Source organism: Pseudomonas lurida (genome assembly GCF_002563895.1).
Lineage (GTDB): Bacteria > Pseudomonadota > Gammaproteobacteria > Pseudomonadales > Pseudomonadaceae > Aquipseudomonas > Aquipseudomonas lurida.
Window position 1 is genome coordinate 3366251 of sequence record NZ_PDJB01000001.1, and the last position, 57671, is coordinate 3423921.

The 57671-nt window shown below is 61.2% G+C and carries 44 protein-coding genes (2 of these 44 running past the window's edge); 20 read left to right on the forward strand and 24 right to left on the reverse strand.

Annotated elements, in window-relative coordinates; all coding sequences use genetic code 11:
* A protein-coding gene (locus ATH90_RS15115) for an LOG family protein (RefSeq protein WP_034106111.1) crosses the window boundary here: on the reverse strand, positions 1-308 show its 5' portion. It extends 271 nt beyond the left edge of the window; 308 of the gene's 579 nt are visible here — the first part of the coding sequence; the start codon lies at positions 306-308; the stop codon falls past the left edge of the window.
* A gap of 129 nt (positions 309-437) precedes the next feature.
* Positions 438-5306 (reverse strand): NAD-glutamate dehydrogenase, encoded by a 4869-nt coding sequence (locus ATH90_RS15120; RefSeq protein ID WP_034106113.1) that lies wholly within the window; start codon positions 5304-5306, stop codon positions 438-440.
* 492 nt (positions 5307-5798) lie between these two features.
* On the opposite strand from ATH90_RS15120, the gene ATH90_RS15125 reads away from it, so the two are divergent.
* The 9 genes from ATH90_RS15125 to ATH90_RS15165 all read left to right on the forward strand — a co-directional run bounded on the left by ATH90_RS15125 (position 5799) and on the right by ATH90_RS15165 (position 15777).
* Positions 5799-6152 carry a hypothetical protein gene (locus ATH90_RS15125; protein WP_098466646.1) on the forward strand — a complete coding sequence of 118 codons (354 nt, stop codon included), beginning with the start codon at positions 5799-5801 and terminating at the stop codon, positions 6150-6152.
* A gap of 128 nt (positions 6153-6280) precedes the next feature.
* Complete coding sequence (locus ATH90_RS15130) at positions 6281-8119, forward strand: S8 family serine peptidase (protein ID WP_098466647.1); 1839 nt, start codon at positions 6281-6283, stop codon at positions 8117-8119.
* Between the two features lie 213 nt (positions 8120-8332).
* A complete protein-coding gene (locus ATH90_RS15135; RefSeq protein ID WP_034106117.1) occupies positions 8333-9292 on the forward strand; it encodes an AAA family ATPase in 960 nt (319 codons plus the stop codon).
* Between the two features lie 5 nt (positions 9293-9297).
* On the forward strand, positions 9298-10230 hold the full coding sequence (locus ATH90_RS15140; RefSeq protein ID WP_034106119.1) for a DUF58 domain-containing protein: 933 nt from the start codon (positions 9298-9300) through the stop codon (positions 10228-10230).
* Positions 10227-10721, forward strand: coding sequence for a DUF4381 domain-containing protein (locus tag ATH90_RS15145; RefSeq protein WP_034106122.1), 495 nt, complete (start codon positions 10227-10229; stop codon positions 10719-10721). The genes ATH90_RS15140 and ATH90_RS15145 overlap by 4 nt, the downstream gene beginning before the upstream one ends.
* Complete coding sequence (locus ATH90_RS15150) at positions 10714-11802, forward strand: vWA domain-containing protein (protein WP_034106124.1); 1089 nt, start codon at positions 10714-10716, stop codon at positions 11800-11802. Before ATH90_RS15145 ends, ATH90_RS15150 begins: the two co-directional genes overlap by 8 nt.
* Positions 11799-13538, forward strand: coding sequence for a tetratricopeptide repeat protein (locus tag ATH90_RS15155; RefSeq protein WP_069077515.1), 1740 nt, complete (start codon positions 11799-11801; stop codon positions 13536-13538). The genes ATH90_RS15150 and ATH90_RS15155 overlap by 4 nt, the downstream gene beginning before the upstream one ends.
* Positions 13535-15175 carry a BatD family protein gene (locus ATH90_RS15160; RefSeq protein ID WP_098466648.1) on the forward strand — a complete coding sequence of 547 codons (1641 nt, stop codon included), beginning with the start codon at positions 13535-13537 and terminating at the stop codon, positions 15173-15175. Before ATH90_RS15155 ends, ATH90_RS15160 begins: the two co-directional genes overlap by 4 nt.
* Before the next feature lie 74 nt (positions 15176-15249).
* The gene (locus tag ATH90_RS15165; RefSeq protein ID WP_098466649.1) at positions 15250-15777 is read left to right on the forward strand and encodes a hypothetical protein; all 528 of its coding nucleotides are present in this window, start codon (positions 15250-15252) and stop codon (positions 15775-15777) included.
* A gap of 52 nt (positions 15778-15829) precedes the next feature.
* Here ATH90_RS15165 and ATH90_RS29105 read toward each other — a convergent pair whose 3' ends face one another.
* Positions 15830-16210 (reverse strand): hypothetical protein, encoded by a 381-nt coding sequence (locus ATH90_RS29105; protein ID WP_141537489.1) that lies wholly within the window; start codon positions 16208-16210, stop codon positions 15830-15832.
* Positions 16211-16552: 342 nt separating this feature from the next.
* Here ATH90_RS29105 and ATH90_RS15170 point away from each other — a divergent pair, with 342 nt between their 5' ends.
* The gene (locus ATH90_RS15170) at positions 16553-17080 is read left to right on the forward strand and encodes a hypothetical protein (RefSeq protein ID WP_098466650.1); all 528 of its coding nucleotides are present in this window, start codon (positions 16553-16555) and stop codon (positions 17078-17080) included.
* Between the two features lie 55 nt (positions 17081-17135).
* On the opposite strand, the gene ATH90_RS29110 is transcribed toward ATH90_RS15170, so the two are convergent.
* Entirely contained in the window at positions 17136-17516 is a 381-nt protein-coding gene (locus tag ATH90_RS29110) for a hypothetical protein (protein ID WP_141537490.1), read from the reverse strand.
* 673 nt (positions 17517-18189) lie between these two features.
* Between ATH90_RS29110 and ATH90_RS15175 the strand changes: the two genes are divergently transcribed.
* The 4 genes from ATH90_RS15175 (at position 18190) to ATH90_RS15190 (ending at position 24081) form a co-directional block, all read left to right on the forward strand.
* Complete coding sequence (locus ATH90_RS15175; RefSeq protein ID WP_141537491.1) at positions 18190-18474, forward strand: DUF6124 family protein; 285 nt, start codon at positions 18190-18192, stop codon at positions 18472-18474.
* A 137-nt stretch (positions 18475-18611) separates the two neighbouring features.
* Positions 18612-19853: an exonuclease SbcCD subunit D C-terminal domain-containing protein gene (locus ATH90_RS15180; RefSeq protein WP_098466651.1), complete on the forward strand. Its 1242-nt coding sequence runs from the start codon at positions 18612-18614 to the stop codon at positions 19851-19853.
* On the forward strand, positions 19850-23488 hold the full coding sequence (locus tag ATH90_RS15185; protein WP_098466652.1) for an AAA family ATPase: 3639 nt from the start codon (positions 19850-19852) through the stop codon (positions 23486-23488). The genes ATH90_RS15180 and ATH90_RS15185 overlap by 4 nt, the downstream gene beginning before the upstream one ends.
* Complete coding sequence (locus ATH90_RS15190) at positions 23485-24081, forward strand: glutathione S-transferase (RefSeq protein WP_098466653.1); 597 nt, start codon at positions 23485-23487, stop codon at positions 24079-24081. The genes ATH90_RS15185 and ATH90_RS15190 overlap by 4 nt, the downstream gene beginning before the upstream one ends.
* Before the next feature lie 69 nt (positions 24082-24150).
* Here the strand turns inward: ATH90_RS15190 and ATH90_RS29730 are convergent, their stop codons facing one another.
* The 4 genes from ATH90_RS29730 to ATH90_RS15205 form a co-directional block, all read right to left on the reverse strand.
* Positions 24151-24276 (reverse strand): hypothetical protein, encoded by a 126-nt coding sequence (locus ATH90_RS29730; protein ID WP_266020360.1) that lies wholly within the window; start codon positions 24274-24276, stop codon positions 24151-24153.
* 170 nt (positions 24277-24446) lie between these two features.
* Positions 24447-24626 (reverse strand): hypothetical protein, encoded by a 180-nt coding sequence (locus tag ATH90_RS15195; protein WP_016980181.1) that lies wholly within the window; start codon positions 24624-24626, stop codon positions 24447-24449.
* Between the two features lie 156 nt (positions 24627-24782).
* Positions 24783-25958 (reverse strand): lactonase family protein, encoded by a 1176-nt coding sequence (locus ATH90_RS15200; protein ID WP_034106141.1) that lies wholly within the window; start codon positions 25956-25958, stop codon positions 24783-24785.
* Complete coding sequence (locus tag ATH90_RS15205; protein ID WP_034106143.1) at positions 25945-26232, reverse strand: DUF5629 family protein; 288 nt, start codon at positions 26230-26232, stop codon at positions 25945-25947. Before ATH90_RS15205 ends, ATH90_RS15200 begins: the two co-directional genes overlap by 14 nt.
* 141 nt (positions 26233-26373) lie before the next feature.
* Between ATH90_RS15205 and ATH90_RS15210 the strand changes: the two genes are divergently transcribed.
* Positions 26374-31266, forward strand: coding sequence for a dermonecrotic toxin domain-containing protein (locus ATH90_RS15210; protein ID WP_098466654.1), 4893 nt, complete (start codon positions 26374-26376; stop codon positions 31264-31266).
* Positions 31267-31302: 36 nt separating this feature from the next.
* Here ATH90_RS15210 and ATH90_RS15215 read toward each other — a convergent pair whose 3' ends face one another.
* Positions 31303-33678 (reverse strand): efflux RND transporter permease subunit, encoded by a 2376-nt coding sequence (locus tag ATH90_RS15215; protein ID WP_034106147.1) that lies wholly within the window; start codon positions 33676-33678, stop codon positions 31303-31305.
* Between the two features lie 16 nt (positions 33679-33694).
* Positions 33695-34723 (reverse strand): WD40/YVTN/BNR-like repeat-containing protein, encoded by a 1029-nt coding sequence (locus tag ATH90_RS15220; protein ID WP_098466655.1) that lies wholly within the window; start codon positions 34721-34723, stop codon positions 33695-33697.
* 307 nt (positions 34724-35030) lie between these two features.
* Here ATH90_RS15220 and ATH90_RS15225 point away from each other — a divergent pair, with 307 nt between their 5' ends.
* Entirely contained in the window at positions 35031-36146 is a 1116-nt protein-coding gene (locus ATH90_RS15225; RefSeq protein WP_098466656.1) for a Gfo/Idh/MocA family protein, read from the forward strand.
* A 111-nt stretch (positions 36147-36257) separates the two neighbouring features.
* On the opposite strand, the gene ATH90_RS15230 is transcribed toward ATH90_RS15225, so the two are convergent.
* The 10 genes from ATH90_RS15230 to ATH90_RS15280 all read right to left on the reverse strand — a co-directional run bounded on the left by ATH90_RS15230 (position 36258) and on the right by ATH90_RS15280 (position 49887).
* Positions 36258-37961 (reverse strand): AMP-binding protein, encoded by a 1704-nt coding sequence (locus ATH90_RS15230; RefSeq protein ID WP_098466657.1) that lies wholly within the window; start codon positions 37959-37961, stop codon positions 36258-36260.
* 31 nt (positions 37962-37992) lie between these two features.
* Entirely contained in the window at positions 37993-39291 is a 1299-nt protein-coding gene (locus ATH90_RS15235; RefSeq protein WP_098466658.1) for an acetyl-CoA C-acetyltransferase, read from the reverse strand.
* Positions 39288-40178 (reverse strand): MaoC/PaaZ C-terminal domain-containing protein, encoded by an 891-nt coding sequence (locus tag ATH90_RS15240; RefSeq protein WP_034106158.1) that lies wholly within the window; start codon positions 40176-40178, stop codon positions 39288-39290. The genes ATH90_RS15235 and ATH90_RS15240 overlap by 4 nt, the downstream gene beginning before the upstream one ends.
* A 3-nt stretch (positions 40179-40181) precedes the next feature.
* Positions 40182-41525, reverse strand: coding sequence for a 3-oxoacyl-ACP reductase (locus tag ATH90_RS15245; RefSeq protein ID WP_098466659.1), 1344 nt, complete (start codon positions 41523-41525; stop codon positions 40182-40184).
* A 149-nt stretch (positions 41526-41674) separates the two neighbouring features.
* Positions 41675-44200 carry an acyl-CoA dehydrogenase gene (locus ATH90_RS15250; protein ID WP_098466660.1) on the reverse strand — a complete coding sequence of 842 codons (2526 nt, stop codon included), beginning with the start codon at positions 44198-44200 and terminating at the stop codon, positions 41675-41677.
* A 253-nt stretch (positions 44201-44453) separates the two neighbouring features.
* Positions 44454-45863, reverse strand: coding sequence for an outer membrane protein transport protein (locus tag ATH90_RS15255; protein WP_034106164.1), 1410 nt, complete (start codon positions 45861-45863; stop codon positions 44454-44456).
* 125 nt (positions 45864-45988) lie between these two features.
* Positions 45989-46492 carry an alkane oxidation protein activator PraB gene (praB, locus tag ATH90_RS15260; RefSeq protein WP_164403510.1) on the reverse strand — a complete coding sequence of 168 codons (504 nt, stop codon included), beginning with the start codon at positions 46490-46492 and terminating at the stop codon, positions 45989-45991.
* A gap of 130 nt (positions 46493-46622) precedes the next feature.
* Positions 46623-47117, reverse strand: a complete 495-nt coding sequence (gene praA / locus ATH90_RS15270) for an alkane oxidation protein activator PraA (protein ID WP_034106166.1) — start codon at positions 47115-47117, stop codon at positions 46623-46625.
* 133 nt (positions 47118-47250) lie between these two features.
* Complete coding sequence (locus tag ATH90_RS15275) at positions 47251-48531, reverse strand: alkane 1-monooxygenase (protein WP_098466661.1); 1281 nt, start codon at positions 48529-48531, stop codon at positions 47251-47253.
* A 294-nt stretch (positions 48532-48825) separates the two neighbouring features.
* Positions 48826-49887 (reverse strand): alpha/beta fold hydrolase, encoded by a 1062-nt coding sequence (locus ATH90_RS15280; RefSeq protein ID WP_098466662.1) that lies wholly within the window; start codon positions 49885-49887, stop codon positions 48826-48828.
* Between the two features lie 204 nt (positions 49888-50091).
* Between ATH90_RS15280 and ATH90_RS15285 the strand changes: the two genes are divergently transcribed.
* The 3 genes from ATH90_RS15285 to ATH90_RS15295 are packed head-to-tail and all read left to right on the forward strand — an operon-like array spanning position 50092 to position 53366.
* Positions 50092-51630, forward strand: a complete 1539-nt coding sequence (locus tag ATH90_RS15285) for a flavin-containing monooxygenase (RefSeq protein ID WP_034106172.1) — start codon at positions 50092-50094, stop codon at positions 51628-51630.
* Positions 51627-52517 carry an SDR family NAD(P)-dependent oxidoreductase gene (locus ATH90_RS15290; protein ID WP_034106174.1) on the forward strand — a complete coding sequence of 297 codons (891 nt, stop codon included), beginning with the start codon at positions 51627-51629 and terminating at the stop codon, positions 52515-52517. The genes ATH90_RS15285 and ATH90_RS15290 overlap by 4 nt, the downstream gene beginning before the upstream one ends.
* A 15-nt stretch (positions 52518-52532) precedes the next feature.
* Entirely contained in the window at positions 52533-53366 is an 834-nt protein-coding gene (locus ATH90_RS15295; protein WP_069077500.1) for a metal-dependent hydrolase, read from the forward strand.
* On the opposite strand, the gene ATH90_RS15300 is transcribed toward ATH90_RS15295, so the two are convergent.
* Positions 53363-55438, reverse strand: coding sequence for a PTS sugar transporter subunit IIC/EAL domain-containing protein (locus ATH90_RS15300; RefSeq protein WP_098466663.1), 2076 nt, complete (start codon positions 55436-55438; stop codon positions 53363-53365). The genes ATH90_RS15295 and ATH90_RS15300 overlap by 4 nt on opposite strands.
* 252 nt (positions 55439-55690) lie before the next feature.
* Between ATH90_RS15300 and ATH90_RS15305 the strand changes: the two genes are divergently transcribed.
* Positions 55691-56020 carry a DUF6388 family protein gene (locus ATH90_RS15305; protein WP_034106307.1) on the forward strand — a complete coding sequence of 110 codons (330 nt, stop codon included), beginning with the start codon at positions 55691-55693 and terminating at the stop codon, positions 56018-56020.
* Positions 56021-56024: 4 nt separating this feature from the next.
* Here the strand turns inward: ATH90_RS15305 and ATH90_RS15310 are convergent, their stop codons facing one another.
* The 3 genes in view from ATH90_RS15310 to tssM are tightly spaced (each overlapping or abutting the next) and all read right to left on the reverse strand, a layout consistent with a single transcriptional unit that may run on beyond the window.
* Entirely contained in the window at positions 56025-56861 is an 837-nt protein-coding gene (locus tag ATH90_RS15310) for a serine/threonine-protein kinase (RefSeq protein WP_098466664.1), read from the reverse strand.
* Positions 56858-57571, reverse strand: coding sequence for a PP2C family protein-serine/threonine phosphatase (locus tag ATH90_RS15315; RefSeq protein ID WP_098466665.1), 714 nt, complete (start codon positions 57569-57571; stop codon positions 56858-56860). Before ATH90_RS15315 ends, ATH90_RS15310 begins: the two co-directional genes overlap by 4 nt.
* Positions 57568-57671, reverse strand: the 3' portion of a protein-coding gene (tssM, locus tag ATH90_RS15320) for a type VI secretion system membrane subunit TssM (RefSeq protein WP_098466666.1). The gene runs 3247 nt beyond the window's last position; 104 of the gene's 3351 nt are visible here — the last part of the coding sequence; the start codon falls outside the window, past its right edge; its stop codon occupies positions 57568-57570. The genes ATH90_RS15315 and tssM overlap by 4 nt, the downstream gene beginning before the upstream one ends.

Consider the following 57671-nt stretch of genomic DNA (forward strand, 5'->3'; position numbering starts at 1 on the left):
AACGCGATAAAGCCGTCGGACAACTCCGCCATCAGCGCTTTGCGCTCGTGCATGGAGCCGACGATCCGCAGGTCGTCGAGGCCGGTGTGGGCCAGTTCTTTCGCGGCCAGGAATTCAGGCATAACGCCGATCACTTCACCGCCACTGGCCAGCGCAGCGTCAGCGACTGCCCCCATCAAGCCAACCGAGGCCCCCCCGTAGACCAAACCGATGCCAGCCTTGGCGAGCGCCTGGCCCAATTGGGCGGCCATTTCCGAATAGACCGGCAAGCGGCCCGGGCTTGAACCCGAGAAAATACAAAGTCGCATACACCCTCGCTTGATCTGGACAGTACTCACTGGAGCACGGCGCTCCTGCAATGACGGTAACGAGATGTAAAAATTGGCGCAATAAAAAAGCCCCGCATCTCACGATACGGGGCTTTTTTTACTTCGGGATCAAGCCGGTTGCAGCACCGACTGACCGCTCAACGCCAGGTCCAGCAGCTCACGGTTGGCCACTGCGTACATGGCGTAGTCCGTGCCGACTGCAGCACGGATTTCCACCATCATCGCGACCCAACGATCAGCCATGTCCTTGTGCTGCTCAAGCCACAGGGCCACGCGGGCTTCCATGTCTTGTGGCGCGTCGGCCATTTGCAGGACGGAAATGGTGATCGCGCGTTGCTGCCAGTCCACGTCATCGCGGAAGGCTTCGCGGGCCTGGGCCTGCCAGTTGTTGGCCACCGGCAGGTCACTGATCTGCTGCAGGTACCACGGCAAGTCCAGGGCGCTGCCGACGGCGAAGTAGGCCTTGGCCACTTCGGCGGCGTCATGCCCGGTCACGTCGGCGGCTTCGATGATCGGCAGCAGGGTGTACAGGTGGGTAGTGCCTGCAACCATGCGCGCCAACAGCTCCGGCACACCGGCTTCGGTGTAGGCCTTGTAGCGGTTCTGCCAGCCTTCGCGGGTCGGGCCTTCCAGCAACTCGTCGAGCTTGAGGCCCAACGCCGCCAGGTGCGGACCGAAGTGCGCCGTATCACGGCCAGCATCCTGCTCGTTGCGACGGCTACGCAGGAACCAGCGCGTGGCGCGACGGCCCAGGCGCATCAGTTCGTCCATCAGCTCCAGCTGCACGTCGGCGGAGACCTGATGGTCCAGGGCTTCGATCTGACGGAACCAGTGCGGGAGATGGAAGATGTCACGCACGATCACATAGGCGCCAGCCACGTTCGCCGGGCTCATGCCGGTCGACTCTTTGAGTCGTTGAACGAAGGTGATGCCCATGTGGTTGACCAGGTCGTTGGCGATCTGGGTGCTGACGATCTCGCGCTTGAGGCGGTGGCGACGCATCGCCTCGCCGAACTTGGCGACCAGGCTCGGCGGGAACGCGGTCTCCATGTCACGGGTCAGGTACTCGTCATCCGGCACCAGCGACTTGAGCAGGGCTTCCTTGAGGTCGATCTTGCTGTACGAGATCAACACCGACAGCTCTGGACGGGTCAGGCCCTTGCCGTTGGAAGCGCGCTCGGTGAGCTGCTCCTCGGTCGGCAGGTACTCGATGGCACGGTCTAGCTTGCCACGGCCTTCGAGGTCGCTCATCAGGCGCTTGTACTCAGCGGCACGCTCGTAGGCACGGCGCGCAGCCAGGGACAGGGCCTGGGTCTGCTTGTAGTTGTTGCCCAACACCAGGTGGCCGACTTCGTCGGTCATGCTCGCCAGCAACTGGTTGCGTTGCTTGTCGGTCATGTCACCGGCCTGCACCACTTCGTTGAGCAGGATCTTGATGTTGACTTCGTGGTCGGAGCAGTCCACGCCACCGGCGTTGTCGATGAAGTCGGTATTGGAGCCGCCGCCATTGAGGCCGAACTCCACGCGACCCAGCTGGGTCATGCCGAGGTTACCGCCCTCGCCCACCACCTTGCAGCGCAGCTCGTTACCGTTCACACGCAGCGCATCGTTGGCCTTGTCGCCCACGTCTGCATGGCTTTCGGTGCTGGCCTTGACGTAGGTACCGATGCCGCCGTTCCACAACAGGTCCACCGGCGCTTTGAGCAAGGCGTTCAGCAGTTCGGTCGGGGTCAGCTTGTCGGCAGAGATGTCGAAGCGTTCTTTCATCTGTGGCGAGATGGCAATGCTCTTCGCGCTGCGCGAGAAGATACCGCCGCCTTCGGACATGATGCTGGTGTCGTAGTCGGTCCAGGCCGAACGCGGCAATTCGAACATGCGCTGGCGCTCGACGAAACTGGTGGCCGGGTCCGGGTTTGGATCGATGAAGATATGCAGGTGGTTGAAGGCCGCGACCAGTTGCAGCTTGTCGGACATCAACAGGCCGTTGCCGAACACGTCACCGGCCATGTCGCCGACGCCCACCACCGTGATGCTGTCTTCCTGCACATTGATGCCGCGCTCACGGAAGTGACGCTGCACGCCGACCCACGCGCCCTTGGCGGTGATGCCCATTTTCTTGTGGTCGTAACCGGCAGAACCACCGGAAGCGAACGCATCGCCCAGCCAGAAGCCGTAGTCGATGGCAATGCCGTTGGCGATGTCGGAGAAGGTCGCAGTGCCCTTGTCCGCTGCCACTACCAGGTACGGGTCATCGTCGTCATGACGCACCACGTTGGCCGGTGGTACCAGGGCGCCGTCCTTCAGGTTGTCGGTGATGTCCAAGAGGCCGGAAATGAAGATGCGGTAGCAGGCGATGCCCTCGGCCGCGATCTCGTCGCGGCTGCCGCCCAGTGGCAGGCGACGCGGCAGGAAGCCGCCCTTGGCGCCCACTGGCACGATGACCGAGTTCTTCACTTGCTGGGCTTTCACCAGGCCAAGCACTTCGGTACGGAAGTCTTCTTCACGGTCGGACCAGCGCAGGCCGCCGCGCGCAACGTTGCCAAAGCGCAGGTGCACGCCTTCAACGCGCGGCGAGTAGACGAAGATTTCAAACTTCGGCACCGGCTTGGGCAGTTCGGGAATGGCGCGCGGGTCGAACTTGAAGCTGAAGTACGACTTGTTCTGGCCGTTGGCGTCGGTCTGGTAGAAGTTGGTACGCAGGGTGGCCTTGATCAGGTCCAGGTAGCGACGCAGGATGCGGTCTTCGTTGAGCACCTGGACGTCGTCCAAGGCCGTCACGATCGCTTGTTCCAGGCGTTGCTGCTTGTCTTCCAGGTCGTCGGCAGTGAGCTTGCGCGCCAGGTAGAAGCGGGTCTTGAACAACCGGGTCAACTCGCGGGCGATGTCGGTGTGGTTGTTCAGGGTGCTGGCGATGTAACCCAGGTCGAAGCCCAGGCGGATCTGCTTCAAGTAGCGGGCGTAGGCACGCAGCAGCGCGACGTCGCGCCATGGCAGGCCGGCGGTCAGCACCAGGCGGTTGAACGCATCGTTCTCGGCATCGCCGTGGACGATGTGCACGAAGGCATCCTGCAGGGTGTCGTTGAGCTGCTGGATATCCAGGTTCACGCCTTCGGCGGCGATGAACGCAAAATCGTGGATCCAGAACTCACGGCCATTGGCGTGGCGCAGGCGGTACGGGAACTCGCCCAGTACGCGCAGGCCGAGGTTTTCCAGGATCGGCAGCACGTCGGACAGCGCCAGCGGGGTGTCCGCGTGGTAGAGCTTGCAATGCAGCTCGCGCTGGCCGGAGACCTGGCCCAGGGGCTGGTAGAAGCTCATCACCAGCGGGTTGGCTTCGCTCAGGCTGTTGAGGTGTTGCATGTCGACCACGGCCGAATGCGCGGCAAACCGCTCGCGGTAGCCGGCCGGGAAGCCTTTCGGGAAGTCCGCCAGCACGTTGGTGCCTTGGGCTTCGCCGAAGCTTTCGACGACGAGGCTGGAGTAGTCGTCCTGCCAGCTGCGGCAGGCCTGCACCACTTCTTTTTCCAACTGCAGCGGGTCGATGTCGATGCGGTTTTTAGGGTCTACGCGCAGGATCAACTGCACACGGGCCAGCACCGACTCCGAGAAGAATGTCCAGAACTCGCAGTCCGTGGCCTTCAGGCGATCCATCAGCACTTGCTGGATCTTCTGGCGCACTTCGGTGGAGTAGATGTCGCGCGGCACGTAGGCCAGGCAGTAGCAGAAACGGCCGTACGGGTCTTTGCGCAGGAACACACGGATCTTGTTGCGTTCCTGGATCTGCACAATCGACATCACGGTGGTGAACAGCTCGTCGACCGGGGTCTGGAACAGGTCATCACGCGGCAACACTTCAACGACTTGAGCAAGCTCCTTGCCCAGGTGAGCCTTGGGCTGGAAGCCGGAACGGCGCTCGATTTCCGCAACCTTGCGACGGATGTACGGGATCACCCGCACGCTTTCGCCATACACCGACGAGGTGTACAGGCCCATGAAACGGTGTTCCTTGATGACCTTGCCGTCGGCATCGATCTCACGGATCGACACATAGTCCGGGTAGGCCGGGCGATGCACGCGGCTTGGGTGCGCGGCCTTGGCGAACGACAGCACGGTCGGTTCACGCAGGTAGGCAACGGCATAGTCTTCGATGCGCAGGTCATCGGCGGTGAGGCCGGCGCGCAGCAGCTTGGTCAGACCGAGGAAGGAGTCGGCGTCATATTCGATATGACCGCCGTCCGCCTCGTCACGTACCACGAATTCTTCATAGCCGAGGAACGTGAAGTGGTTGCCCACCAGCCATTCCAGGAAGTTCTTGATCTCGGCCTTTTCTTCGCCGTCGATGCTGAACTGGCTGGCGTCGATACCGGCCAGCAGGTCCTGGACCTTGGCTTTCATCGGTTCGAAATCGGCCACGGCGACGCGCACTTCGCCCAGCACCTGCTCAAGCTCTTTGCTCAGCACGTTCAGTTCGGCGGCGTTGGCACAACGGTCGATTTCCAGGTACATCAGCGATTCTTGCTGGACGCCGTCGCCCTGGGTGCCTTTAGGCAGGATTTCCAGCAGCTCGCCCTTGGCGCCACGACGTACGCTGAGCACGGTGGTCTGCAGGGTGTGGATGCTGTAGCCACGGCGGTTCAGCTCGGTGCGCACCGAGTCCACCAGGAATGGCAGGTCATGGTGCAGCACTTCGACCGCGGTGTGGGTCGACTGCCAGCCATGACGTTCGTAATCGGGGTTGTAGACCCGCACTTGCGGTTGGGTGTGATCAAAGCGCTCAAGCAGGCGCCACGCAGAGAGGGTGCAACCGGCCAGGTCGGAAAGACGACGCTGGGTCAGTTCGTCCAGGGAAATGATGCCGAAAAATTGTTCAGCGAACAGCGCCACTTGTGGCAGTGCCTGTTCACTGATGTGCTGCGCCAGTGCCGCTTGCAGTTGATGCTGGAAGTCGGCCTTGCTGGCTGCGGTGAAGAACGCCATCTGTGGTACTCCGCTTGGGCTTGTTATTGATGGAAGCGTCGCGTGTTATCCCCTTGCGGGGAGACCGTCATCGCTGTTCGTCGATACTGATAAATAAGCACCATAAACGAATCAGGGTGACAGGTGGGTGAAGCTGGACAAGACAATGAGGTCACATACAACTTCCATAAGATGCACACCTTGCCGGGTGACGGTACGACGGGCAGGTCAGGCGCCTGGCACATGCACATCCGTTGCGCAGCTTAACGAGTGTAGGAAGACAGCTGCTTGCGACGCTGCGACATATTCGGTCATCGGTAAGCAGGCTAGGGGTTGCGATTTGGGCAACCCGTATTGCATGGCCAAAAAACCGCCTGTTTTCCAGAGCCCGAGTGCCGAAAATGACTGGTATTGCCCGCCAGGTCATGCATGAGGTGTGACACAGGGAGCAGCACAAAATTCGCTGCAATGGCACAATTGCCTGGCTGCGCCCTCCCCCAGACAGGATTTCCCATGCTGCAACTGAAAACCGACGCACTGATGGCCACCCCGTGCGATGACGAAGAAGACAACATGGCCATGCTCTGCTGCCACGGCAAGAACGGCGAAATGTTCATGCTGACCCGTTACCCGGATGAAGACGAAGTGGAACTGACGTGGGACTACGAGCCGTCCACCCTGGACGGGCTGAAAGTCACCCTCGGCGCCACGACCTTGCTGGTTGAGCTGGCCGCAGGCGATGCCGATGCCCTGGGCGGCAAGGACCAACTGGAGATCACCCACGCCACCGCGGCATCGGACCTGACCGAGGTCGAAGAGACCTTGCAGAACATTCTCAAGGGCACCGGCACTTACATCCGCGCCTGAGTGGTGCCGGCCCCACGACCGTCGAAGTGTTTGTCCGTTTGTCGATACTGTTATTTCTAACAGTATCGGCGCCTGGGTTTTAAGCCTTAGCTGGTTCAAAACCTGGACGATAACTGCGGAGGCGCTTGATGAAGCCCATTGGAAAGATTCCGCTGGCGGCACTCTTGGGGGTCACCTTATCGATAGCGTTGCCGGCCCAAGCGGGCACGACTGACTATTCACACCTTATCTTGCTGCTAAAAGACAACGCCGCCTCTTCATCCTCAAGCGCCGCGACGATCAACCCACCAAGCGCACTCCAGAAACGCTTCCCCAGCATCAAGCCACTCGTGCCCCCCTCTGCATCCCGAACGCTGGAAGACCTCCAGGCGCTGCGCCGACATCGACTGGACCGCTACTACATCGCCGACACCCGCCACTTGACAGTCAAGCAGGCGCAAGCACTTGCCTTGCGCCTCAAACAAGACCCGGCAATAGAAGCGGTCGACTTTGAACCACAGGTGGAGGGCATGCACGGCGACAACGGCCCACCCACGGTGGCGAGTGCCGATAACGACATCCCGGACCACAGCCCACGCCAGCATTATGAATTTGGCCAACAGGCGGTGCCGCCCTACATGATCGGCGGTGTGAATGCCCTACACGCCTGGACAGTGCCTGGCGGCAAAGGCGAGAACGTGCGGGTGATTTCTGCGGAAATCGATCATTGGTCCTACGAACACATGGACTTGCCCAGGCCTTTTCTGGAACTGACAGTGGGCGCTGTGACCGGCGCCCATGACACCAGTAGCGCCGGCATCATCGTTTCCCGGGACAATGGCTACGGGACCACCGGCATTGTGCCGCAGGCACAGCTCGGCTACTTGCAATGGGGGACCGACAGGCTTTTGCAGTTGGCCGATCAATTACGCGAAGGTGATGTCGTACAACTTGGCGTACACCTCAACTACACGCCGTTCGCGGCAGTAGGCTGCAGCGAAAAATGCTACATGCCCCTTGAATACAACAGGACCGTGCGCGACATCATTGCCTACCTGACGCAAGAGAAAGGGGTGCATGTTGTATTGGCGGCCGCGAACGGCAATATCGACCTGGACCATCCTTATTTCAACGGCTACTTCGATCGCAATCTTTACGACTCCGGCAGTGTCTATGCCGGGGCAGTCGACCCCAAGACCGGCTTGAGAGCCAGTTTTTCCGAGTATGGCAGCCGCGTAGACCTGTTCAGTTGGGGGTACTCCGTCACGACGACGACCTGGAGCGCCAACCTTCCAACCACCGGCTATACCCACACGTTCAGCGGCACCTCGTCGGCCAATCCGATCATTGCTGGCGTCATGGCCTCTTTACAGGGCGTGGCGCGGGCCCATGGGCTGGGCAACATCGCCCCGAAAGCACTGCGCGGTATCCTGGTGGCCACCGGCTACCCACCGATCAACGGCAATCGAAGTGAAATCGGCGTGCAGCCTGATTTGCACGCCGCCATCCAGAAGATGCTGGACGACCATGCCGACAAGCCACCGACCGGACGCCTCGCCCTCCCTGAAGACGTAAAGTCGGGCGAGGCGTTCAGTGCCCATGTATACGCCGAGTCGCCCACGAACAAGCCGCTAACCTACCAGTGGGCTGCACCAGGCTTCACGCCAGAGGCCGGCACGCAAGCCACGCTGCACCTCATCGCACCGAGCGTGAATGCTGACACCCATAGATCCATTTCCGTCACCGTGTCGGATGGACGGCACAGCCTCACGCTGGCAGAAAACATCACCATCAAGGCGGCGCCTGGAAATGGCGATTGCAACGGCATCCCGCCGTGGGACGCCAGCAAAACCTACCAGGTCTACGCGGAGCCAGTGGCGTACTTCGGCAAGGAATACAAGCAGAACTTCTACAACGTCAACAAGCCTCCGGACATCAATTCGGGCCCTTTTGGCCAGCCCTGGCTTTCAGGCGTCCCATGCCCATGAGGAACTGCGAGCACGGTTTCGAGCGGGCAGGTATTCATGGGGAGAGGGATCCCGCCGCTGGGGACCCTTAAAAACCCAATACAATTGCGATTGTTTCCAAAAAATACCCTGCGCACCGTTAGTCGCCGCCCCCTATGATGCATTAAAGTAATGCCCCCAAGCCCTGACACTTTCCCCAATGCCCAGGGCCCACTTTTCCAGGAACCGTCATCGATGGAACATCGTGAAGCGCTGCTTGCGCTGCGAACCTTTCTTTCTACGCAGATTCTCGGCCAGGAAAAACTCATCGATCGCCTCCTGATCGCCTTGCTTGCCGACGGCCATATGCTGGTCGAGGGCGCGCCGGGCCTGGCCAAGACCAAGGCCATCAAAGAACTGGCCGAAGGGATAGAAGCGCAGTTCCATCGCATCCAGTTCACCCCTGACCTGTTGCCTGCCGACATCACCGGCACCGAAATCTATCGCCCGGAAACCGGCAGCTTCGTGTTCCAACAGGGCCCGATCTTCCACAACCTGGTGCTGGCGGACGAAATCAACCGCGCGCCGGCCAAGGTGCAATCGGCGCTGCTGGAAGCCATGGCCGAACGCCAGGTCAGCGTCGGGCGCAGCACCTACGACCTTTCGCCACTGTTCCTGGTGATGGCCACGCAAAACCCCATCGAGCAGGAAGGCACCTACCCGCTGCCCGAGGCCCAGCTCGACCGCTTCCTGATGCATGTCAAGATCGGCTTCCCCGACGCCGCCGTCGAGCGGCGCATCCTGCAACAGGCCCGTGGCGAAGCACTCAACGGCGAAACCAAGCCCGAACGCCGTGTCAGCCAACAGGCGATCTTTGCCGCGCGCAAGGAAATTCTCGGCCTGTACATGGCCGATGCGGTGGAGGAATACCTGGTGCAATTGGTCATGGCCACGCGCACCCCGGCCAAGTTCGACGCGGAAATGGCCGAATGGATCGCCTACGGCGCCAGCCCTCGCGGCTCCATCGCCCTCGACCGTTGCGCACGTGCCCATGCCTGGCTCGCCGGGCGCGACTTCGTGAGCCCGGAAGATATCCAGGCGGTGCTGTTCGACGTACTGCGCCATCGCATCATTCTGTCGTTCGAGGCCGAAGCCGCGGGCATCGACCAGGACCGTGTGGTGCAACGCATTCTCGACGTCGTTGCCGTCGCTTGAAACCCATGAACGCAGGCGATGGGATCCACGTCACGCTCAGCGAATTGATCGAGATGCGCCATCGCGTGCGCGAAGTGCAGCTGTTCTCCACGCCGAGCCAGCGCAGCCCGCTGATCGGCCTGCACCACTCCAAGCTGCGCGGGCGCGGCGTGGACTTCGACCAGGTGCGCGTGTACCAGGCCGGCGACGATGTGCGCACCATCGACTGGCGTGTGACGGCGCGCACGCAGGAGCCGCACACCAAGCTGTTCCATGAAGAACGCGAGCGGCCGATTTTCATCATGGTGGAGCAAAGCTGCCGGTTGTTTTTTGGCTCGGGACAGATGTTCAAGTCGGTGCTCGCCGCCCAGGCGGCCAGCCTGATCGGCTGGGCGGCGCTGGGGCACAACGACCGCGTGGGCGGGCTGGTGTTCGGCGACAGCGAGCACTACGAAATCAAGCCACGGCGCAGTAAACAAAGCCTGCTGCAGCTGCTCAACCGCCTGGTGCGCGTCAACCAGAGCCTGAGCACCGAAAGCCGCCCCGAAGCCGACGCACTCGGCATGGCCCTGCGCCGTGGTCGCGAAGTGTTGCGCCCTGGCAGCCTGGTGATCGTGATCTGCGATGAACGCGCGCTGACCGAAGGTGCCGAGCAACAGCTCAGTCTTTTGTCGCGCCATTGCGACCTGCTGCTACTGCCGATCTCAGACCCACTGGACCACGCCCTGCCCGCCGCTGGGCTGCTGCGCTTCGCGGAGCGCGGTGCGCAGCTGGAACTGGACACGCTCAACTTCGATTTGCGCCAGGCCTACAAGGCCCAGGCCGAAGCGCGCATTGCCCGCTGGGAACTGCTCGCGCAGAAACTACGGGTGCTGCTGATGCCCTTGAGCACCCAGAGCGAAATGGTCGAGCAACTGCGCGAATACCTCAACCCGCAACGCCCGGTTAAAAAACAATGAGCAGCCTTGACCAACTGCAGCCGCTGATCGCCCCGCCCGCCATCGGTTTCTGGCCGCCTGCGCCGGGGTGGTGGCTGTTGCTGCTGGTGATTCCGCTGCTGGGCTGGGGCCTGTGGTGGCTGCGCCGTTTCCTGCCGGCTCGTCGCCCCATCGCCCGCGCCGAGCAACCGCTGGACCCGCTGCGCATCGCTGCCCTGGCGGAGCTGGCACTGATGCCCAAACCCTACGACGGGGCCCCGGCCGGCGCGTGGCTGCAGCAACTCAATGGCCTGCTCAAGCGCCTGTGCCGCAACGACTACCCCTACAGCCAGAGCCACACCCTCAACGGCCGCAAATGGCTGGCGTTCCTCGATAACCGCTGCCCCGCCGCCGGCCTCACACGTTGGATGGTGTTAGTGGAAGGCGCCTATAAACCCGAATGCAAACTCGACGACAAAGCCATCGCCGGCCTGACCCAAGCCGTCGACACCTGGATTCGCAAACATGTTTGAGTTCGCCTGGCCGTGGGTATTTGCCCTGTTGCCACTGCCGTGGCTGATGCGCCTTGTACTGCCGGCTGCCGACAGCGGCGAGCCCGCCTTGAAAGTCAGCTACCTCAGTGACCTCGAAGGCCTGGCCCGTCGCCGCGCGCGCGCCAACCTGCCGGGTTGGCGCCAGCAAGCGCCTTACCTGGTGCTGTGGTTGCTGCTGTTGACCGCCGCGGCGCGCCCCGAATGGCTCGGCGAGCCGCTGCCGATTGCCGCCAGCGGCCGGGATTTGCTGGTGGCGGTGGACGTGTCCGGCTCGATGGATTTCCCCGATATGAACTGGCACGACGAAGACGTCAGTCGCCTGAGCCTGGTCAAACACTTGCTGGGCGATTTTCTCGAAGGCCGTGAAGGTGATCGTGTCGGCCTGATCCTGTTCGGCAGCCAGGCCTACCTGCAAGCACCGCTGACCTTCGACCGCCGCACCGTGCGCACGTGGTTGGATGAAGCGCGCATCGGCATTGCCGGCAAGAACACCGCGATTGGCGACGCCATCGGCCTGGCCCTCAAGCGCTTGCGCCAGCGTCCGGCGCAAAGCCGCGTGCTGATCCTGGTCACCGACGGTGCCAATAATGCCGGGCAGATCGACCCGCTCACCGCTGCACGCCTGGCCGCCGAAGAAGGCGTGAAGATCTACCCGATCGGCATCGGCGCCGACCCGGAACAAACCGGTTCCCTGGGCATCCTCGGCGTCAACCCGAGCCTGGACCTCGACGAACCGGCGCTCAAGGCCATCGCCGAAGCCACCGGCGGCCAGTACTTTCGCGCCCGTGATGGCGAAGAACTGCAAGCGATCAAAGAGACGCTCGACAAGCTCGAACCCGTCGAGCAACAACCCACCCAGGCGCGCCCGGCACTGGCGCTGTACAGCGCGCCCCTGGGCCTGGCATTGGTGCTGAGCATGCTGCTGGTGATTCAGGAGCGTTGGCCCAATAACGCCTTGCAGCGGTTGTTCAACAAATTGACGAGCAAAGGCATTTTCCTGCAGCAACACCCGGAATGGCGCCAGCGCCTTAAACGCCTGCGTTTGCGGAGGCGTCGATGATCGACCTGTGGCCGCACTGGTTCCGTCCCTGGTGGCTGTTGCTGTTGCCGTTGCTTGGCTGGTTGCTGTGGCACCTGTGGCACCGGCAAAAGCGCGCCGGACGCTGGCAGATGATCCTGCCACCGGCGTTCCATGCCGTGCTGCTCAGCGGTGGCAACGGCCGTGAAAGCAAATCGCCGTGGGTGCTGCTGGGTATCGCCTGGCTCCTCGCGGTGCTGGCGTTACTCGGCCCCAGCTGGCAGCGGGTTGAACAATCCAGCCAGAAGCCTTCCGACCCATTGGTGGTGCTGCTGGAACTGACCCCGGAAATGCTCGCCACCGACAGCCCGCCCAATCGCCTGGAACAGGCGCGACGCAAGCTGTATGACCTGCTGCAGGCGCGCACCGACGCGCAAACCGCGATCATCGTGTACGCCGGCAGTGCCCACACGCTTGTGCCGCTGTCAGACGACCTGGCCACCAGCCGCAACCTGCTGGAAGCCTTGCGCCCGTCGATCATGCCCGAGGCGGGCCACCGCGCCGACCTGGCGGTTGAAAAGGCCCTGGGCCTGCTCAAGCAAGGTGGCCTCGGCCAGGGTCGCCTGTTGCTGGTTGGCTCCTCGCTGTCCAAACAGGAACGCCAGGGCATCCGCCTGCTGCTGCAAAGCGCCCAGGCACCGAGTTTGTCGATCCTCGGCATCGGCAGCCGTGAGGGCACGCCGGTGACCCAGGAAAGTGGCGAGTTCCTCAAGGACGAGCAAGGCGCGATCCTGGTGCCACGCCTGGACAGCCCGACCCTCAAGGCGTTCGCCAGCGAAATGGGCGGCCGCTACCGCGCCGCGCGCCTGGACGACAAGGACCTGCGCCAGCTCGGCGTGCTGGACCCACCGCATACCCTGCGCAACGACGGCCAACTGCTGCACCTCGACACCTGGGCCGACCAGGGTTACTGGCTGCTCCTGCCCTTGTTGCTGCTGGCCGCCTGCGCCGGCCGACGCGGCTGGTTGTTCTGCCTGCCGCTGTTGCTGTTGAGTGCACCGCAACCCAGCTACGCCTTCGGCCTGCAGGACCTGTGGTTGCGGCCAGATCAGCAAGGCCAGTACCTGCTGAAGAAAAAACGTCCCGCCGAAGCCGCCGAACACTTCGAAGACCCCCAGTGGCAAGGCGTGGCGCTCTACGAAGCTGGCAACTATGCCGAGGCCATCAAGCGTTTCGCCGAGGGCAATGACGCCTACTCCCACTACAATCGTGGGAATGCCCTGGCCAAGTCCGGTGAATTGGAAGCGGCGATAGACGCCTACGAACAAGCCCTCGAAGCGCAGCCAGACCTGCAACCGGCGTTGAAAAACAAGGCACTGGTGGAAGCCCTGATGCAGGAACAGGCCCAACCAGAGCCGACCAAACCGGCAAAAAACGAGGATGACGAAACCACCCAACCCGGCCAAACTGCGCAACCGGGCGCCACTGGGCAAAACGCCACGGGAGGCGAGCAGTCGTCCCAGGGCCAGGGTGAGGCCGGCACGGGCGACACCCAGACAGGCAACACGCCACAAACCGCAGGCAATGAAGTACCGGGCAGCGAGTTGGGCGACGAACACACCACCACCCCGCCGCTGCGTCCCAATGACGCCAGCCTCGACGGTGAACATCGCCAGGCTCTGGAGCAATGGCTGCGCGAGATTCCGGACAACCCCGGTGAACTGCTGCGCCGCAAATTCTGGTACGAACAGCAACAACATCAGGACAAGACTCGATGAGCCGCCGCACCACCCTACTGCTCCTGCTCGCCCTGTCGACAGGCCACGCCCAGGCGGCGAACCTGAGCGCCAGTGTCGACCGCAGCCGCCTCAATTCCGGGGAAACGGTGGAACTGACGGTGGAATCCAGCGATGTCACCCAGTTCGGCAAGCCCGACCTGTCGCCGCTGGATGCACAGTTCGAAGTCAGCGGCACCCGCCAGATCAACCAGCTCACCACGTTGGGCGGCGATAACCGCGCCACCACGCGCTGGATCATCACCCTGCTGCCCAAGGAAAACGGCACGGTGGTCATCCCGCCCCTGCAAGTGGGCGAATACAAGACCCAGCCGATCAGCCTGCAGGTGGTCGAAACCGCCAGCCAGAACACCGCCGCCGAACTGGCGCCGGTGTTCGTCGAGGCCAACCTTGACCAGACCAGCGTCTACGTCCAGGCCCAGGCGCTGTTGACCGTGCGCGTGTACCACTCGGTGTCGCTGTATGACGACAGCAGCCTCACGCCCTTGCAGATTGCCGATGCACGCGTGGAGCAACTGGGTGAGTCGCGCACCTACGAGAAGGTCATCAACAGCATCCGGCATGGCGTGATCGAAACCCGCTACGCGATTTACCCGCAACACAGCGGCACCCTGGCAATTCCGGCACAGACCTTCAGCGCCACGCTGGTGGAATCGCGTCCGCCCCAGGAAAACACTCTGCAGGGCACCAAGCCCGGCAAGCTCATCCACGTGAGTTCTGCGCAACTGCCACTGACGGTCAAGCCCAAGCCCGCGCTGTATCCCGCCGATACGCCATGGTTACCGGCACGCAGCCTGACCCTGAGCGAAACCTGGAACCCGGAACCCGAGCATGTGCAGGTCGGCGATTCCCTGACCCGTAGCCTCACCGTCAAGGCCGAAGGCTTGGCCAGTGCGCAATTGCCGGCCCTGCCCAGCACCGACATCAATGGCCTGCGCCGCTACCCGGACCAGCCCGTGCTCGGCAACCAGAGCAACGACCGAGGCCTCACTGGCAGCCGTGAAGACCGCGAAGCGCTGGTGCCCAACCGTGCCGGCGCCCTGGAACTGCCCGCCGTGGACGTGGTGTGGTGGAACACCCATGAAGACCACCTGGAGCGCACCAGCCTGCCGGCGCGCACCCTGCAAGTGGCGACCAACCCGAGCCTCGTCGTCGACCCCCCCGCCACGCCCACCGTCATCACCGCGCCCGATGACAACCACCTGTGGCTGTGGCAACTCAGCACCCTGTTGCTCGCCTGCTCCACCTTGTTGGGCTTCGGCCTCTGGTGGCGTGCCCGTCGGCAGCCCGCCGTGCAGCGCGCCGCGCAAACCGGTCCGAGCCCGCGCACCTTGCTCGACGACCTCAAGCGCGCCACACAAGCGAACGACCCCCAGGCCACCCGCCAGGCCCTCGACGCCTGGGCCCGCCAGCAACCGGAAACGCTCGCCGATATGGCGGCGCGGTTCGTGCCGCTGTCGGACGCATTGGATGGGTTGAACGGCGCGCTCTACAGCGAGAGTGGGCATTTCTGGCTGGGCGAAGACCTCTGGCGTGCGGTCAAGGCCATTCCGACCGCTGAGCGCGAACTGGACCCAGCGACGGACACAACCAGTTTGCCGCCCCTATACCCCAAGTAGCACTAGCCACTATTTAAGAAAAAACATAAGAGGCCGATAGCGCGATGTAGCTTTCTTTTAATGGAGATTATCTAATGGCCATTACCTTGAATGTTTCATACGCACCGATAAGTAAGCAGAACGATGCCTACACCATCAAAAATCCGAACCAAGTGACTAATGCATTTACGATTACCGAAGCCTCCGAGGCAGCGGATGCGTTGAGGCTTAGCAATCAGGAAAAGATCAGCCAGCTGAAAGCGTTCTTGAAAGATTATGATATGACGTCAATCAGTACTGACGAGCTCAAGGTCGTTGGCAGCAGACTTTATGATGAGGGAATGATCAGTCGACGAGCTTTTGGAATGTTCATCTCTGGCGATGGCGCCTCTGACGCCAAGGGGTTTCAAACAAACACCCATGTAAAATTCAATGCCATCGCTTTATTCAACGAAAAACTGGAAGACACTAAGGCTCATTTTAAAAGCGAACCAATGCTGGCCAGGCAAGACGGCGCCATGGATCACTTGCAAGGCATGGTAAGTGCGAATCAAGCCGTTGCGGCAATGGCCTATTTCGTGCGCTCCGCCAATAGTGAATTATCAATAAACGAGCAAGCGTAACCTTGGTTTAAATGCGGCGCACCGGGTTAGCCCCGACGCGCCGCTTGCTGGCTCACCTACCGTACCTCACCGTACCTGAAAAGGATTTAGGGGCGGCCTCTTCGTTTTTTAGCCTGACTCGATAGTTACCAAATGGCCCAACGTATGAAGCGTTATTGCCTATGCTGAACGATACTCTGCTCCAGAACGAGCCTATTTCGCGTTCAATAAATATTTCCGGCGCCTTTCCAGCTCCACCAGCAGAAACCATTGCATCGATACCTGCCCCGGAACAACCATTCGCCGACGTAATACTGAAGGGCCCATACGCCGTACTCTCTGTCTTTGGAGGTACGACCCCGGTATAACTTTCAGTGATATTCAAGCATAACGCAGACACTTGAAACGAAACCAACATCAATGCTGCAAGAGGCAATGCAATACGGCTTTTCATAATAGTCTCCACAATTATTGAGAAAACACTAAAGCGCATACTACGTGGAGCAAGTCACCTGACCGCTCCACCCTCTCGACACTGCATGATTTATTGCCCCGCGTAAGCCAGCCACTTCCTAAAATCACTAAGGACGGGTCTGTAATACTTTCAAGTAGGAGTCCGTCAGGGATGTCCTAGTCCCAATTATTCCCTTGTCTAACCGACGACTTCCCAGGCCCTTTCCTCCAACCATGTAAACCAAAGATTATGCATGAAGGGAAACATCCAAGGCATAAATTTAATGTTCAAGCGCAACTGGCCGATAGCGCGATGTAGCCCTCTTTTAATGGAGATTATCTAATGGCCATCATCTTGAATGTCTCATCCGCATCACTAACTAAGCAGACCAATGCTTATACTATTAAAAACCCGAACCAAGTGACTAATGCATTTACGATTACCGAAGCCTCCGAGGCAGCGGATGCGTTGAGGCTTAGCAATCAGGAAAAGATCAGCCAGCTGAAAGCGTTCTTGAAAGATTATGATATGACGTCAATCAGTACTGCAGAACTCAAGAAGGTCGGCAGACGGCTCTTTGATGACGGAATGATCAGTGAGCGCGCATTTGGGATGTTTATTTCCGGTGACGGCGCATCTGATGCCAATGGGCGCCAGACAAATACCCATGTGAAATTCAACGCCATTGCTTTATTCAACGAAAAACTGGAGGACACTAAAGCTTTTTTCAAAAGTGAACCACTGGTTGCAAAGCAAGACGGCGCCATGGACCACTTGCAAGGCATGGTGGATGCAAATCAAGCTGTCGCCGCGCTGGCTTACTTCGTAAAGTCTTCCCAGAATGATTTATCAATAGATGAACACGCTTGACGTGGCACCTGAGCCGTGGTGCATCAGGGACAGCCCTGAAGCACCGCGTGTTGGACTACCGACCGTATCTAACCGTACCTGAGTAGGATTTAGAGACGGCATCATTGTTTTTCAGTCTCACTCGATAGTTGCCCAAAGGCCCGACGTATGAAGCATTATTGCCTATGCTAAACGAGACCCTGTTCCAGACCGCCCCCACTTCGCGCTCGATAAATATATCCGGCGCCCGTCCAGCTCCGCCTGCTGAAACCGACGCATCGATATTCGCTCCAGAACACCCATTGGCGGACGTTATGTTGAACGGACCATGCGCGGTTACTTCATCTTCAGGCTGTATAATCCCCGTGTAACTATCAGCAATACTCAAACATAACGCAGACGCTTGAAACGAAACCAACATCAATGCTGCAAGAGGCAATGCAATACGGCTTTTCATAATAGTCTCCACAATTATTGAGAAAATACTAAAGCGCATACTACGTGGAGCAAGTCACCTGACCGCTCCACCCTCTCGACACTGCATGATTTATTGCCCCGCGTAAGCCAGCCGCTTCCTAAAACCACTAAGGACGGGTCTGTAATACTTATGGGTAGGAACCCGCAGGGTATGTACTAGTCACACTCACCGCTTATCAAACATGATATTTTCCTGACGTTTTTCTCAAACTATTTGAAGCAATAGTCTCAATTCGAGCCTGATTGATTAGCCCTGCCCTCATGACGATTACGTGGAATTGGACATGCAATATTTAGGGGCGCTGTACAGCCCCGCGCGAGGCAAGCGCGCTGCGTCATGTCATGCATTGTTAAAGGCCAGCAAGCCATATCCCTTTAATTTGCAGGAAGTTTCCTAGACAATCCCACGGCCTTGCGCCTGCTCACTTCACTGGCTAGCCTTCGCTCCGTCGCTGCACATCAGCGATCGGGTGTGAGATCCCGTGAACTTGTAGGCGCCACGAGCAACATGCTCTATGGCAGCTGTGTGCGGGCAGACTTCGGTCTGGCCGGGTGCTCCTACTAATCCGGTATCTCACCCCGCACATAGCTGCCACCTTTTGACGTGTGAGATCGGCAAAAGAATGGCTCCAAAACCAGTAGGTACTTCATTCATGAACAAAATCGTCCCCGACCCACCCCGCGAAATATTCGACCGTGCCCTGAGCCACTACCTGCAACCCGCCTCAGCGCCGGCCTTCACCGTCCATCAAGACCTCAGCTTCGAAGACGCCCTTGCCCAAATCTGCGACCTATTGCGTTGCGCTGCCGCGACTGCCGCGGGCGCCACTCAAGGCCTGAGCGGTGATCAGCGCCACATGGCCAGCGCCACCGAGCATTTGATCAACAACGCCAAAACCCTGGCTGACCGAGCGCTGGACTGCCTGCAGGGCGCATGACCCTTGTGGGAGGGGGCTTGCCCCCGATGGCGGTGTGTCATCTCGCAGTTTTTTCGACTGACCCACCCGCATCGCGGGCAAGCCAGCGCCCACACAGGTAAACTCCTCTCCTTTTCATCTTCTGCACGGAGTTCGCCTTGCGTCTGTTTCACACCTCCGATTGGCACCTGGGCCAAAACCTCCATGGCCAGGAACGCGACTTCGAACACGCCTGTTTCCTTGCGTGGCTGCTGGGTCAACTCAACGCCGAAAGCCCGGATGTGCTGCTCATCGCCGGCGATATCTTCGACACGGTCAACCCGCCGCTCAAGGCCCAGGAGCGGCTGTATGACTTCATCATCAGCGCCCATGAACAAAACCCGAAGCTGACGATTGTGATGATCGCCGGCAACCATGACTCCGGCTCGCGTATCGAGTTGCCCGCGCCATTGATGCGCCGCCTGCGCACCCATGCGCTGGGTCGTGTGCTGTGGCTGGATGACGGCCAACTGGATGCCGAACGTCTGCTGATTCCCCTGCAGGATGCCAAGGGCAAGGTCGCCGCCTGGTGCCTGGCCCTGCCCTTCCTGCGCCCGGCGGAAGTCACCGGTGCACACTTGGGTGACGACTACCTGCGCGGTATCACCCAGGTACACGAAGGGTTGATCGCCGCCGCCAACGCCAAACGCAAAAAAGGCCAGGCGCTGATCGCTATCAGCCACGCGCACATGGCCGGCGGCTCGGTGTCGGAAGACTCCGAGCGCAGCCTGATCATCGGCAATGCCGAGGCGCTGCCCGCCAAGCTGTTCGACAAGAGTATCGGCTATGTTGCCCTCGGCCATTTGCACAAGCCGCAAAAGGTGAATGGCGAAGAGCGCATTCGCTACAGCGGCTCGCCGATTCCTTTGTCGTTTTCCGAAATCGGCTACAAGCACCAAATCCTTGATGTGACCTTCCAGGGCCAATGCCTGGTGAGTGTCGAACCGCGCCTGATCCCCCGTTCGGTTGACCTGCAACGCTTGGAAGCCGCACCGTTGACGGAGATCCTCAAGGCGCTGGCCGACTTGCCAGACGTCGACCTGCTGGCCGAGACCCAGCGCCATCCCTGGCTGGAAGTGCGGGTGCGCCTCGACGAGCCGCAACCCGACCTGCGCCAGCAAATCGAAGCCGCCCTGCAAGGCAAAGCCGTGCGCCTGGTGCGCATTGCCGCCGAATACGCCGGCAAACGCGGCAGCGACGAGACGGACGATGAGCGCCTGATCGAACTCGACCAGCTTACCCCACAGGAGTTGTTCAGCCGTGCCTGGCAGGACAGCTACGGCAGCGAAGTGGATGAACAGACGTTGAGGGACTTCGCCGTGCTGCTTCAGGAAGTGCAACAGGGGGGCGAACAGCCATGAAGATCCTTGCCATCCGCCTGAAGAACCTCGCCTCCTTGGCAGGCCCGTTTGAGATCGACTTCACCGCCGAGCCCCTGGCCAGTGCCGGGTTGTTCGCGATTACCGGGCCGACCGGCGCCGGTAAAAGTACCCTGCTCGATGCGCTGTGCCTGGCGCTGTTTGGCGCGGTGCCGCGCCTGGGCGATACCGGCCAGGCGAAGATGCCGGATGCCGACAGCGATATTTCCATCGGCGACCCGCGCACGCTGCTGCGCCGAGGCACCGGCGGCGGTTATGCCGAGGTGGATTTTGTCGGCGTCAACGGCCGTCGCTATCGCGCACGCTGGGAAGCCAATCGCGCCCGCGACAAGGCCAGCGGCAAGCTGCAGAACAGCCGCCAAAGCCTGTTCGACCTGGACAGCGACCAACTGCTGGCCAGCCAGAAAACCGAGTACAAGACCCAGTTGGAACTGGCCCTCGGCTTGAACTTCGAACAGTTCACCCGCGCCGTGCTGCTGGCACAAAGCGAGTTCAGCGCCTTCCTCAAGGCCAACGACAACGAGCGCAGCGAACTGCTGGAGAAGCTCACCGACACGGCCCTGTACACGCAACTCGGGCGGCGCGCCTTCGACAAGGCCAAAGAGGCCAGGGACGCGCACAAGCAGTTGCAGGATCAAGCCACCGGCGTGGTGCCCCTGGCCCCCGAAGCGCGGGTCGAACTGGATCAGCAATTCGACGCGGCGCAACACCACCTCAAGACCCAGCAAGCCCAGCTCAAGCAGTTGGAGTTGCAGCACACGTGGCTCAAGGAGCTGCGCGAATGGCAGGAACGCCAACGCGACGCTACCGAACAGCTGCAACGAGCGCAGCAGGATTGGGATAACCAGGCCCCACAACGCCAGGACCTGAGCCGCCTGGATCAATTGGCGCCGCACCGTCATCAGTTCGCACGCCAGGCCGAGCTAAGTACCCTGCTTGCCCCGCTGGCCGCGCAAATTCAGTTGCACAGTCAACGACAAACCGACCTGCACACCCGCCAGGCGCAGGCCCAGCAACAACAAGCTACTGCGCAAAGCGCGCTGGCCACGGCCCTGAAACACCAGGGCGATGCCGTGCCTCTGCTGCGCCAGGCGTTTGAAGCGCAAAGCACCCTGGCCCATTTGACCAAGGAGCTGGCCAAGCGCACCGAGGACCAACAGCAGCAGGGCAATGCCTGCACCGAAGGCCAATCGCTGCTCAATGGCCTGCTGGAAAAACAGCAGCATGTCGCCGAACGCCTGCAACGCCTGGCTACCGAGCTTGATCACAGCGCCGCCCTCGCCCCGCTGAGCGAGGCCTGGAGCGCCTACCGCGACCGTCTGCAACAGCTCATGCTGATCGGCAATCGCCTGAACAAAGGCCAGGCTGAACTGCCGCAATTGGAACAACGCGCCACCGACGCCGCCGAACAGTTCACCCGGCAACGCGAGGCCCTGGACCTGCTGTACCAGGAGGCCGGTGCCGAACCCCATGCCGTGGCCGAGCAGATCCAGTTACTGGCCAGCCTGCTGCAGGACAATCGCAAACAGCAACGCGCCTTCGAAGACCTGACGCGCTTGTGGGACAGCCAGCAACAGCTGGACCAGCACGCCGCCGCCCTCACGCAAAAACTGACGGCCGCCGCGCAACAACGCGAGCAACTGAACCAGACCGGCCTGCAAACCAAGGCGGAACTGACCGTTGCCGAGCAGACGCTGACCGTGACCAAACAGCTGTTGGAGCGCCAGCGCCTTGCCCGTAGCGCGAGCGTCGAGGAGTTACGCGAGCAGTTGCAGGATGACCAGCCCTGCCCAGTGTGCGGCAGCCATGAACACCCGTATCACCAGCCCGAAGCCCTGCTGCAAAGCCTCGGTCGCCATGACGAAAACGAAGAAGCCTCGGCGCAGAAAGTCGTGGACTCCCTCAAGGAAAAACTCACCGAGCTGCGCGGCGAAGTGGGTGGCCTGATCGCCCAGCAGAAGGAATACCTGCAGCAGCAAGAGCAACTGATTGCGCAACAGCAAGCCCTCAAGCCGAGCCTGGACGCGCACCCACTGGCTACCGCGCTGTTCAATCAGGACGCAGCCAAGCGCGGCGCCTGGCTTGATCAACAGCTGGGCCAACTGACCCAAAGCATCGCCCAGGACGAACAACGCCAGGGCGCCCTGCTCAACCTGCAACAAAATGCCGGGCGCCTGCAGCAGCAGTTGCAAGCCGCCCAGGAAGCAAGCCAGCAGGCCCGTCAATTGCTGCTCGACCAGCAGCGCGAATTGGCCACCGACCGCGAACGCCTTGAGCAGGAGCTCAACGCGTTCACCAACCTGTTACCGGCACACACCCTGGAAGGTTTGCGCACCGAGCCGGCAGCCACCTTCATGCAGTTAGACCAGCAAGTCAGCCAGCGCCTTGAACAGTTGGGCCATCAACGTGACGAGCTGGCCGAGCAACAAGAACGCCAGCAGGCGATCGAGAAGGAGCAGACCCATCAGCAGCATCGCCAGCAACAGCTCGATACGCTGATTCAGCAGGTCACCGAGCTCACCGTCCAGCAGCAGACAGCCCAGGAAAAGCTCAGCGCGTTGCTCGGCGAGCACAGCAGCGCCGAGCAATGGCAACACCACCTGGATCAGGCGGTGACTCAGTCACGCCAAAGCGAGAGCGATGCCAGCAAACAGCTGCAAGAACTCCATAACGCGCTGATCCAGCTGGCCGCCGACCTCAAGGCCCTGCAGGAACGCCAGCAGGCGTTGCAGGCCGAACAATACGCCCTCGACACGCGTATCAACGAATGGCGCGCCCTGCACCCGGAACTCGACGACGCCGGCCTCGACCGCTTGCTCGGCTACGATGACGCCCAGGTCAACCAACTGCGCCAGCAGCTGCAGCACAGCGAAAAAGCCGTCGAACAGGCCAAGGTGTTGCTGCAAGAGCGCGAACAACGCCTCGCCGAACACCAGGCCCTGCACAACGGCAACCTCGACGCCGAGGCACTGGACAGTGCCCTAGCCACGTTCAACCAGCAGGTGGTTGAGAGCGAGAAACAGTGTGCCGAGTTGCGCGCGCGCCAATCCGAAGACCAGCGCCGCCAGGATGCCAACCAGGCCTTTGCCGAGCAGATCGCCAAGGCCTATGACGAGTGGCAACGCTGGGCACGCCTGAATGCACTGATCGGCTCGGCCACCGGCGACACCTTCCGCAAGATCGCCCAGGCCTACAACCTCGACTTGCTGGTGCACCACGCCAACGTGCAACTGCGCCAGCTGGTGCGCCGCTACCGCCTCAAGCGCGGTGGCAGCATGCTCGGCCTGTTGGTGATGGACACGGAAATGGGCGATGAGCTGCGCTCGGTGCATTCGTTGTCCGGCGGCGAAACCTTCCTGGTGTCCCTGGCGCTGGCTTTGGGCCTGGCGTCGATGGCCTCGAGCACACTGAAGATCGAGTCGCTGTTTATCGATGAAGGCTTCGGTAGCCTGGATCCGGAATCGCTGCAATTGGCAATGGACGCGCTGGACGGCTTGCAGGCCCAAGGGCGCAAGGTGGCGGTCATCTCCCATGTGCAGGAAATGCACGAGCGCATCCCGGTGCAGATCCAGGTCAAGCGCCAGGGGAATGGCCTGAGTACCCTGGAGGTCAAGTGAACGAGACGCTGCTGTATTCGTTCCGGCGCTGCCCGTATGCGATGCGTGCGCGCCTGGCGTTGCGTTATTCAGGTGTCTGCGTACGCATCATCGAGGTGAGCCTCAAGGCCAAGCCGGCCGAGATGCTGGCACTCTCGCCCAAAGGCACGGTGCCGGTGTTGAGTGTGAATGGCGAGGTGATCGACGAAAGCCTGGCGATCATGCAATGGGCGCTGGCCCAGCACGATCCGGATAATTGGCGGCTGCAGGGTGATCCTTCAGTACTCGCGTTGATCGACGAAAATGACCAGGGCTTCAAGTATCACTTGGATCGATACAAGTACGCCGAACGCTACCCGGAATACCCGATGGAACATTATCGGGCCGAGGGAGAAGTGTTCTTGCAGAAGTTGGAGGGGTTGCTGGCGGACCGCGCCTACTTGCTGGCCCATCATCCGAGCCTGGCGGACATGGCCCTGGCGCCGTTTGTGCGCCAGTTTGCCCATGTGGATCGGGACTGGTTTGCCCGTGCGCCCTACCCTCGGCTGCAGCGCTGGCTGGAAGCGTTTCTGCAATCGCCATTGTTCATCGGGGTGATGGCGAAGACCGCATGACGCGCGCAGTGGTCCTCGAACCGCTCACCGCACTGGCTGCGCAAAAACAGAGCGTTCTTAAAGTCCGGATCAGCCTTCGACCAGGTTCAGCAATCGCTCACGGGCCATATCCGGCTCACCGTCCACCCCTTGCACCGAGGACAGGATGGGGGCGGAATAGAGGAACAGGATTACTGCGGCGAGTCGGAGTGCCATGCTGTCGATTCCAGGGAAAAGGCGTCAATATTTGAGCGTCAAATTTAAACACATGGCAATGTGATATCAATCATTTTTATTCAGCAGACGCACAAACGCCAAACCACTCGAACGAGCCGGGCTTCGTTCCAGTGGTTTGGCGTCTGCTTGAGTGCAGGGTCATTCAACGTTCATTGCTGAGTCTTGTGATCCAGCGCGGCGTAGAAGTTGGCGCTTTGCTGCAGGTATTTCTGGGTGTAGGCGCTGGTGCTGGATTTTTTGCCGGAGACTTCCACGCTGGCCGCAGCTGGCAGCGCGACAGTGGCGGAAACAGCGGAAGCGGCGATGATGGAGAAGAGATTCAGATTCATGTCGGTAACCCTTGTGTTCGTTTGGTTGAGTGGCCGGGGAAGGCCTTGGAACCAAACTTACGCCCGAGGGCAGCACCATAGAAATGCTTTGAAACAGTAGCCGCTATTAATAGAATTAATACCAAGGGTCAGGCCCCGCACTGCGGGGCCTGTGGCTTATTGACGCACCAGGAACTTGAGGTCGCTGGGCGCATCAATCGCCAATTTCTGCACGGTTTTGCCCAGCAGACCCGTCTTGGGGTCACGTTCGACCACCACGATTTCATTGCTCTTCTGGTTGGCGATCAGCAAAAACCGGCCGCTTGGGTCCAAGGTGAACTCGCGCGGATGGTCGCCTTCCACGGAGCGGCGTTGCAGCTCCTTGAGGTGCGCGGTCGCCGGATCGATGCTGAACACCAGCAGCTGATTGGCCGTGCCACGGTTGCTCACGTAGAGAAACTTGCCATCACTGGATGCATGCAACGCAGCACCGGCCTTGTCGGACACCGGTTGCCCGGCGGCGAAGTCCACCAGCTGGGTCTGGGTCAGCTGGCCGTCCTTGTAATCGAACACCGCCACCTGTGCGCTCATCTCCGTGGTCAACCAGGCATGCTTGCCATCGGCGCTGAACAGCAAGTGGCGCGGCCCGCTGCCCGGTGGCAATTGCACCGAGGCCGGGTTGGCCGGGGTCAAGGGCAGCTCAGGGTTGGCCTTGGGGTCGTAGTGATAGGCAAACACCTTGTCTGCGCCCAGGTCCTGGACGAATACATAGTTGCCATCCGGCGACGACACCACCGAATGCACGTGGTTGGACGCCTGGCGCTCAGGGTTCACGCGGCTGGACGGGTGCCCGCTCAGTTGCACCGGGGCTGACAGCTTGCCCGTGGCGTCGACCGGCAAAACAGCCAGGCTGCCGCCCGGGTCTTCGAGCACCGAATAGTTGGCGACGAACAGATAGCGCCCGTCAGCGGCGACGCTGGAATGGGTCGGTTCACTGCCCAGGCTCTGCACCTGGTTGACCAAGGTGAGCTGATGGTTCTGCGGATCAATGCTGTAGCTGCTCACGCGCCCAACCGAGTCCTTCTGGCCCGGCCCGTTTTCGTTGACCACGAACAGGTGTTTCTGGTCCTTGGAGACCGTCAGCCACGACGGGTTGGCAGCCTTCGCCGCCAGTACCGGCTCGCCACTGAACTGGCCCTTGCGGCTGTCGAATTGCAGGCGATAGATCCCTTCGCTGGTGCCGGCGGTGTAACTGCCCACCAGCAACTCGTAGGTCTCGGCTGGTGCGGCCTGCGCCGACATCGCACCAACACTCCCTGCCATCAGCAGGGGCCAGAATTTACGCATCATCATCGGCTTCATCCTCGTCGTTATTGTTGCCGGTGAAGGCGCTCATGCAGATCAGGCGGTGCTCGCCCGAATCACCGGTAAGGGTCCAGCTGTGCAAGGTGTCATCGAAGGTGGCGGCCTGCACTTGCTCCAGGCTGAAGCTCCAGCGTTTTTCCGCGCGGCCGTCCATGGCAGTGATCAGCAGTTTTTCTTTGCCGAGTTCAAAGTCGAAGGCGTGCAGCCCATCGATTTCAAGCATGTCGGAGGTTTCAAGGACGGCAGGCAAATTATCAGTCATCACAGTCTTTCATCAGGTTCAAAGGGCTAATCATAGGCCAGTTTGCTGCCAGGGCCTAAAACCATAACCCGCTACCGCCTGGCCGCAACGCAGCGCATTACCTTGCACGGGCGTGTCTTTATCCCCTGTAAAGGAATACCCATGACAGACCCGAATACCCTCCTCGCCGCACACCCGACCCGACAAGCGGTTGAGGCCCAGTTTCGCACGCGTCCGACATTGCGCTCAGTGACCCGGCAGTTGCTGGCCGAGCAGTTGAAGGGAAAATACCCGCCACTCACCTACCCCGTTGATGAACTGCGACTGGCCGTGCCCCGTGAAGGCGGCGGCCGCGTGCTCCTGCCGCTGCTGGAAGTGGCGCTGAGCCACATGGCCGATGGCAGTTTCCCCGACTTGTCTACACGCCACGGCCTCGATGGCTACCTGAGCGGGGCCACCGGTTCTCGGCTTGGATTTGAAGCCGATGGGCCGCGTGACTACGACCTTGAGGTGATCGAAACCCTCATCCGAGAACTGCCGTCCATACTGCACATCGGCTTTCAAGACGCCCTGGCCACGTATTGGAGTGAGGACAGTGGTGCCGGCGGCAGTCGTTGGCTATGGCTGGCCGGCGTCCTGCGAGGCACGCTGCTCGACTCGGCGATTCGCCAGGCCAATGGCGCGACGCCAGTGCTGAAAACCCTCGACACACTGGCTCGCTATCCCGACCGCGCTGCGCGCGCACACCGCCCCTGGCCCGAGCGTGCCGTGCACGCCTATACCGTGGAGACCCACCTGGAGCAGGCGGGCCGGCGGATCACGTTGCAAGCCAGCGACCTGCTGGTGGTCTGCCAGGCGCACGTGTTGCTGTGTCACGTGGCGGGCCAGATCGAGGTGTTCGCCGACCTCGATGCCTTCGGCAAGGCGTGGGGCGCACGCTTGCAACGGCGCTACAGCGTCGACAGGATCACCTGGCAACAGTACGAACCCGATGGCGATATCTTTGAGGTGCAAGCCGCGCTGATTGCCAATCGGCAACTGGATGACCTCGCCGCGATCCAACTGCCCGGCACCTGCACCGTGCAGGCGTTGGAGCAGCTGTTTGCCGAGGTGACGTACCCGGCACGTTTATTCACGCCTTCGGCCCCCACGCCCCTGGCAACCTTGGCGCCGATCCAGGCCGGCCTGCCCGGCTGGTTGCAACATGCCAGCGCCGCCGACCGCCTGGCCTACCGCCAGTGCCTGTTGGAGCAAGCCGGCATTCGCCGCCTGACCCTAGGCGACTCGGACTTCGAGGGCCTGGAAACGCTGCGCAGTTACGCCACCGCGCACTTGAATCATCAGTTGTGCCTGGACCGCAACCTGGCCTTGACCGGCTCACGCATCTGCGACGACCTGGCCGTAGGCTACAACGCCGACGACCTGCAACTGACGTTTCACGTCGCGGTGGGCAGCCTGCAGGGCGGCTATGTCGAACCCGAGTCCATGAGCCTGGTCGACCTGGCCGTGAAAAACCTCTGCGCAAAGCCCACCGGCCGCATGACCCTGCGCCACCGCGCGGGCCGGGTGATCGAGCCATGGTTGACCGCCGATTACATTGATCAACTGGTCCAGCGTGTCGACATCGGCAAAAACTACCCCGCCTACTTGCGCGAGCAACTGATGGGGGACACCGACGCCGCGCTGAAACGCCAGAAGCTGTTCCAGCTACAACGTCCGGTTCACCTGAAAACCCAGGCGCTGGAACTCAAAATCAAGGGCGAAGCCGGCCTGACCCTGAGCGGCGTCCGCTGTGTGAATGCAGTGCTCAGCCCCGAGCCTCTGGGGCGCCAGGTCGAGGGGCACGCCATCGTCATGCGCAGGCTGGGGTTTGTGCGCAAACCGGGCGCCCCTGCAGATGTCGCGCACAACATGTTCATCATCGAACCCCTCGACCCACAGCGGGGCCCGCACCTGTTGTACCGACCGGCCTATCGCGATGCGCTGCTGGAATTCGCCAGCCGTGCACACCTGCTGGCGGCCATCGTGCAGCCCGGCGTCCTGCAGGACAGCGTGCTGACCTGGTTGCCGGACACGGCCCGGGCGATCTACAGCAACGGTGGCTTCAGCCAGCCTCACTACGTGCGGGTTGGCCTGGGCTCGGACTTCGCCCCCCTGCCCAGCGTGCCCAAGCCTGCGACGCTGGCAGCCGTCAGCGACGAATGCCATGACGAAATCCTCCAAGCGCTGGGCAATGGCCGCCTCATGGAATACCTGTTCGGCAGTGAAACCCGGCAGTTGCTGGACCAGGCTGAGCGCGAGTCGACATCCAACCGCGAAAGCCGTTGGGCACTGATCCTGGAAGGCATGCAACTGGGTTTCAACACGCTGTTGATGGCGGTGCGCGGACCGCTGGCGGCGGTAGGCTGGTTGATGCAACTGGTGCAGGGCCTCACGCAGGACTTGCCGGCGCTGGAAAGTGATGACCCCACGGCGAAAGAGCTGGCCTGGGTAGACCTGTTGTTGAACATCGGCATGCTGCTGGTGCACCAGGGCGCACTCGGCGCGCCTGCCGATAGCCTGCCGGAGGATGAGCGGGTGCTGAAGCGCTTGCCGCCCAGGCCTGCCCTGCCCGGCCAGGCGGCCATGGTTGAGCGCGGCACGGTCGGCCTGCCCTCCGAGCCCCCCGGAGGTGGCCGTACGCTGCTGGACTATGATCTCTCCCTGGCAGGCGATAGTGCGGCGGCCAAGTTGCTGGAGAAACTGCGGGCATTCAACATTCCCTGGCCTGATCCCGCACCTGCGCCGGTCAGCATCGGTAGTCATCAGGGTTTGTACAACATCAACGGCCTTTGGCATGCCTCGGTCGGTGGCTTGCTGTTCAGGGCCAGTATCGTTGCGGGCGTTGGCGACGTGTTTATCATCCACCCCGAGAAAATCGACCACCCCGGTATCAAGCTGAAAACCGACGGCAAGGGCCATTGGACCCTGGACCGCGGCCTCAAGCTGTTGGGCGGCGGCCCCAAGCGGATGGCGGCATTACGCGAGGAAAACCAGCGCAAAAAAACCGAACTGGTTGAACGCGCGCAAGCGCTCAACACAGAAATAGATTATTTGAAGGCACCGTTCCTGGCCTCAATGGAGCAAATGTTACCTGCAGCCACGGCCTTGAAGAACCAACGCAAGACCGTGAAGTTGATCTGGACTCTTTTGAAAAAGGCGACTGCCGAACAAAAGCCCGCGCTGCAAGCACGGCACCAGACGGAGACCCTGGCCCACCAGGCACAACGCACCGAATTTACGATCCTGCTGCAAAACCTCGAAGATCAATTTGCCCAGTCACTGCCCCCGCGCCTGGAAATGCTCAAGGTGGGACAGGAACTGGAAAAGGTAGGCGGCGCCGGCGCGCACGTCCGTGACCGCGCCAAAATCCTGGGGACCATCTGGGATCAACAGACGGCCATCCACACCCTGCTGTTGGACCGGTTTAACGCCATGCGCGTCTCCAGCGCGGGCGAGCCCATGGCGGAGATGGCGCACAGGATGGCTGTCGACAATCTGCGCAGCGACCCCGCCGTCTACGACGAATACATCAGCAATGCCGTTGAATCGGCAAACATCCGCGAGCACATGGCCGAGGTCTCTGCGGCAATGGAGCAAACACTTGAACAGCTGGAGCACGACTCGTTGGCGGGGCGGGTCCTGCGCCAGGAATGCCTGGCGCAGATCCAGTACCCGGAGAATTTCTTCTCCAGCAACCTGAAACTCAATACCCTGAATTACCTCGCCGCTTCCAGCGTGGCGATAACCGACAGGTTGCTGTCGCCGCAAGAGGAGTTTTACCTCAATCGCGCCAAACTGAACGACCTGGCGCAAGCCCTGCAGTCTCACGTCGACGTGCGCAGCGGCGCCGAGTACCCGCTTGCTGAACAACGCAATGTCTACGAGTCGGTGCTTGAGCAGTACAACCGCCACGCGGACGCGATTCGTGCCCTCAAGGCCCTCAACCCAAGTCGCCTGCGTCCGGAGGCCGACCGCCTGCTGACGGGCCTTGAATATGCCCAGGCGCTGGCGCAAAGCGAACTGGAGGCGGTGGTACGCAAACAGGAAGAACTGGACGTCGAGTTGCCGCTGTCCAAGACCCTGCGCCCCAAAAACCCGGCCAAGCGCGTATTCAAGACCCGTAAAAAGGCTTACCTCATCGGTGAGCTCAAGCCTGCCGATGCGCAGAACACCCAAGCACACTTCACCCTCACCGACCCCCTGACCGGTGAAACCATCGCCTCGTTCAACCACTACGAGGATGGTTGGGCAACGACGGTGGGGGAACAGTCAGCCCCACCAATAAGCGAACCGCGGGGTCGCTCACTGGCAACCCTCAAAGGTTTGGCCCAGGACCTGATCGGACAACGCAAGGGCATTGAGCAACTGATAACGGCCGAGCAGAAAAAACTCGAGTCGCCGCAGACCCGTCAACAGGTCAACCCGGGCGACTGGGATGAATTACTCACGGGCCAAGCCGCAAAACTCACGGCGTTGGCCGATGAATTGGTACGCGACCACCGGGAGCAAAACGTCGCGGTGCAGGGCCTGATCGATGAATACAGGGCGCACGCCCGGGACATGGCCCGGTTGGCAGAGCGGGTGTGCAGTGAGGCCTACAAGCGGCAATGGCCAACGCAGCAGAGCCTCCGTTATCTCTGGGAGCACAAACAGATCGATATCAACCTGACCAGCCTGGCCGACCCGCAACGTCCGACCCTCAGCGGCGACTTCTTCACCGAGTATGCGGTATACGACAAGGCTAAAAAGCCGCCGGCGGTGTTGTGGTATGCGCACTTTCACTACGCCAGCGCCGACGCCCCCCCAGCGCAGTACACCCGGGCTCACCTGAAGCTGGCGGAGCAGCGTAAATACACGCAGAAAGATTTGCTCAAGGACCACGTACAGGCGCGTCTACGCCAGCAGGCGGTGCCGTCCGCCGAACCGATCAGGCAGATTCTCTACGTGCTGATCACACCGCCCGTGGACCAGATATTCCTGACGATCGTGCAGGCACCACGCGCCAGCCAGTGACAGAGCGTGAGGGCGAAAACGCCCTCACGCCCCGGTTCAATGGGCAAACAACGAATTACCCTTCTGCCCCGCCAGTTTCTCGGGTTTGATCAGGAACCGCGCCAGCGCTGGCAACAGCCACAGCGCGCCGAACATGTTCCACAGCAGCATGAAGGTCAGCATCAGGCCCATGTCGGCCTGGAACTTGATGGCCGAGAAGATCCAGGTGCACACGCCAATTGCCAGGCACAGGCCGGTGAACAGCACGGCTTTACCGGTGGATTTGAGGGTCTGGTAGTACGCCTCTTGCAGCGGCAGGCCGGCACGCAGGAAGCTTTCCAGGCGGCTGTAGATGTAGATACCGTAGTCAACGCCAATCCCCACGCCCAGCGCCACCACCGGCAAGGTCGCGACCTTGACGCCGATCCCCATGAACGCCATCAGCGCGTTGCCCAGCACCGAGGTGAGTACCAACGGCAAGACGATGCACAGGGTCGCCGCCCAGGAACGGAAGGTGATCATGCACATCGTGGCCACGCACAGGTACACCAGGATCAGGATGGTCAGCTCCGATTCCTTGATCACCTCGTTGGTGGCGGCCTCGATGCCGGCGTTGCCGGCGGCGAGGATAAATTCCAGGCCGTCCTTGTTGTTTTCCTTGGCAAAGTCCTGCACCGCATGCACCGCACGGTCGAGGGTCTCGGCCTTGTGGTCGTTAAGGAACACCAGCACCGGCGCCAGCGAGCAATTGTTGTTGTACAGCCCATCGGCGCGGGCGATGGAGTTGTTCAGCACGTCCGGGTTGCGCGACAGGGTTTCCCATTTCAGGTTGCCTTCGTTCATGCCCTTGATCATTTGCTTGGACACGGTCACCAGCGAGATCGCCGACTGCACGCCCTCGGTGTTCTGCATCTTCCACATCAACTGGTCGATGGGCGCCATGGCTTCATAGCGTGAGCAGCCTTCGGCCTTGGTCTTGACCATCACCACCAACACGTCGGAGCTGGTGGAGTAGTTGCTGATAATGAAGTTGTTGTCCTTGTTGTAGCGCGAGTCGGGGCGCAGTTCCGGCGCGCCCTGGTCCAGGTCGCCGATCTTCAGGTTCTGGCTGTACCAGAGGCCACCGCCAAAGGCGACCACCGCCAGGGCGATGGAGATCGGTGCAACTTTCGGGCTGGCGAAGTTCGACAGCAGGCGCCAGAACGAATGTTCGCGATTCGCGTCTTTCTTGCTCTTGGCGATGGCGCGCTTGCTGATACCGACATACGAAATCGCCACCGGCAGCAGGATCAGGTTCGTGAACACGATCACTGCCACGCCGATGGATGCGCCGATCGCCAACTCACGGATCACGCCGATGTCGATGATCAACAGTGTGATGAAGCCCACCGCGTCGGCCAGGATCGCGATCATGCCCGGCAGGAACAGTTGCCGGAAAGTGCGCCGCGCAGCCGTCAGGGCATTGTCCGCCTCGCTGGACTGCAAGGCGATACCGTTGATTTTCTGTACGCCGTGGGAAATACCGATGGCGAAGATCAGGAACGGCACCAGCATCGAATACGGATCGAGGCCGAAACCGAAAAAGTGCATCAGCCCCAGTTGCCAGATCACCGCAACCAGCGTGGTGCTCAGCACCGCGACGGTGCTGCGCAGGCAGTTGGTGAACCACAGCAACAGAATCAAGGTGATGACGAACGCAACGCCGAAGAACATCACCACCATCACCAGGCCGTCGATCAGGTCACCGACCTTCTTGGCAAAACCGACGATGTGGATCTTGACGTTGGGGTTCTGGGCTTCGAACTTGTCGCGGATCTTGTCTTCAAGTTCGTGGGAGAACTTGCGGTAATCCAGGGCCAGCAACTTGCCCTGGTCCTGCGGGTCGGGGTAGGACTCCAGCAGCGGGATATCGACGATGCTGGACTTGAAGTCGTTGGCCACCAGGCGCCCGACCTGGCCGGACTTGAGCACGTTATTGCGCAACTGATCGAGGCTTTCCGGCGAGCCGTTGTAGCTCTGCGGGATCACTTCACCGCCGGCAAAGCCTTCTTCGGTCACTTCGGTCCAGCGCACGCTGGGGCTCCACAGCGACTTGAGGCCCGAGCGGTCGACGCCGGAGATGTAGAACACCTCGTCGTTGATCTGCCGCAGGGTCTCCATGTATTCCTTGGTGAAGATGTCACCGTCCTTGGCTTCCACCGAAATGCGCACGGTATTGCCCAGGTTGGCCAGGTCGTTGCGGTGCTCCATCATCTTTTCGATGAAGGGGTGCTTGAGCGGGATCATTTTTTCGAAGCTGGTGGACGGGCGAATCAACGTCGCTTGCCAGAACAGGAAAATGCTCACCAGCAGGCAGATCACGATCACTGCCGGGCGGTTGTTGAAGATCAGGCGCTCAAGAAAGGTCGCTTTATCGTTGTGATGACTGCTCATTCTATCCCCGCCCTTCTTATTGTTTTGTCGGTTCAGCGCCAGTTGGCGTGGCAACACGCACACCACCCTGCCCGGCCAGAATCAAGTTGCCGTTGCCTGCCGCCGTGACGGACGAAAGCGAAATACGGTCCGGACGGTTGAACACGCTGAAGGTCACCCCATCGTCGTGGCTGACCACCACGCTGCCGCCGTTACCCACGACGACGATGGCGCCGTCCTCCAGCAAGGTCGCACCCGACAGCCCAAACTCCAGCGCTCCCCGCGCCGCGTTCAGTTCGACTGGCTCCCAGGTGCTGCCGAAATCCGTGGAGCGATAGAGGTTGCCGCGCAAGCCGTACGCCAGCAGTGTTTGCGGCTGCGCCGTGCTGATCACCCCAAACAGCGAGCCCTCGTAAGGGCCTTCGAGCTTTTCCCAGGTCTGGCCGTCGTTCCGGGAGCGGAACATGCTGCCCTGCTCGCCGACGATAAACAGGCCGGCGTCCTTGATGTGGGCGATGGCGTTGAGGTGATACTGGTCTTCGTTGTCGAGGCGGTCGCTGACGTCTTCCCAGGTCTTGCCGCCGTCGGTGGTTTCGATCAGCGCACCGTAGGCGCCCACGGCCAGGCCGTGGTTGGCATCGTTGAACCACACATCGAGCAAGGGGGCTTCACGCTTGAGGTCTTGGTATTGCTGGGTCCAGGTGGCACCGCCGTCGGCACTCGCAAGGATTTGCGCATCATGGCCGACCGCCCAGCCTTGCTTGTCATCGACGAAAAACACGGCCGTGAGCAGTTGCCGGGTGGGGACTTTGGCTTGGGTCCAGGTGCTGCCCTGGTCATCGGAATAAAGGATGTGCCCGCGATCGCCAACCGCCACCAGGCGCTTGCCCGCGTGGACCACGTCGATCATCAGGCCTTTGGCGGCCTTGGGGGATTCAATCGCAAATGTGGTATCGCTGGCAGCCTGGACAGCTGTCGGCAAGGCGACAGCGCCAAACAGCGAGAGCGCTGCGGCCACCAACGCAACCCTGCGTGCGGCGCGTGGGCGGCAAACAACCCAACCCATGACAGGCTCACTCATAGACCTTTCTCCCATTTATTATTGTTATCGCCTGCCTTCCGGGGCCTTGAAACCTGCAATCTAGAGCGCCTGGAGGAAGCAGGGGCCATCCTATCGGGCTTTCGAATCGTCTGACAATCGGCGCTACGTTATCTTTTGTTAACTGAAGGCATTTGGCCGCATGGTGAATGTAGCTGCATTCGCGGGGGTGATCGCCGTGGATTTAATGAATTTTTATTCCATCTATTGAGTTATGAGAATTTTTATTCCATTAATAGGCCATCTGAAAACAATAATGCAAAGGACCACGACGATGCGTGAACTCGGAATCGGCTTGATCGGCACAGGCTTCATGGGCCGTGCCCACGCCCTGGCCTTCAATAACGCCCGCGCGGTATTCGAATTGCCGGTGCACCTCAAGCTGGCCGCCCTGGCCGATGCTGACACCGAACGCGCCCAGCGCTGCGCCACGGCTTGGGGATTTACCCAGGCCCATGGCGATTGGCAGGCGCTGATCAACGACCCCAGCGTCGACGTCGTGGCCATCACCACCCCCAACCACCTGCACTACCCGATGGCAATGGCAGCGATTGCCGCCGGCAAGGCGGTGTACTGCGAAAAACCCCTGGCCGTGAGCCTGGAGCAAGCCGACGCCATGCGCCGCGCCGCCAGTGCGGCGGGCGTGGTCACACGGGTCGGCTACAACTACCAGCACAATCCGATGATCACGCTGGCACGGCAGATGATCGCCAACGGCGAACTCGGCCAGATCATCAGCTTCCAGGGCGAGTTCAGCGAAGACTTCATGGCCGACCCAGCCTCGCCTTGGTCGTGGCGCTGCGAAGTGGAGCATGCCGGCGGCGCCCTGGCGGACCTGGGCAGTCATTTGTTGTCGATGGCGCGTTATCTGGTCGGTGACGTGGTGAGTGTATGTGCCGACACACAAACCGTTCACGCCCAGCGCCCGGCCATCAAAGGCAGCGCCGAGTTGAAAGCCATCGCCGTGGATGACCAGGTGCATGCCCTGCTGCGTTTCGCCAACGGTGCACGCGGGACGGTGAGCAGCAGTTGGCTCAAGCATGGCTACAAGAACCACCTGAGCTTCGAGATCAGCGGAACGAAAGGCACCCTGGCGTTTGACCAGGAGCGCTTGAATGAATTGCGGGTGTGTCGCGCGGGGCAGGATGGGTTCCAGCGTTTACTCGCAGGCCCGGCCCTTGCGGGTTATGCAGCGTTCAGCCCGGCGGCGGGGCACCAGTTGGGGTACAACGAACTGAAGACGCTGGAGGTGCAGGCATTGATCATGGCTGTGGCCGGGCAAGGCACGGACGGCACTGATTTCGACGCGGCGTGGGAGGTGGAGCGGCTGGCGACGGCGATTCGCGTGGCTGCCCTCGAAGAACGCTGGGTAACAGTGAACGCACTCTAAACCACACCACCGAACCCTGTGGGCGCTGGCTTGCCTGCGATGGCGATGTGACTGATACACCGCTATCGCAGGCAAGCCAGCTCCCACACTTGGGTCACCTAGACCCTCAACTCAGCGCAGCGCCCGACGAAGGACTTTGCCCACGGTGGTCTTGGGCAACTCGATGGTACGGAACTCCACATACTTCGGCATTTTGTACCCCGTCAGGTACTCCCGGCAATGAGCCAGGAGCTGCTCCTGGGTCAGGTTGGGGTCCTTGCGCACGACGATGATCTTGACCTTCTCGCCCGTCACGCCATCCTCCACGCCAATGGCCGCCACTTCCCCTACTCCAGGGTGCAGCGCCACCACATCTTCGATTTCATTGGGGTACACGTTGAAGCCAGAGACCAGGATCATGTCCTTCTTGCGGTCCACCAGGCGGATATAACCGCGCTCGTCCATCACCCCGATGTCACCGGTCGACAGCCACCCTTCTGCGTCGAGCACTTCGGCAGTGGCCTCGGGGCGCTTCCAGTAGCCCTGCATCACCTGCGGCCCACGCACTTGCAGTTCGCCCTGCTCGCCAATGTCGGCCAACTCACCGTCCTCGCGCACAAAACGTACCCAGGTCGACGGCAACGGCACGCCGATGCTGCCGGTGAATTCCATCTCGCGCATGCGCGCAATGTTGATCGGGCTGATGCTCACCACCGGCGAACACTCGGTCAGGCCGTAGCCTTCGATGATCGGCAGCCCGGTGACTTCCTTCCAGCGTTTGGCCACCGCCGTGTGGGTGGCCATGCCGCCCGCGATCACCATGCGCAGGTCGGAAAAGTCTCGCGCGCAGAACGCCTCGTTCTCCAGCAATCCGTTGAACAAGGTGTTCACTCCCGCGATGCCATTGAAACGTTCCTTGCGCAGGATCATCTGCACGCGCTTCACGTCCCTCGGGTTGGCGATCAGGATGTTGCGCCCGCCCAGGCACATGAACATCAGGCAATTCACCGTCAGGGAGAAGATGTGGTACAGCGGCAGCAAGGTGACGTTGGTTTCCTGCTTGTCCTGATCCAGCTGATCACCGACCCAGGCCTTGGCCTGCAACAGGTTGGCGATGATATTGCGGTGGCTGAGCATCACGCCCTTGGCATCCCCGGTGGTGCCACCGGTGTATTGCAAAAAGGCCAGGTCGTCGCGGTGCATCTCCACCGGAAAATGGTTGAGCGCCCGCCCCTGTTTCAGCACCTGGTTGAAACGCACCGAACCACGCAGGTTGAACGCCGGCACCTGCTTTTGCACGCGGCGCAGGATGAAGTTCATCGCCGTGCCCTTGAAGGTGCCGAGCAAGTCACCGATGGCGGCGATCACCACGCGCTTGACGCTGCTGCCGGTGATGACTTTCTCCAGGGTATGCGCGAAGTTCTCAAAGATCACCACAGTTTCCGCGCCGCTGTCCTTGAGCAGGTGCTTGAGTTCATGGGAGGTGTACAGCGGGTTGACGTTGACCACCACCGCGCCGGCCAGGATCGTGCCCAGCAGGCAGATCGGGTACTGCAAGCAATTGGGCATCATCAACGCGACACGGTCACCTTTCTTGACGCCTTGGCCCTGCAGCCAGGCGGCAAAGGCATAGCCTTGCACCTGCCAGTCGGCATAGGTCATTTCGGTGCCGATGCTGACGTAGGCCACCCGTTCGCGAAACTTTTCCAGGTGCTCCAGGAACACCTCGCGCAGCGACGGGTAGTCCTCGATGCCCGCCTCGATATCCGCCGGGACGCCAGGCAGGTAAGCGTTCAACCAGATCCGTTCGGTGTGTTCCAGGCTTACAGCGTTCATGGCAGTCTCCTTGTTGTTGTTTTTGATAGAGCTACTTTTCGACGATGGCGGTAATGCCCAGCCCGCCGGCCGCGCAGATAGAAATAAGGCCGCGGCCGCCGCCGTTTTCATGGATGATCTTGGCCAGCGCCGCCAGTTGCCGGCCACCGGTGGCGGCGAAGGGATGGCCACAGCCGAGCGAGCCGCCGTTGACATTCATCTTCGCGCGGTCGATGGCCCCCAATGGTGCGTCCAAGCCTAGACGCTCGCGGCAATAATCGGCGTCTTCCCAGGCCTTGAGCGTGCACAGCGCCTGGGCGGCAAAGGCTTCGTGGATCTCGAAGAAATCAAAGTCATCGAAGCTCAGTCCTTCGCGCTTGAGCATGCGCGGCACCGCATAGGCCGGGGCCATCAGCAAGCCTTCGGTGCCGTCGACGAAATTCACCGCCGCTGTTTCGCCGGTGCGCAGGTACGCCAGCACCGGCCAGCCATGTTCGGCGGCCCATTCCTCGCTGGCCAGCAGTACCACCGACGCGCCATCGGTCAGCGGCGTGGAATTGCCCGCCGTGAGCGTACCGTTTTGCCGGTCGTAGGCTGGGGGCAGGCCGGCGAGTTTCTCCAGGCTTGCGTCAGCGCGCAGGTTATTGTCGCGGGCCAGGCCGCGATGGGGGCTGATCAGGTCATCGAAGAACCCGCGTTTGTAGGCCGCGTCCAGGCGTTGATGGCTGGTGAGGGTCAGCTCATCCTGGGCCAGGCGCTTGATCTGCCAGCGCTTGGCCATTTCTTCGCAGTGTTCGCCCATGGACAAGCCGGTGCGCGGCTCACCATTGCGCGGCAGCAAGGGTTTGAAAAACATCGACGGTCGCACCTTGAGCAGCGCCTGCAACTTGGCGCCCATGCCTTTGGCGCGATTGGCCGCGAGCAAGGTGTGGCGCAGGGATTCGTTGATGCCGATCGGCGCGTCGGAGGTGGTGTCGGAACCGCCGGCAATACCCACCTCGATCTGACCCAGGGCGATCTTGTTCGCGACCAGCAAGGCCGCTTCCAGGCCAGTACCACACGCTTGCTGCACATCGTAGGCCGGCGTGTCCGGGGACAGGGTGGTAGACAACACCGACTCACGCGCCAGGTTGAAGTCCCGCGAATGCTTGATCACCGCCCCGGCGGCGAACTCACCCAGGCGTTGGCCGTGCAGGTTGTAGCGGTCGACCAGGCCCTGCAGGGCGGCCACCAGCAGATCCTGGTTGCTGTCGTGGGCGTACACGGTGTTGGAGCGAGCGAACGGGATGCGGTTACCGCCGATGATCGCCACGCGGCGAACCGGGGCCGGGCTGAAGCTGTAGTCACTCATTCCACGCTCTCTTTCCAGATGAATAGGCCGCGCATATGGGGCTTGTCGCCAGCGAAGTTGCGCACCTCGAACTCACGGCGGGGGCCGGTCACAGGGTGACTCCACAGCGCAACCTGGCCAGGCAGGAAGATCGGCAGCTTGAAGTCACAATGGGCCTCGGCCTGGTCCAGCCCTCCGGGCGGTTGTTGCGCGGCGAGGGCGCGGCCCAGGGTCCACATGCCGTGGGCGATGGCGCGGCGGAAGCCGAAGAGCTTCGCGCCGATCACCGAGGTGTGGATCGGGTTGAAATCCCCCGACACCTTGGCAAACCGCCTGCCCAGGTCTGCGGGCAACACCCAGCGCTGAGTGCGCAACACGCCCTCCTCCTGCAACGGCAATACGTCGTCCCACGGTTCGCCGACCGGGTCTTTGACATTCCGGCGCAGGTACAGGCTGTCGCTCTCCCACACCCGCTCGCCGGCACTGTAGGCGCGCGTGGCGATGCTCAGCGCCTGGCCCTTGGGATGGGCGACCCAACGCTCGCAATACACCTCAAGCCGCAACGCCTGGCCTTCGCGCAGACGCTGGTGCTGACGAATGCGATTGGCCAGGTGCACCATGCCGCTCGCCGGGTACGGGAAACTGGGGCGGGTCAACAGCATCAGGTGCAGCGGGAACGCCAGCACATGCGGGTAGGACAACGGCACGCCCTGCTCGCGACGAAAACCACAGGCGCGGCCGTACGCGGCAATGCCGTCGACAGACAACTCCACCGCCGAGCGCACCAGGCGTTCCCTGGGCAGCACAGGCGCACCGTCGAGCGTGGGTTTGCGCAGGGCTCGCACGCCCTCCAGCAGCAAGCGCGTGCGCGATGGTGGCGGGTCGATAATCTGTGTCACGTAGTCCATGGCTCAGGCTCCCAGCAGGCTTTGGCCGCACACGCGGACAACCTGGCCGTTGATCCCGCCCGACGCCGGGTGCGCCAGCCAAGCAATGGTCTCGGCCACATCGACGGGCTGCCCGCCCTGAGACATCGAGTTCATCCGCCGCCCCGCCTCACGAATCATCAGCGGGATCTTCGCGGTCATCTGGGTTTCGATAAACCCGGGCGCCACCGCATTCACCGTGACGTGCTGTGCAGCCGCACGCGGCGCCAGGCCCTGCACCAGGCCGATCACACCGGCCTTGGACGTGGCGTAGTTGCTTTGCCCGAGGTTGCCGGCAATGCCGGAAATCGACGACACACAGACGATGCGCCCGCCGGGGTTCAGCCCTTGGCTGTCCAACAGCGCATGGCTGAGTTGCAATGGCGCCTCCAGGTTGACCGCCAGCACACTGCGCCAGGCGTCCTCGGTCATCTTCGCGATGGTTTTGTCACGGGTGATCCCAGCGTTGTGCACCAGCACATCGAAGGCGCCGTATTGGCTGACATGGGCCTGCAACAGCGAGGCCGCGTCCGCTGCGGTGATGTCCAACGGCAGCGCAGAACCGCCAACACTGTCTGCCGCCTGTTGCAGCGACGCTTGGGCCTGGGGCACATCCACGCACACCACATGGGCACCGTCCCGTGCCAGTACCTGGGCTATCGCCAAGCCAATGCCACGGGAGGCGCCGGTGACCAGTGCGCGACGGCCGGCGAACGGCTTGTCCCAGTTGACGGTGACGTGGCCGTCCACCGGTTTTTCCAGGCGTATCACTTGTCCGGATACATAGGCCGAACGGCGCGACAGGAAGAAGCGCAGGCTACTGTCCAGCGCGTCTTCAGCGCCTGGCGCGACGTACACCAACTGCACGGTGATCGCCCGGCGCAGCTCCTTGGCCAGCGATCGCACCAGGCCTTCGAGGGCGCGTTGGGCGATGGCCTGGGGCAGGTCCTGGCAATGTTCCGGCGCAGTGCCGAGCACCACCACGCGACCGTGTTGGCCAATGCGTTTGGCATTGGCATGGAAGAACACATACAGCTCATCCAATTGCTGCAGGTCGGTCACGGCGGTGGCGTCAAATACCGCGCCCTGCGCCTTGACCGTGGACGGCGCCTTGAGCGTGGCGGCAGTGGCGGCGACGGTGTCGGTAGCCGCGAACACGCGCTGCACCTCGACGGCCAGGCGCCCTGCCCCGGCAACGATCACCGGGTTGACCAGGCCTTGCTGGCCGCTGCGGTGGCGTTGCAGTGGCAAAGGCAGCGGCAAGCCGACGGCCTGGGCCAGGCGGCGCCCCCAAGGGGAATTAACGAACGAAAGGTAGCTGTCACTCATAGAGACATTCACTCACAACACATTCTGACCGTGTAAACCCGATCCCCTGTGGGAGCTGGCTGGCCTGCGATGCAAACCACCCGGTATGTCAGTCATACCGGGGTGATACCTTCGCAGGCAGGCCAGTTCCCACATCGACCGTGCTTGCCCTAATTGACCGAAGCGTTTTCGCTGTGGCTGCTGCGGCGTTTCGCCGTCGGCTCCAGCGCTTGCTTGCGCTGCTGCAATGCCTCCAGCAACCCGAAGTCCTGCGGGAAGTCGTCCACCTGGATGCCGTGATCGGCGTATTCCACATAGCGCCCCAGCAAGGTGTCTTCGTCGTCGCTGATGAGGTCCAGCGCCCGCGCCTTGACGCGCCAGCCCGTGAAGGCCGTGGCGGAAAGGGGCATCGGTTCGATCAGGCCTTGCTTCACGGTGGGTTTGAGTCGCGCGTCGATCAGCTCTACCTGCGGCAACAGGCGGAAACCCAGTTCGCCGTAGGCCAGCTTGTCGATTTCCGGGCGTGGGATATAGGAATTGGCCAGCAAGCGGTCGCGGGTTTCGCCCGGTGTCTGGACCACGTCGGCCACTTGGGCCAGCAGGCGGTCCGACGGTTTGCGCAGCGGGATACCGAAGGGGAACGTCAACGCCTTCAGAAAGGTCGCGGCCGCTTTCGACGGGTAGTTAGCGAGTACTTCGGCCAGCGCTTCATGGGCGCGCAACAACGCATCCTGGGCCGACCAGTGCACCAGCGGCAGGTCGGCCTGGGGCCGGCCGTCATCTTCAAAGCGCTTGAGCACGCAGGACAAGATATACAGCTGCGACAGGATATCCCCCAGACGTCCGGTGATACTTTCCTTGCGCTTGAGGGCACCGCCCAGCACGCCCATGGAAATGTCCGAAACCAACGCGAGCACCACCGACAGGCGATTGGCCTGGCGGTAGTAGGACGCCAGTGCCGGTTCAGTCTTGGCCGGGGCAGAAATCAACCGCCCTCCTGTAAGGGAATGCACCGCTGCACGCACGGTATTGGCGAGCACAAAACTCACGTGGCCGAACATTGCGCTGTCGAACGCTTCCAGCGCTTGACGTCGGTCCGGGTTGCGCGCCGCTTCCATTTCGCGGAACACGTAGGGATGGCAGCGGATCAGGCCCTGGCCAAAGATGATCAGGCAGCGCGTCATGATGTTCGCGCCTTCCACCGTAATCGCGATGGGGCTTTGCTGGTAGGCGCGGGCCAGGAAGTTGTTCGGGCCCATGCAGATCCCCTTGCCGGCGACGATGTCCATGCCGTCATTGACGATGATCCGCGCGCGCTCGGTGACGTGGTACTTGGCGATGGCCGAGATCACCGAAGGTTTCTCCCCCGCATCCAGGGACGCCACCGAGACCTTGCGCACCGCATCGCAGGCATACAGGTGCCCGGCCATGCGCGCCAGTGGCGCCTGCACGCCCTCGAACTTGCCAATGGGCAGGCCGAACTGCTTGCGCATCGCCGCATAGGCGGTGGTACCGCGCACCGCGACCTTACCCAGGCCAACGTTGGCTGACGGCAGGGAAATGGCCCGGCCCGCAGCCAGGCACTCCATCAACATGCGCCAGCCGTTGCCGACTTGCTCGCGGCCACCGATCACCCATTCCAACGGGATGAATACATCCTTGCCGGTGGTAGGACCGTTCTGGAACACGGCATTGAGTGGCCAATGCCGGCGACCGCTGTTGACGCCAGGATGGGAGGTCGGGATCAGCGCGCAGGTAATGCCCAGCGAGCCGGGAGTACCGAGCAAGCCATCCGGGTCTTCGGCGCGAAACGCCAGGCCAAGCACCGTGGCGATCGGGCCGAGGGTGATGTAGCGCTTGTCCCAGGTCACACGGAAGCCCAGGACCTCCTCGCCTTCATGCTGTCCTTTGCAGACGATGCCCAGGTCGGGAATCGCCCCGGCATCCGAGCCGGCATACGGGCTGGTCAGGGCAAAGCATGGAATGTCTTCACCCCGCGCCAGACGCGGCAGGTAGTAGTTACGCTGGGCATCGGTGCCGTAGTGCAGCAGCAATTCGGCCGGGCCGAGGGAGTTGGGCACCATCACCGAAATCGCCGCCGCCGAGCAGCGCGTCGACAACTTCATCACCACCTGCGAGTGCGCATAGTGGGAGAAGCCTTTGCCGCCGTACTGCTTGGGAATGATCATGCCGAGGAAGCCGGCATCCTTGGTGTACTGCCAGCCTTCGGGAGACATGTCCTGCCAGACCTGGGTGGTTTCCCAGTCGTTGGCGATGTCGCAGAGGGTTTCCACTTCGTTGTCGAGGAAGGCTTGCTCCTCAGCGCTCAGGCTGGCGGGAGCGGCTTGCAACAGGCGCTGCCAGTCGGGTTTGCCGCTGAACAACTCGGCATCCCACCACACGGTGCCGGACTCGATGGCAGCACGCTCGGTGTCGGACATGGCCGGCATGATCGTACGAAACAGGCCCAGGGCCCTGCTGGTGAGCAAGGTGCGGCGCAGGGGTTTGATCGTCATCAGCAGCGCGGGCAACACCACCAGTACCGCCGCGAGGGTGAGGCCCAACCCGGCCACCACGTTGAACAGGTAACCCGCTGCCAACCAGACCAGGCCAGCGCCCAGCCAGTGGGTAGCAGCGGCTTGTCGATACGCCAGGGCAATCGCAGCTGCGAAACCCACCAATAACCAGATAACCATGGGGATACCTCTACTCGGTTCAGGGTACGGCCTACGCTCGGCAGGTCTGATGACCTGTAGCGCAAAGCCACACTATAAAATTCTAAAACCACATTCAAATTTTATTTTGAAATTTTTATTTAATGCGTGGATAAAAAAAATGGCTGCTCAGGTCAGCCTGGTTCAGCCGTGAGGTGACTAATCGATAAGGGTCGCTACCGCGACCCTTCGCCAAACGGTACTGACGTTGCGCCAAACAGGTTGTGAGGTTGGATCAGAACGCATACGTCGCAGAAAGACTGACAACCTCACCCTTCGCGTCTGCCTTGCCATCCAAGCTTGCTCCGCCAAGACGATCCTGGTTTTGCGTGCGCAGCTTGGCTTTCTCGACGAACTGCCGCGAGTAGGCGCCATCAATACTCAAGCCTGGAATGGCGCGGATGTTATAGCCAAACCCCAGGGATGCAAAAATCCGATCCCCGTCAGGAATACGCGGGTCGCGTGTGGAGTTGCGCGTAGGCGTCTGGTCGGTGGCAACACCTGCGCGGAAGGTAAAGTCGTCGGTGAATTTGTAATCGCCGCCCAGCGACACCATCCAGGCATCCTTGTAGTTATAGGGAATCGACACAATTTGCACACCGTCGGACTTCAACGTCAGCGACTTGAACGACGACCATTGGGTCCAGGTCACACTGGCGCCCAAGGTGAGGCGATCGTTGAACTGGTGTACCCAGTCGACGGAGGCATTGGCCGGAACGTCCAATTGTGTAGACGCATTGGCGCCGTTGGAGTTGAGGGTAAGTCCCGGATAAGCCAGCGCTGGCAGGCCGCCGTCGATCAGTGACTTATTCGCTTCGTCCGCATAAATGCTGTACTTGCCTTCGAGCTTATTCTTGATTTTCGCGTGGTAGTTCAGGCCCAAGGTGTCGAATTCAGTGGGTTTCCAGACGACGCCGGCAAACCAGCCCACGGAGGTGTTGTCAACCTTGACACGCATCAACGAGTTACCCACGCCAGAGGGGAACGGAATACCGATGGTGGGTGACAACGCCGCTGCCGCATACAGGTCTAGGTTCTGGCTTACAAAGCCCTTGGTGTGCTGGACAATTGCGCCGGCACCCACCGAGAACTGATCATTGACCTTGAAGGACAACGAACCGGTCACACCGACGGTTTCAATACGCGTATCGACGGCGAAGTCACGACCAATCCAATCCTGATCCCACGTGGTACGCGCACCCAATGGCACTACTTGGCTAAGTCCGAAGGCAAAACGGTCATTGATCGGCATCACCATGAAACCGGTTGGCAACCAAGCGGTAAAACCACCCTGTCCGCCATCCCCCGTACGCGGAGTGGAACTCAGGTCCGTGGGGTCGACAGCGGCAGGCGGGTTACCGGCATAGTCCTTGGCTGTGCCTTTGTACTTGATATCGATCCGCGCGTAATCGACAGTGAACTGGGAAACGTTGCGATCGATAAAAGCCATGGCCGCCGGGTTGTTATAAGCTGCGGAAGGGTCGTTCTGAAACAGCGATCCCCCACCGAAGGCGCGCCCCCATCCTGGAGCACCGAAAGTCGGTGTAGCAAACCCGCCAGCGTGTGCGTGCCCTGCCGCAGTGATGAGACCGCCGAGAACGGCGAGGCTCAACAAAGTGCGTGCCTGCTGCTTCTTATTATTCATGCTCCACTCCTTTATTGTTTTTATCTTCCACGATCGGTTTCACCGACCTGGACTCACGCAACCAGTGCCTCTTGCGAGGCACTGGCGTCTTTCAACGTGTGATCATCACGTCAAGCGCGCTACGCTTATGGAGAAACGGTAAAGGCAGGGTTTGGCACTGCGGTCAGAGCCGTGATCTTGCAAGAGCCCACTGTCTGGGCGCTGGGCACGCTGAGGGTATTGGTGCTGTTGTTGAAGCCAACATTGATGGTCACGGGTGAAGCGCTGCAGTCCGACAAGATCTTGAATTTCACGCCCGAAACCGTGCCGGTGAAGGCAGTCGGACCACCACCGGTGACCGCGAGGGACCATGGCAGCCCCTGCAGGACAGGCACTGCGCAGAGCGAGTTGGAACCACTGACTGTGGCGCCGGTGATGGACGCGCCGGAGCCGTTGGCGGCAACGGTGCCGGTAAAGACGATGTTGCAGGTGACCGGAAGATTCAGGGAAGCCGGCGATGTAACAGTGATCGAACCTGTCGTGGAGAATGCCGCACCCGCGGGTGCGATAGTTGCCGCATTGGCCATCGAAACGGCACCGAAGCACAGCGCGAACGAAGTTGCACAAACGAGGGTTTTCAAGCTTTTCATTGTTTTTCCTCACATGTTATGGCGAGTCATTCGCCAGGGGTAATGGCCATGATCGAGAGGTCACGGTGAATCTGCAGAACTTCCCTTTCCAGCCAAATTTCAATTCAATTACCGCACCAACATCCGACGGTTATTCCACAACTTTGAAGTTCGGCGGCATCTTGATCGACACCGTCTTGATCGTGCAGTCTTCGCCAATGGGCACATTGGCGGCTTCCAACTTGCCGGTGGCGTTATCCCACGTACCCTCGGCAGTCGAAGGCCCGCACTTTCCGCCCAGACCAAAGGCATGCACGTCCACGCTGATCTTCGACATGGAGCCACTCTTGGTGTCTTTCGCCACTAACACCCACGGCAAGTTGATGGCTTCGACCCGGCTGCACTTGAGGCCGCCGTCGAATTCGACTTTGTCGACGTTTACCGAGGAGCCATCCGCCGCGACCTTGCCGGCGACCTTGATGGTGCAGTCGGCGCTGATCAGCGCACCTTTGGAAAAGCTGATGGGGCCCTGGGCCGTAAAGGCGCTACCGGCCGGCTCGATGCGCGCGGCCTGGGCCTGGTGATAGGCGATCAGGCCCAGCGCGGCCAATACGATATGGGTGGTGAACTTGGCAGGTGCTTGCATGGTGTACGTCCTTCCCTTTAATTATTTTTGTTCGGGTCAAACAACTTTCTGGCAACGGTTCTGGAAAAATTCGGGCGATAAAGGCCTGCGCGGCACGCAGGCCCCGAATATGCAAACTACGTGTTACTTGAACTTAGAACGGTGTGGCGCTGTTGCTGTACTTCTCCAGGTACTTCAACCGTTGTGAGGGCTGAAGGTTGGTCAGGGTGATATCCCCGGCGTAATGATTCAGCACCCGATGGTCCATGCGACGGCGCCACAAGTACGGCACGTAGGCCCAGACAATCATGCTGGCGTAACCATAAGGCAGTTGCGGCGACTCATCGAAATGGCGCAGCGACTGATAGCTGCGGGTCGGGTTGGCATGGTGATCCGAGTGGCGCTGCAATTGGAACAGGAAGATATTGGTGACAATACGATTACTGTTCCAGGAGTGGCGTGGCGAGCACCGCTCATAACGACCATTGGGTAACTTCTGGCGCTTAAGGCCGTAGTGCTCGACGTAGTTGACAACTTCCAGCAGCGAGAAGCCGTAGATGCCCTGGATAATCAGGAACGGAATCACTGCCGCGCCCAGCCAGGCGATCATCGCGCCCCACAACACCACGCTGTACATCCACGCGCTGAGCACACCGTTCTGCCAGTGCCACGCCGGCAGGCCGATCTTGCGCAGGCGTTCACGTTCAAGGTTCCACGCCGAGCGGGCGCTGAACCACACCGAGCGAGGCAGGAACGCCCAGAAACTTTCCCCAAGTCGCGAGCTGGCCGGATCTTCCGGCGTGGCGACCCGCACGTGATGCCCACGGTTGTGTTCGGTGTAGAAGTGCCCGTAAAAGGTCGGAGCCAGGGTGACCTTGGCCAGGAACACTTCCAGTGCATTGGGCTTGTGCCCCAGCTCGTGGGCCGTGTTGATCGCAATGCCAGTGGCGGCGCCGGTCGACATCGCCATGCCCAGGTAAGTGAACCAATTTGCCTCACCGTGCAGTTGAGTACGGGCGGTGATGTAGCTGGCGGCATGAGACAGCCAACTGGACGGCTCCAGGTTCGCAGCCGCCTGCAACAGGCCGCCCTGGATGATCCAGTCGATACCGCCGGCGGCGAGCCAACCGGTGATCACCACCGACGAGATGACAAACAGTACGCCGGTGTAGACGATCCAGCGATAGTAGCTTTGGGATTCGAGGTGGCTGACGGCGGATTCGGGTGGGTTGCTCACATCCTCACCGAGCAAGCCGTCGATCAGCGGGATCAAGCCGAAGATCACCAGTACACCGACCCACCAGAGTTGCTGGATGCCGGTAGTGATGGCCAAGGCGCCAGAGAGCAAGGGGGTGGCCAGCGGCATGATGCCCAACCACCACAGGTGGCGCTTGCCGTCGGTCCATACGCTTGGGGCTGCCAGAGTCTGGTTCATGGCAACCTCCGTGGCAGGGAAGCAGAAAACAGGTTCAGGGAGCACTGAATGCTCCAGGAAATCAACCATGCGATAAAAGACGTTTTTTTCATTTTTATTCGCTCTTAGGCATTTCAAAAATCATTTCAAAACAAACATTGAAATATTTTTTTAAATAAATAGCGCGGAATCGATAGGTCGTCAACTACTTTTTCGAGCCCTTTTGAACGTGACCAGGCAGTCTCTTTTTCAGCCATTTGGTCAGGTCTCTAGGGCAAGCATTTCGGACGGTCCAAACCGCGATGAGGGCCACGGTTATTTGTTCACCACGGCTAAAGACGGCTGCCGGCTCGCGGCGGCTTGCGATGGCCGCGTGCGCTTGGCCAACTGCTGCACCGCCTCTACCACCCTCGCGGTGGCGGTGATCGGCAGCATATGCCCGCACCCTTCCACGACCTGCATCTTGAGGCCCGGAACCTTGTCAGCCAGGGCCTGGCCGTGTGTGCGAAAGTCCAAGACCTTGTCGCGGGCGCCGTAGATAAGGCTGATGGGCAGCGTCAATTGCGGGTAGCGCTTGACCATATCCGGCAGGTAGTCGTTGACCTGGGCAATCTCGCTGGACGCGGCGTAGAAGTTGTCGGGACGCATGCCCAGCAGCCCGCCCCCACGGGTGGCGAAATCTTCCGGGGCCGTGTCGGGGGCGAACACGCCCTTGACCACCGAGCGCCGCGTCAACAGGCCCATGGGCACGGTGAGGGTGTGGGACACCCAACGCCGCAGCCAGGCCGGGCGCACGGCCAGCGACCAGAACACCAGCGGCAACGTGGGTTGGGGATGGGTCAGTGGCGCCACCAGCACCAGCCCTGATACGGAGTGGGGATGGTCGAGCGCCAGCGCCAGGGAAATTGCGCCACCGAGGGAGTGCCCCAGCACCAGGGGTTTATCCAGCCCCAGCGTGTTGATAAAGGCCGCCACCTGGCGTGCCTGCGCTGGCAGGTCGGCGGCGGTGCCTTTATGGCGGGTGGAATAGCCCGACCCTGGGCGGTCGAGGGTGATGACACGAAAGTGCTCGCGCAATTGCCCGGACAACGCGTAGGTCAGGTTGCGGCTGCTGCCCATCAGCCCATGAATCATCACCAACGGTGGGCCCTTGCCTTCATCGCAATAATGAAAGCGCTCACCGTCGACCTCCAGAAAACGCCCGTTGATCGGAACGGCAGCTTCAATGCGCCGCGTCATCCACGCGCTGAACCCCCACAAAACGGCGCTGGCGCCTATGAAAACAGCCGCAGCGATAACCCACTCGACAGCCATAGCTCGGTCCTCTGCATCCCTGCAGCTGGCGACCCGACCGGAATTGATCAAGGCCTCAGCCATCGTCCACACCCTGGACCTGAACTTCGTGCCTGTCCGTCGGACAAGTCGCACATAAGGAGCCTGGGACTAGCGTAGGCGATATTTTCAGGTAGATTATTTAAAATCTTTTTTAAAATAAGTAATTCAATTTTTCTTTGCAATGGTGTTTTATCTAAAAGACAGAACAAGAAAAGGAGCACACCCGATGCCCACGAAGGACTGCTTATGAATGCCAAGCGTGAATCAATCGACATCGCCATCATCGGCTCAGGCTTTGCCGGCCTGTGCATGGCGATCAAGCTCAAGGAAGCCGGGTTCACCGACTTCTTCATCGCCGAGCAGGCCGACACCCTCGGCGGCACCTGGCGGGACAACCACTACCCGGGCTGCGCCTGCGATGTGCAGTCCCATGTGTATTCGTTTTCCTTTGCGCCCAACCCAGACTGGACGCGGCAATTCGCGCCGCAGCCGGAAATCCGCGCCTACCTGGAGCAATGCGCCACGCGCTTTGCGTTAACGCCCTTCCTGCGTTTCGGCATGGGCCTTGAGCGCGCAGTGTTCGATGAGCACCATCAACGCTGGCAATTGAGCTTCAGCGATGGCCGGGAGGTCAGCGCGCGTGTGCTGGTGTCGGGCATGGGCGGCCTGTCGCGCCCGGCACTCCCGGATATTCCGGGCCTCGACAGTTTCAGGGGCAAGCGCTTTCACTCCCAACAGTGGGACCACGAGTATTCCTTGAAGGGTAAACGTGTCGCGGTGATCGGCACCGGCGCCAGCGCCATTCAGTTCGTACCCCAAATCGCGCCGCACGTAGCCCACCTGGACCTGTTCCAGCGCACCCCACCGTGGATCATGCCCAAACCCGACCGGGCGATTGCACCGTTCGAACGCTGGCTGTTCAAGCATCTGCCCTTCACCCAACGCCTGGTGCGCAGCGCCTTCTATTGGGCGCTGGAAGGCCGTGTGGTCGGCTTTGCCTTGCACCCACGGCTGATGAAAATGGTGCAGAAAATCGCCCTGCGTCACTTGCACAAACAAGTGGCTCGGCCGTCTTTGCGCAAGACCCTGACCCCGGACTACACCATCGGCTGCAAGCGCGTTCTGATTTCCAATGACTACTACCCCGCGTTGTCGCGCAGCAATGTCGAGGTGGTCACCGATCGCGTGCTGCGCATCGAAGCCGACGGCGTCATCACCGCCGATGGCATCAAGCACCCGGCGGACTGCCTGATCTTCGGCACCGGCTTCCAGGCCACAGACCCCCTGCCCCGTGACTGCATCATCGGGCGCGGCGGTGTGGACCTGATGGACACCTGGCAAGACGGCGCCCACGCCTACAAGGGCACCACGGTGCCCGGCTATCCCAACCTGTTCCTGATCGTCGGGCCCAACACCGGCCTGGGGCACAACTCGATGATCCTGATGATCGAAGCCCAGGTGACCTACATCCTCGATGCCCTCCAGCAAATGCAGCGGCACAGCATCGCGACGGTAGACGTCAAACCCGCCGTGGAAAGCGCCTACAACCAGCAATTGCAAGCCAAGCTCAAACGCACCATCTGGAATACCGGCGGCTGCCAAAGCTGGTACCTCGACCCGCGCACCGGCAAGAACACCACCCTATGGCCGGGCTCGACCTGGCGCTTCAAACACGTCACCCGGCAGTTTGCGCTCAAGGATTATGTCGCTGATCTGCTGCCGACTAACGCGCCCAGCCACCCTGCGCCGGCGCCCCACTCCACCGCAGAAGGCAGCCTGTCATGAAATCATTCAATGGCCGTGTAGCGGCAATTACCGGCGCCGCTTCCGGGATGGGACGCGCCCTGGCATTGGCCTTGGCACGAGAAGGTTGTCACCTGGCGCTCGCGGATAAAAACAGCCAGGGATTGGAACAGACCTTGGCGCTGATCAAGTCCTCGACCCTCGCCCCGGTGGTGATCACCACCCAGGTGCTGGATGTGTCTGATCGCCAGGCCATGGAACATTGGGCCGCCCGTTGCGTGGCCGAGCATGGCCAGGTCAACCTGGTGTTCAACAATGCCGGCGTTGCCCTGTCGAGCACGGTGGAGGGCGTGGACTACGCCGACCTGGAATGGATCGTCGGCATCAACTTCTGGGGCGTGGTCCACGGCACCAAGGCCTTCCTGCCGCACCTGAAAGCCTGCGGCGAGGGTCATGTGATCAACACGTCCAGCGTGTTCGGCCTGTTCGCCCAACCGGGCATGAGCGGCTACAACGCAACCAAGTTCGCCGTGCGCGGCTTTACCGAATCCCTGCGCCAGGAGCTGGACATGCAACGCTGCGGCGTCTCCGCCACCTGCGTGCACCCCGGCGGCATCCGTACCGATATCTGCCGCAGCAGCCGTATCGACGCGAACATGACTGGGTTCCTGATCCACAGCGAACAGCAGGCGCGCGCCGACTTCGAAAAGCTGTTCATTACCGACGCTGACCAGGCCGCCAAGGCGATCCTGCACGGCGTACGCAAAAACAAACGTCGCGTGCTCATCGGTCGCGACGCGTATTTTCTTGACCTGCTCGCCCGCTGCCTGCCAGCGGCCTACCAAGCGCTGGTGGTGTTCGCCAGCAGGCGCATGGCCCCCAAGCCACGCACGCCGGTGTTTGAAACCAACGACGAGCCCCGTCTCTGAACAGGAGCACGCACCATGTTGCCGATCCGCCGTGACATCCGTTTTGCCCTGCCACCCGAACGCATCAAGAACTGGCACGAACAGGGTCCCTTCATCACGCATTTCTTCAATGCGCTGTCGCTGCTGTTTCCGCAGGGCGAGCTGTTTTTCATGGACAGCGTGCGCCACTACCGCCAGCGCATCGACGACCCGGCGCTGAAAAAAGAGATCCAGGGGTTCATCGGCCAGGAAGCCATGCACAGCCGCGAGCACGTCGCCTACAACGACCTGTTGCAAGCCGCAGGGCTGCCCGCGCATACCCTCGACCGCCGGCTGAAGTTCATCCTCGACCTGCAGAAAAAACACCTGCCCGCGTCCTTCAACCTGGCGGTCACCATTGCCCTTGAACATTACACGGCAATGCTGGCCGAAATCCTGTTGAGCGACCCGTCCCGCTTCGGTGAATCACTCAAGGGCTACCAGCAGATGTGGTACTGGCACGCCCTGGAGGAAACCGAACACAAGGCCGTGGCGTTTGACGTGTGGAACCGCGTGATCAAGCCCGGCCCCATGCGCTATTTGCTGCGCACCGGAACCATGCTCACCACGACGGTATTCTTCTGGCTGGTGGTGTTCGACTTCCACCTGCGCCTGCTGATTGCCGACCGCAAGTCCGGCGGGCACCTGAAGGGCTTCTGGCGCATGTTGAAATTCCTGTATGGGCCGAAGGGCGTTTTCCCACGAATGCTGGTGCCGTGGCTGCACTACTTCAAACCCGGCTTTCACCCCTGGGACCATGACAACCGTGCGCGCCTGGACGGTATCGACGGATTGATCGAGGAAATCGAGCAGACTCAGCGCGGTTATTAGGCTTGGGCCATGGCCTCGCGCTCACGCACAAAGCCTTGTAACTGATCGCCCGGCAGCGCCTTGCTGAAGTACCAGCCCTGGATAATCAGATCGGCGCCGGTACTCAGGAAGGCCAACTGCTCGGCAGTTTCCACCCCTTCCACCACCACGCCCAGGTTCAGCGCCTCACAAAAACGCAGCATGCCGGTCAAGACCTGGGCGCCCTTGGGGTCGTGCTGGGCCACTACGAAGCTGCGGTCGATCTTGATGAAGTCCACCGGGAACTGGTGCAAGTAACTCAAGGCAGAAAACCCGGTGCCGAAGTCGTCGATGTAGACCTTGGCACCGATGGCCTGCAGTTTCTGGATGGTCTGGCGGGTGGACTGGATATCACTGACCAGCGCGTCTTCAGTGATTTCCACCGAGACCTGCCCGTGGGCCTGGGCCAGGATCTCCACCAGGCGTTCGCCGTAAGCGGCGTCGGTCAGGGTCGCACTGGAAATATTGATGGTCATCGGCAAGCTGAAGCCGAGTTTCTGCCACTTCTGGTATTGGCGAACCGCCTGGGACGCGACCCACACATCCACATCCGGCATCAATTGCGCCTGGGCCAGCCATTGCAGGAACTCCCACGGCGAATGCACCTTCCCCTCGGCATCACGGGCACGCATCAACGCTTCACAACCGGTGCACAGGCCAGTGCGCGTCGAGACCTGCGGCTGGAATTCGAGATAGAACTCGTAGTCGCTGATCTGCTGGATACGGCTCAACTCACTGGCTTGGCGCGCCAGGATCTTGTGGGACGCGAGCACCGAGTCCACCTCGCGCAAGCGCCCCTTTTCTTCAAGGCCACGGAAAGTCATGTCCAGTGACTTGAGATACACCGTGCCACCTTCGGTGGCCTGGCGATGGATCGCACGCACATAGGGTGCATACACCAGGGTGCCAAGCCCCAACAGCGCCACTTGCAGCGCCACCGCAACCAGGTCGCCGTGGGTACTGAGGTAGGCATTGAGCAACACTGGCGCGGTAAACGGTACGCTGACCACCGCCGGCGACACCCATCCCATCTGCACCACCGTTAACGCCACCATGGCGTTAAGTGCGGGGACGATCAGAAACGGTATGAACAAGCGCGGGTTGAGGATGATCGGCAAACCGAACAACAGCACCTCACTGACGTTGAACAGTGACAGCGGCAAACTCGCGACCGCCAACAGGCGCATGGACTGGCTCTTGGAGAACAGCAGGATTGCCAGCAACAGACACAAGGCCCCCCCTGAACCGCCGATGAATGCAAAGCTGCCCAACAGGCCGTTGTTCAACACATACTTGATCGGCTCGCCCGCCGCCAATGCCGCGCTGTTCAGCACCACGGCCTGGTCCAGCACGTCGAACAGCGGTTGCATGGCGTACACGCCGTGAATGCCGAAGAACCACAGCAGCGAATTCATCAGGGTCACGAACAGGCCGCTGCCGTAGGGCGATTCCAAGGCGTGGAGCACCTGAGGCCCCTGTAACTGCGCCACATAGGGGATCTGGAGCAACAACGACAGCAACACCACCAGCACCAAGGCGGTGATAGCGCCCGGCACCACCATATTGATGGCGCCGCGCAGGTTGTGACCCACCAGGTCTTCGTTGACCAGTCGGGTCCAGCGGTAACGATGCAGCCGCGCAATGGCCGGCACGTTCAGCAGCGGCGAGGCAATGGCGATAAACAGTACGAAGGTGGCCGAAGCCCGGGGGTAGTCGCGCAGGATAAACGTCGCTACCACGACATGGGCCAGGCACAGGAACGCCACGGGCAGTTGCGGCAGTCGATGCTGGATCGCCAGCATGTAGCCAATGGAGGCGGCGACCAGCAGCGGGATCACCGAGCTGATCTGGTTGTGCAGGCCGGCCAGGAACGCCACCACCTGCGGATCCAAGCCCAGTACGCGAGCACATTCGGACAGGATCAGAAAACCCGCTGACACCAGCAGGCACGGCAGGATCCACAGTAACCCTTCGCGGATCGCTCGCAGCGACTCGGTGCTGGCCAGGGCGGCCAGACGTTGCGTGAAGAAAAGCTTGAACAGCGTTTGCGCCATGACCCATCCCTCTGCCCATCGCCCACTGTCCCTGGAAGGCAGGGCCGGATACACCGGGCTAACGCTACACGTCCGGGCACGATGAGCGAAAGCCTTTTGCCCTCCGTCTTGGTGAATTTTGCGCCTTGGATGGCAAGTAACTTCCTGGTTTTCCAAATAGTTGAATTTTCCGACCTGGGCCACTCGTCGAATCTGCTTCAATAAGGGCTGTAGGAGTGTCACCCTGACCTGCCCTTTATGTGGAGCACGCCCTTGTCACAACCCGGTGATAACCACCAGCGCGCGCTGGACCGATTCCTTGACGAACACCCCGATGTCGCCACCGAACTCAATAGCCTGAATCCGTTGGCCGCCCAAGCCAAAGGCGAAACCCTGGCGCAGTACCGCGCCGAACGGCTGCATGAAGCCTTCGAAGCGGAAGCCGAGCGCCAGGGGCTGTTTGCCTGGGAACTCACGCTAAAACTCACCGCCGAATCTTCCGAAACCTTCGAAGCGCAGCGCCTCGAAGTGCATAAGGAAGTGGCGCAGATGGCAGGCCTGAGCTGGGACGAGTACTGCCAGCTGCACGACCTGGCCGGTTGACGCGTTACATCGAGTACCAGCGATGTCGTCTGCCCCCCAGCACCTCACGCAGTTCGGCGACAGATACGGTTCTCTGCTCGGGGTCCGTCGCCAATGCCGAGCACAATGCAGGCCAGTAATGCCTGGGCAGCTGCCTCGGCCTTGGTAAAGCCTGGTCGCGCTGGCCGGGGCGCCGTCCTTCAGCGAGTTCATAGAGCACGCAGGCCGCCCCGTAGAGGTCGGCGCTCGCCGACGGCAGTCCTCCGGCCATCAGCTCAGGCGCCGCATAGGCAGGCGTCCATGCGTTCAAGCGACTGCGGCTCAAACCTGGCAACCCAGCCCTCGCCTGCACCTCGGCGTGCGCCAGGCCAAAATCGAACAGGCGCACCCCCTGCTCTCCCACCATGATATTTGCCGGTTTCACATCACCGTGCAGCACGCCCTGCCGATGGGTATAGGCCAGCGCATCCAACAGTTGCAAGGCCATCGGTTGCAGCTCTTGCCACGGCAAGCCCTGCGGACGCTCCGGGAGCAGGCGGTCCAGGGTGAGGCCGGGCATCAGTTCCATGGTAAAGAATGCCCTCTGGTGAGCCGTGTCCACCTCGAAAGAGAATGCCCTTACCACGTGATCATGTCGCAGGCTGCGCGTCATGGCGAACTCGCTGTACAGCAGCAAATGCGCATCGGTGGACGCACAAAGGGGCTCGCCCAACAGTTTAAGCGCCACCCGGCAGTCCGGTTCGCCTAACGTTTCATGCAACAGGTCCCGGGCGCGATAAACCACGCCCATACCTCCCGTCCCGAGAACACGTTCAAGCTGATAACGCCCTGCCAGCAGGTTCGGCGGGCATACCGCGGTCATGACTGCACCACCACGGCGGTAAGATCATCCAGCGCAGGCCCCCGCAACGCTTGGACGAACAGTCGGTCTACCACCTGCCACGGCATGCCTGCACTCATGGCACTTCCCAGTTCGCGGTGGCGAAGCCCCTGGTACAGGCCATCGCTGCACAGTAAAAACACGTCCCCGGGATAGAGCCGAAATTCGAGTATCTCGAGGCTCAGTGGCTGTCGGGCACCAATTGCGCGAGTCAAGGCCCTGGCATCTGGATGGCTCCGCGCTCGTTCCAGGCTGAGTTGCTGTTCATCCATCAGTTGCTGCTGTAGAGAGTGGTCGCGCGACAGTTGATACAGGCACTGACTTCGCCAGAGGTAGCATCGGCTGTCCCCGGCCCATATGCAGGCTGCTCGTTCGTGTTCGAGCAACAGCACAACCACCGTACTGCCCATGACACCTGCCAGGCCTTCGGCGGGTTGCAATTGGTTGTCGAGGCCGCGCAGGCAGCGTCGGACCGCGTCGATGCGTTGATCGAAGCCGCCTCCAGCTGGCAGCGCAGCCAGCTCACTGACCACCCATTGACTGGCCACATTACCGGCATGATGACCGCCCATGCCATCGGCGACTGCCCAGCAGCCGCGTTGCGGGCAATCCAGCAATGCATCCTCATTGCGCACACGGCCCTTGCCTTGCGCCGTGCGTCCGGCACTTTGCCAAGGCTGCGCCCGACTCACAATTGCTCCGGCAGGCGGAAGGTGCGCCATGTCGCCATCTGGAACGGGCTGGGGTTGCGTTGGCTGGTGAGCAGGTAATTGGCACGCAGCCCGGCCAGGT

Coding starts and splice junctions, on each gene's coding strand:
- ATH90_RS15210 (WP_098466654.1), top strand. CDS start 26,374: ATGACAGACCCGAATACCCTCCTCGCCGCACACCCGACCCGACAAGCG.
- praA (WP_034106166.1), bottom strand. CDS start 47,117: ATGCAAGCACCTGCCAAGTTCACCACCCATATCGTATTGGCCGCGCTG.
- ATH90_RS15150 (WP_034106124.1), top strand. CDS start 10,714: ATGTTTGAGTTCGCCTGGCCGTGGGTATTTGCCCTGTTGCCACTGCCG.
- ATH90_RS15295 (WP_069077500.1), top strand. CDS start 52,533: ATGTTGCCGATCCGCCGTGACATCCGTTTTGCCCTGCCACCCGAACGC.
- ATH90_RS15280 (WP_098466662.1), bottom strand. CDS start 49,887: ATGGCTGAGGCCTTGATCAATTCCGGTCGGGTCGCCAGCTGCAGGGAT.
- ATH90_RS15220 (WP_098466655.1), bottom strand. CDS start 34,723: ATGGGTTGGGTTGTTTGCCGCCCACGCGCCGCACGCAGGGTTGCGTTG.
- ATH90_RS15140 (WP_034106119.1), top strand. CDS start 9,298: ATGAACGCAGGCGATGGGATCCACGTCACGCTCAGCGAATTGATCGAG.
- ATH90_RS15135 (WP_034106117.1), top strand. CDS start 8,333: ATGGAACATCGTGAAGCGCTGCTTGCGCTGCGAACCTTTCTTTCTACG.
- ATH90_RS29730 (WP_266020360.1), bottom strand. CDS start 24,276: ATGGCACTCCGACTCGCCGCAGTAATCCTGTTCCTCTATTCCGCCCCC.
- ATH90_RS15120 (WP_034106113.1), bottom strand. CDS start 5,306: ATGGCGTTCTTCACCGCAGCCAGCAAGGCCGACTTCCAGCATCAACTG.
- ATH90_RS15240 (WP_034106158.1), bottom strand. CDS start 40,178: ATGGACTACGTGACACAGATTATCGACCCGCCACCATCGCGCACGCGC.
- ATH90_RS15125 (WP_098466646.1), top strand. CDS start 5,799: ATGCTGCAACTGAAAACCGACGCACTGATGGCCACCCCGTGCGATGAC.
- ATH90_RS15230 (WP_098466657.1), bottom strand. CDS start 37,961: ATGAACGCTGTAAGCCTGGAACACACCGAACGGATCTGGTTGAACGCT.
- praB (WP_164403510.1), bottom strand. CDS start 46,492: ATGAAAAGCTTGAAAACCCTCGTTTGTGCAACTTCGTTCGCGCTGTGC.
- ATH90_RS15250 (WP_098466660.1), bottom strand. CDS start 44,200: ATGGTTATCTGGTTATTGGTGGGTTTCGCAGCTGCGATTGCCCTGGCG.
- ATH90_RS15205 (WP_034106143.1), bottom strand. CDS start 26,232: ATGACTGATAATTTGCCTGCCGTCCTTGAAACCTCCGACATGCTTGAA.
- ATH90_RS15245 (WP_098466659.1), bottom strand. CDS start 41,525: ATGAGTGACAGCTACCTTTCGTTCGTTAATTCCCCTTGGGGGCGCCGC.
- ATH90_RS15175 (WP_141537491.1), top strand. CDS start 18,190: ATGAACAAAATCGTCCCCGACCCACCCCGCGAAATATTCGACCGTGCC.
- ATH90_RS15130 (WP_098466647.1), top strand. CDS start 6,281: ATGAAGCCCATTGGAAAGATTCCGCTGGCGGCACTCTTGGGGGTCACC.
- ATH90_RS15155 (WP_069077515.1), top strand. CDS start 11,799: ATGATCGACCTGTGGCCGCACTGGTTCCGTCCCTGGTGGCTGTTGCTG.
- ATH90_RS29105 (WP_141537489.1), bottom strand. CDS start 16,210: ATGAAAAGCCGTATTGCATTGCCTCTTGCAGCATTGATGTTGGTTTCG.
- ATH90_RS15195 (WP_016980181.1), bottom strand. CDS start 24,626: ATGAATCTGAATCTCTTCTCCATCATCGCCGCTTCCGCTGTTTCCGCC.
- ATH90_RS15300 (WP_098466663.1), bottom strand. CDS start 55,438: ATGGCGCAAACGCTGTTCAAGCTTTTCTTCACGCAACGTCTGGCCGCC.
- ATH90_RS15290 (WP_034106174.1), top strand. CDS start 51,627: ATGAAATCATTCAATGGCCGTGTAGCGGCAATTACCGGCGCCGCTTCC.
- ATH90_RS15275 (WP_098466661.1), bottom strand. CDS start 48,531: ATGAACCAGACTCTGGCAGCCCCAAGCGTATGGACCGACGGCAAGCGC.
- ATH90_RS15225 (WP_098466656.1), top strand. CDS start 35,031: ATGCGTGAACTCGGAATCGGCTTGATCGGCACAGGCTTCATGGGCCGT.
- ATH90_RS15255 (WP_034106164.1), bottom strand. CDS start 45,863: ATGAATAATAAGAAGCAGCAGGCACGCACTTTGTTGAGCCTCGCCGTT.
- ATH90_RS15145 (WP_034106122.1), top strand. CDS start 10,227: ATGAGCAGCCTTGACCAACTGCAGCCGCTGATCGCCCCGCCCGCCATC.
- ATH90_RS15235 (WP_098466658.1), bottom strand. CDS start 39,291: ATGAGTGACTACAGCTTCAGCCCGGCCCCGGTTCGCCGCGTGGCGATC.
- ATH90_RS15160 (WP_098466648.1), top strand. CDS start 13,535: ATGAGCCGCCGCACCACCCTACTGCTCCTGCTCGCCCTGTCGACAGGC.
- ATH90_RS15200 (WP_034106141.1), bottom strand. CDS start 25,958: ATGATGATGCGTAAATTCTGGCCCCTGCTGATGGCAGGGAGTGTTGGT.
- ATH90_RS29110 (WP_141537490.1), bottom strand. CDS start 17,516: ATGAAAAGCCGTATTGCATTGCCTCTTGCAGCATTGATGTTGGTTTCG.
- ATH90_RS15165 (WP_098466649.1), top strand. CDS start 15,250: ATGGCCATTACCTTGAATGTTTCATACGCACCGATAAGTAAGCAGAAC.
- ATH90_RS15170 (WP_098466650.1), top strand. CDS start 16,553: ATGGCCATCATCTTGAATGTCTCATCCGCATCACTAACTAAGCAGACC.
- ATH90_RS15310 (WP_098466664.1), bottom strand. CDS start 56,861: ATGACCGCGGTATGCCCGCCGAACCTGCTGGCAGGGCGTTATCAGCTT.
- ATH90_RS15285 (WP_034106172.1), top strand. CDS start 50,092: ATGAATGCCAAGCGTGAATCAATCGACATCGCCATCATCGGCTCAGGC.
- ATH90_RS15185 (WP_098466652.1), top strand. CDS start 19,850: ATGAAGATCCTTGCCATCCGCCTGAAGAACCTCGCCTCCTTGGCAGGC.
- ATH90_RS15215 (WP_034106147.1), bottom strand. CDS start 33,678: ATGAGCAGTCATCACAACGATAAAGCGACCTTTCTTGAGCGCCTGATC.